The 57,671-nt window shown below is 51.8% G+C and carries 45 protein-coding genes and 1 pseudogene (2 of these 46 only partly in view); 38 read left to right on the forward strand and 8 right to left on the reverse strand.

Translation table 11 applies throughout. The features are described 5' to 3' along the window. From FPL14_RS17800 to FPL14_RS17810, 3 genes are all read right to left on the reverse strand, one after another. Positions 1-210: the 5' portion of a hypothetical protein gene (locus FPL14_RS17800; protein ID WP_182299047.1), read on the reverse strand. It extends 6 nt beyond the left edge of the window; the window shows 210 of its 216 coding nt (coding positions 1-210); the start codon lies at positions 208-210; its stop codon lies beyond the left edge, outside the window. A gap of 91 nt (positions 211-301) precedes the next feature. After that, on the reverse strand, positions 302-1,129 hold the full coding sequence (locus FPL14_RS17805; protein ID WP_182299048.1) for a hypothetical protein: 828 nt from the start codon (positions 1,127-1,129) through the stop codon (positions 302-304). Between the two features lie 173 nt (positions 1,130-1,302). Continuing rightward, complete coding sequence (locus FPL14_RS17810; protein WP_182299049.1) at positions 1,303-1,860, reverse strand: helix-turn-helix domain-containing protein; 558 nt, start codon at positions 1,858-1,860, stop codon at positions 1,303-1,305. Positions 1,861-2,022: 162 nt separating this feature from the next. Here FPL14_RS17810 and FPL14_RS17815 point away from each other — a divergent pair, with 162 nt between their 5' ends. The 5 genes and pseudogenes from FPL14_RS17815 to FPL14_RS17835 all read left to right on the forward strand — a co-directional run bounded on the left by FPL14_RS17815 (position 2,023) and on the right by FPL14_RS17835 (position 6,749). Then, entirely contained in the window at positions 2,023-2,664 is a 642-nt protein-coding gene (locus FPL14_RS17815) for an alpha/beta hydrolase (RefSeq protein ID WP_182299050.1), read from the forward strand. Beyond that, a complete protein-coding gene (locus FPL14_RS17820; protein WP_182304040.1) occupies positions 2,664-3,440 on the forward strand; it encodes a DODA-type extradiol aromatic ring-opening family dioxygenase in 777 nt (258 codons plus the stop codon). The genes FPL14_RS17815 and FPL14_RS17820 overlap by 1 nt, the downstream gene beginning before the upstream one ends. A gap of 46 nt (positions 3,441-3,486) precedes the next feature. After that, positions 3,487-4,275: an SDR family oxidoreductase gene (locus tag FPL14_RS17825; RefSeq protein WP_182299051.1), complete on the forward strand. Its 789-nt coding sequence runs from the start codon at positions 3,487-3,489 to the stop codon at positions 4,273-4,275. Positions 4,276-4,415: 140 nt separating this feature from the next. Further along, positions 4,416-6,553, forward strand: a pseudogene (locus FPL14_RS17830) (carbon starvation CstA family protein). After that, positions 6,546-6,749: a YbdD/YjiX family protein gene (locus FPL14_RS17835; RefSeq protein ID WP_182299052.1), complete on the forward strand. Its 204-nt coding sequence runs from the start codon at positions 6,546-6,548 to the stop codon at positions 6,747-6,749. The pseudogene FPL14_RS17830 and the gene FPL14_RS17835 overlap by 8 nt, the downstream one beginning before the upstream one ends. Before the next feature lie 13 nt (positions 6,750-6,762). On the opposite strand, the gene FPL14_RS17840 is transcribed toward FPL14_RS17835, so the two are convergent. After that, complete coding sequence (locus FPL14_RS17840) at positions 6,763-7,443, reverse strand: SOS response-associated peptidase (protein WP_182299053.1); 681 nt, start codon at positions 7,441-7,443, stop codon at positions 6,763-6,765. A 151-nt stretch (positions 7,444-7,594) separates the two neighbouring features. Further along, the gene (locus FPL14_RS17845; RefSeq protein WP_182299054.1) at positions 7,595-8,455 is read right to left on the reverse strand and encodes an AraC family transcriptional regulator; all 861 of its coding nucleotides are present in this window, start codon (positions 8,453-8,455) and stop codon (positions 7,595-7,597) included. Between the two features lie 182 nt (positions 8,456-8,637). Here FPL14_RS17845 and FPL14_RS17850 point away from each other — a divergent pair, with 182 nt between their 5' ends. The 15 genes from FPL14_RS17850 (at position 8,638) to FPL14_RS17920 (ending at position 28,716) form a co-directional block, all read left to right on the forward strand. Next, positions 8,638-10,467 carry a cache domain-containing sensor histidine kinase gene (locus FPL14_RS17850; protein ID WP_182299055.1) on the forward strand — a complete coding sequence of 610 codons (1,830 nt, stop codon included), beginning with the start codon at positions 8,638-8,640 and terminating at the stop codon, positions 10,465-10,467. Continuing rightward, positions 10,460-11,983 (forward strand): response regulator transcription factor, encoded by a 1,524-nt coding sequence (locus FPL14_RS17855; protein WP_182299056.1) that lies wholly within the window; start codon positions 10,460-10,462, stop codon positions 11,981-11,983. Before FPL14_RS17850 ends, FPL14_RS17855 begins: the two co-directional genes overlap by 8 nt. 100 nt (positions 11,984-12,083) lie before the next feature. Beyond that, entirely contained in the window at positions 12,084-13,454 is a 1,371-nt protein-coding gene (locus FPL14_RS17860; protein ID WP_182299057.1) for an ABC transporter substrate-binding protein, read from the forward strand. A gap of 72 nt (positions 13,455-13,526) precedes the next feature. After that, the gene (locus tag FPL14_RS17865) at positions 13,527-14,399 is read left to right on the forward strand and encodes a carbohydrate ABC transporter permease (protein WP_182299058.1); all 873 of its coding nucleotides are present in this window, start codon (positions 13,527-13,529) and stop codon (positions 14,397-14,399) included. A gap of 2 nt (positions 14,400-14,401) precedes the next feature. Then, on the forward strand, positions 14,402-15,223 hold the full coding sequence (locus FPL14_RS17870) for a carbohydrate ABC transporter permease (protein ID WP_229263985.1): 822 nt from the start codon (positions 14,402-14,404) through the stop codon (positions 15,221-15,223). Between the two features lie 32 nt (positions 15,224-15,255). Then, complete coding sequence (locus tag FPL14_RS17875; protein ID WP_182299060.1) at positions 15,256-16,551, forward strand: MGH1-like glycoside hydrolase domain-containing protein; 1,296 nt, start codon at positions 15,256-15,258, stop codon at positions 16,549-16,551. Between the two features lie 289 nt (positions 16,552-16,840). Next, a complete protein-coding gene (locus tag FPL14_RS17880; protein ID WP_182299061.1) occupies positions 16,841-18,514 on the forward strand; it encodes a sensor histidine kinase in 1,674 nt (557 codons plus the stop codon). A gap of 115 nt (positions 18,515-18,629) precedes the next feature. Continuing rightward, on the forward strand, positions 18,630-20,000 hold the full coding sequence (locus FPL14_RS17885; RefSeq protein ID WP_182299062.1) for an ABC transporter substrate-binding protein: 1,371 nt from the start codon (positions 18,630-18,632) through the stop codon (positions 19,998-20,000). Between the two features lie 197 nt (positions 20,001-20,197). Next, positions 20,198-21,067, forward strand: coding sequence for a carbohydrate ABC transporter permease (locus FPL14_RS17890; protein ID WP_182299063.1), 870 nt, complete (start codon positions 20,198-20,200; stop codon positions 21,065-21,067). After that, positions 21,067-21,885: a carbohydrate ABC transporter permease gene (locus tag FPL14_RS17895; protein WP_182299064.1), complete on the forward strand. Its 819-nt coding sequence runs from the start codon at positions 21,067-21,069 to the stop codon at positions 21,883-21,885. Before FPL14_RS17890 ends, FPL14_RS17895 begins: the two co-directional genes overlap by 1 nt. A gap of 36 nt (positions 21,886-21,921) precedes the next feature. Continuing rightward, the gene (locus FPL14_RS17900; RefSeq protein WP_182299065.1) at positions 21,922-23,526 is read left to right on the forward strand and encodes a response regulator; all 1,605 of its coding nucleotides are present in this window, start codon (positions 21,922-21,924) and stop codon (positions 23,524-23,526) included. A 13-nt stretch (positions 23,527-23,539) separates the two neighbouring features. Beyond that, positions 23,540-25,267, forward strand: a complete 1,728-nt coding sequence (locus FPL14_RS17905; protein WP_182299066.1) for a glycoside hydrolase family protein — start codon at positions 23,540-23,542, stop codon at positions 25,265-25,267. 24 nt (positions 25,268-25,291) lie between these two features. Next, a complete protein-coding gene (locus FPL14_RS17910; RefSeq protein ID WP_182299067.1) occupies positions 25,292-25,981 on the forward strand; it encodes an aspartate/glutamate racemase family protein in 690 nt (229 codons plus the stop codon). Between the two features lie 17 nt (positions 25,982-25,998). After that, positions 25,999-27,267, forward strand: a complete 1,269-nt coding sequence (locus FPL14_RS17915; protein ID WP_324617812.1) for a ribulose-bisphosphate carboxylase large subunit family protein — start codon at positions 25,999-26,001, stop codon at positions 27,265-27,267. Positions 27,268-27,273: 6 nt separating this feature from the next. Further along, entirely contained in the window at positions 27,274-28,716 is a 1,443-nt protein-coding gene (locus FPL14_RS17920) for a four-carbon acid sugar kinase family protein (protein ID WP_182299068.1), read from the forward strand. Between the two features lie 586 nt (positions 28,717-29,302). Here FPL14_RS17920 and FPL14_RS17925 read toward each other — a convergent pair. Further along, on the reverse strand, positions 29,303-30,352 hold the full coding sequence (locus FPL14_RS17925) for a LacI family DNA-binding transcriptional regulator (RefSeq protein WP_182299069.1): 1,050 nt from the start codon (positions 30,350-30,352) through the stop codon (positions 29,303-29,305). Between the two features lie 320 nt (positions 30,353-30,672). On the opposite strand from FPL14_RS17925, the gene FPL14_RS17930 reads away from it, so the two are divergent. The 14 genes from FPL14_RS17930 to FPL14_RS17995 all read left to right on the forward strand — a co-directional run bounded on the left by FPL14_RS17930 (position 30,673) and on the right by FPL14_RS17995 (position 49,537). Then, positions 30,673-32,103 (forward strand): L-fucose/L-arabinose isomerase family protein, encoded by a 1,431-nt coding sequence (locus tag FPL14_RS17930; RefSeq protein ID WP_182299070.1) that lies wholly within the window; start codon positions 30,673-30,675, stop codon positions 32,101-32,103. A 2-nt stretch (positions 32,104-32,105) separates the two neighbouring features. Next, entirely contained in the window at positions 32,106-32,969 is an 864-nt protein-coding gene (locus FPL14_RS17935) for a transketolase (protein WP_182299071.1), read from the forward strand. Next, positions 32,953-33,903, forward strand: coding sequence for a transketolase family protein (locus FPL14_RS17940; protein WP_182299072.1), 951 nt, complete (start codon positions 32,953-32,955; stop codon positions 33,901-33,903). Before FPL14_RS17935 ends, FPL14_RS17940 begins: the two co-directional genes overlap by 17 nt. Further along, the gene (locus tag FPL14_RS17945) at positions 33,900-35,396 is read left to right on the forward strand and encodes an FGGY family carbohydrate kinase (protein WP_182299073.1); all 1,497 of its coding nucleotides are present in this window, start codon (positions 33,900-33,902) and stop codon (positions 35,394-35,396) included. The genes FPL14_RS17940 and FPL14_RS17945 overlap by 4 nt, the downstream gene beginning before the upstream one ends. A 39-nt stretch (positions 35,397-35,435) precedes the next feature. Further along, the gene (locus FPL14_RS17950; RefSeq protein WP_229263561.1) at positions 35,436-36,359 is read left to right on the forward strand and encodes a nucleoside hydrolase; all 924 of its coding nucleotides are present in this window, start codon (positions 35,436-35,438) and stop codon (positions 36,357-36,359) included. Continuing rightward, complete coding sequence (locus FPL14_RS17955; RefSeq protein WP_182299074.1) at positions 36,356-39,070, forward strand: alpha-L-rhamnosidase; 2,715 nt, start codon at positions 36,356-36,358, stop codon at positions 39,068-39,070. The genes FPL14_RS17950 and FPL14_RS17955 overlap by 4 nt, the downstream gene beginning before the upstream one ends. A gap of 349 nt (positions 39,071-39,419) precedes the next feature. Next, on the forward strand, positions 39,420-41,144 hold the full coding sequence (locus FPL14_RS17960; protein ID WP_182299075.1) for a hypothetical protein: 1,725 nt from the start codon (positions 39,420-39,422) through the stop codon (positions 41,142-41,144). A 34-nt stretch (positions 41,145-41,178) separates the two neighbouring features. Then, a complete protein-coding gene (locus FPL14_RS17965) occupies positions 41,179-41,865 on the forward strand; it encodes an aspartate/glutamate racemase family protein (RefSeq protein WP_182299076.1) in 687 nt (228 codons plus the stop codon). A 16-nt stretch (positions 41,866-41,881) separates the two neighbouring features. Then, positions 41,882-43,141: a ribulose-bisphosphate carboxylase large subunit family protein gene (locus FPL14_RS17970; RefSeq protein WP_182299077.1), complete on the forward strand. Its 1,260-nt coding sequence runs from the start codon at positions 41,882-41,884 to the stop codon at positions 43,139-43,141. A gap of 6 nt (positions 43,142-43,147) precedes the next feature. Then, positions 43,148-44,590 (forward strand): four-carbon acid sugar kinase family protein, encoded by a 1,443-nt coding sequence (locus tag FPL14_RS17975; protein ID WP_229263562.1) that lies wholly within the window; start codon positions 43,148-43,150, stop codon positions 44,588-44,590. A gap of 312 nt (positions 44,591-44,902) precedes the next feature. Beyond that, positions 44,903-45,829 (forward strand): ABC transporter permease, encoded by a 927-nt coding sequence (locus tag FPL14_RS17980; RefSeq protein ID WP_182299078.1) that lies wholly within the window; start codon positions 44,903-44,905, stop codon positions 45,827-45,829. Positions 45,830-45,850: 21 nt separating this feature from the next. Next, positions 45,851-46,732 (forward strand): carbohydrate ABC transporter permease, encoded by an 882-nt coding sequence (locus FPL14_RS17985; protein ID WP_182299079.1) that lies wholly within the window; start codon positions 45,851-45,853, stop codon positions 46,730-46,732. Between the two features lie 110 nt (positions 46,733-46,842). After that, entirely contained in the window at positions 46,843-48,414 is a 1,572-nt protein-coding gene (locus FPL14_RS17990; protein ID WP_182299080.1) for a type 2 periplasmic-binding domain-containing protein, read from the forward strand. Positions 48,415-48,529: 115 nt separating this feature from the next. Further along, positions 48,530-49,537 (forward strand): hypothetical protein, encoded by a 1,008-nt coding sequence (locus FPL14_RS17995; protein ID WP_182299081.1) that lies wholly within the window; start codon positions 48,530-48,532, stop codon positions 49,535-49,537. Here FPL14_RS17995 and FPL14_RS18000 read toward each other — a convergent pair. Together FPL14_RS18000 and FPL14_RS18005 are read right to left on the reverse strand one after the other, a co-directional pair. Then, positions 49,521-49,685, reverse strand: coding sequence for a hypothetical protein (locus tag FPL14_RS18000; RefSeq protein WP_182299082.1), 165 nt, complete (start codon positions 49,683-49,685; stop codon positions 49,521-49,523). The two genes, FPL14_RS17995 and FPL14_RS18000, sit on opposite strands and share 17 nt — an antisense overlap. Positions 49,686-49,697: 12 nt before the next feature. Then, a complete protein-coding gene (locus tag FPL14_RS18005) occupies positions 49,698-52,397 on the reverse strand; it encodes a family 78 glycoside hydrolase catalytic domain (protein WP_182299083.1) in 2,700 nt (899 codons plus the stop codon). 163 nt (positions 52,398-52,560) lie between these two features. Between FPL14_RS18005 and FPL14_RS30005 the strand changes: the two genes are divergently transcribed. The 4 genes from FPL14_RS30005 to FPL14_RS18015 form a co-directional block, all read left to right on the forward strand. Continuing rightward, complete coding sequence (locus FPL14_RS30005; protein ID WP_229263563.1) at positions 52,561-53,754, forward strand: hypothetical protein; 1,194 nt, start codon at positions 52,561-52,563, stop codon at positions 53,752-53,754. A 14-nt stretch (positions 53,755-53,768) separates the two neighbouring features. Further along, on the forward strand, positions 53,769-53,993 hold the full coding sequence (locus FPL14_RS30010) for a hypothetical protein (protein WP_229263564.1): 225 nt from the start codon (positions 53,769-53,771) through the stop codon (positions 53,991-53,993). Between the two features lie 11 nt (positions 53,994-54,004). Next, positions 54,005-56,440 carry a hypothetical protein gene (locus FPL14_RS30015; protein WP_229263565.1) on the forward strand — a complete coding sequence of 812 codons (2,436 nt, stop codon included), beginning with the start codon at positions 54,005-54,007 and terminating at the stop codon, positions 56,438-56,440. A gap of 157 nt (positions 56,441-56,597) precedes the next feature. Continuing rightward, positions 56,598-57,671, forward strand: the 5' portion of a protein-coding gene (locus tag FPL14_RS18015; protein WP_182299084.1) for a sensor histidine kinase. It continues 741 nt past the right edge of the window; the window shows 1,074 of its 1,815 coding nt (coding positions 1-1,074); it begins with the start codon at positions 56,598-56,600; its stop codon lies beyond the right edge, outside the window.

Genomic DNA, 57,671 nt, shown 5'->3' on the forward strand with positions numbered 1-57,671 from the left:
CTTCCTGAGCTCGAAAAACTCGCAATCTCCTCTGGAATGATAGGCCAGATCGCCGACTCCGGATTGGATGACGACGGTTTGGCTATCGTAGCGGACGATAATGCCGTTAGTATCGATAATATGGTCGTTCTTGAAGACGCGCAGCCGAGCTTGGCGCTGCATGGCTTCTTCGAAGTCTTGATCGGTCAGCAAACGGATGCTTAATGCCATGGATACAGGTCTCCTCGTCTTATCACGTGAAGGAACGGTCGTTTCTCGCGATAAGTTCTAGGAGACCATTATACCTTTTCTGCGGCGGGCGTTACAGGAACTGGGTCCTCGTTTGGACGATAATGTCGGAAATTCTTAGCTCCAGGGCTTCGATTTTCTGTTGCTGCGTTACGATTTGGCGAGAAAGATTAACGAGCAAGGAGAGGGAGTCGAGCGTGCCTTTGGCCTCGTTTTTCTTAATGGCGTATTTGAAGTTCGTCCAGACGGGAGACCTGCTGCTCCGCGGCAAGCCGGCCGCGCTTCGCTGCGCTTTGATCTGGACCGTCAGCGGATCGATGGCGGCGAGCGACGTCCGGGCGGCTTTGATCTTCTCCGACGTTGCGGTCTTCATCGATTTGAGCGCGGCTTCCTTGGCTTTGATGTCTTCGCGGGCATACTGGACCGACAGCTTCATGGCGTCGGCTTGGGCTCGAAGAAGGGCGTTGAGCGTTTTGTTCTTTAAGCGCTTGGCCAGCGTAATCTGCTTGTTCAGCGCGGCGTAAGCATCGAACAGGGGCTGATAGCGGTCTTTGGTTTGCCGGACTTGTACTCCGAGCTTGTAGATCTTATCGGAGTTAATGTCGCGAATTTGCTTGCGTAGCACGGTTAACGATTCTTCGTTCTTGAAGTGAAGCGCTTTGATCTTCGCCTCGAGATCGATATCCTGTTTGAGCAGCGCGCCCAAATCGCCGTACAGCGAAGTTAGTTTCGATGCCGTTGAGCCGTCTGCCGCCGCCACGGTTTTGTCGAAGCTGAGCTTGATCGGAACGGTCAACTCGACGGCGGTTGCGGCGGATGCTAAGGCAGACGGTAACGCGGTCATGCAGACGAGCAACAGTACGAAGAACGAGGCCAACCAGACGGACTTTCTTTGCGGCATAGCGAATTCCTCCTTTGGTTTTAGGACGACAAAAAAGCACCTGCAAGAAAGGCTCGATCAGCCTTCTCTTACGGGTGCTTCCGTCGTAAGCGTGGAAAAATACGGTTTTGTTTGTTCAATATACCGAACCGCTCGGGGGGTGTCAAGAACCCCTCTATACATACTTAGGAGAGTTATAGGATATCCTCTTCATGCTCGCTTTCCGTTGCGGTATAGACGGCGACAAGCACGATGCTGAGCCCGTCGCTCAAGTTTCGAACCCGGTGAGGGGTACAGGCGTTCCAACTGAACGAGTCCCCTTCCTTCAGAACGGCGGAGTCTTCTCCCTGCTCGGCCAAGACCGTTCCTTTGATCACCAAGTGAACCTCTTCCCCCTGATGGGCGTGGGGAGCTTCTCCGGTCGAGGAGCCGGGCGGAAATTCCACGAGCCTGACCTTCAAGCTCTTCGACGAGCTTAAGTGCTCTACTTTGAGACTTTCGCTCCCGCTCGTAGTCGCCTTGCGGTCCTCTTTGCGGACGACGCTCATCCGTTCTTCTTTTTTCATCAGCAAATAGGTCAGGGGCACGTTTAGCGCCTTCGCGATACTGTCCAATGTAGCAATGGACGGCGATGTTTTGTTCGTTTCGACTTGGCTCATGAAACCTTGGGACAAGCCGGTTTCCGCGCATATTTGGGCTATCGTGATTTTTTTGCGTTTTCTGATCGTTCGGATCGTGGAGCCGATGTCCATTCGCTTCCCGCGCCTCTCGCAAAATATTTGTAATACTAAATATAATTAGATATTAACAATTTTCCGATTGACAATCTAGACTTTCTTCGGATAAATTAGTGATACAAAATAATATTCTTTATTAGTAATATTCAAGAGCGCAGTATAAGGGAGGAAAACATCATGAAGGCAACCTACGAATACGATATCCACTTGCCTCCGAACGCGGAAGAAGGAAAGAAATACCCGGTCATCTTCACTTTGCACGGCAAAGGCTCGAACGAACGGAACATGTTCGGTTTAGTGTCACCGTTGGCCGACGAGTTCATTATTGTCGGAATTCGCGGCAACCTGACGCTAGGCGCGGGATACCAATATTATGAGCTGAAAAGCTTGGGCAATCCGATTCGCGAGCTGTTCGATCAAGCCGTCAAGCAGTTGGAGGATTTTATCGAGTACGCGACCGGGAAGTATCCGATCGACGCGGGCAGGCGGTATTTGCTCGGCTTCAGCCAAGGAGCGATCCTGTCGATGACGCTTGCGCTGACGATGGGCGACCGGTTGAAGGGAATCGTGGCGCTGAACGGGTACGTTCCGGGGTTCGTGAAGACGGATTACGCGCTGCAGGACATCGGCAACGTGGCCGTGTGGGTGTCTCACGGCTTGTACGATACCGTGTTCCCAATTCGGATCGGCGAAGAGACGGCGGCTTATTTCGCGCCGCTCACGCCGCAATTGACTTTCAAAACCTATCCTACCGATCATGGCGTGTCGGAAGACAATCAGCGGGATATCCTAGAATGGTTAAAGGAGCGTGAGAAGTGATGATGCCTTCTTATTTTATCGCCCATGGGGCGCCTTCGTTAGTATTGGACAAGGTCGATTATACGGACTTCCTTAAGAGCTATTTCGCGGCATCGCATCCTCGGCCTAAAGCGATCGTGCTGTTCTCCGCGCATTGGGAAAGCCGGACGCAGACGATCAGCGCCGTTCCCGATACCTACTCGACGATCTACGATTTCGGCGGTTTTCAGGACGAGTTGTATCGGATGAAGTACCCGGCCAAAGGCGACCGTTCCGTCAGCGAGGAGATCGAGCGCTTATTCAAGGAGCACAGGGTCGACAGCGCCATCGACGTGGAAAGAGGACTGGATCACGGAGCGTGGGCGATTCTGAAGCTGATGTATCCGGATGCGGACATTCCTGTGATCGCCTTGTCGGTCAACCGTTATTTGACGAACGAACAGCAATACCGAATCGGCGCGGCGCTCGCTGAGCTGCGGGAGAAAGACATCCTGGTCATCGGCAGCGGGGGCACCGTTCATAATCTTCGGAGAGTGAATTGGCGGGCCGAGGAAGCGGAGGAATGGGCGGAGACGTTCGACGGCTGGCTGGAGGACAAGCTGCTCGCTTGGGATACTCAGGCATTGTTCGAATATCGCTCCGCTGCCCCTCACGCGGTCGAGGCCGTCCCGACGAACGAGCATTTTATCCCGTTGCTGCTGGCCATGGGAGCCGGGGATCGCAACCGGCAAGCGAAATTATTGCACCGCAGCTACCAATATGGCACTCTTAGCTTAAGCTGCTGGCAGTTTAACTAAACGAAAGCGGCCACCATCTGGATGTCAGGGAAGGGTGTAGTCGAACATGGATTTGATGCTGTCGGGTAAATCCGTATTCGTGGCCGCGGCAAGCAAAGGCTTGGGCAAAGCGGTCGCGCTTCAATACGCTAAAGAAGGCGCGCGCGTGACGATCGCCAGCCGCAGCTTGGAGCAATTGGCTCAGGCGCGGGAAGAGATCAGGGCGGAGACTGGCGTCGAGCCGGCGCTTATTAAGATGGACGTAACGAACGCCGAGGATATCCGCAATGCGATTCGCACGGCCGCCGCGTCGTCGGACGGTCTGGACGTGCTGGTTACGAACGCCGGCGGGCCTCCGGGAGGATTTTTCTCCGATATGAAGGACGAGGATTGGGCGGGAGGCTTCGAGCTCAGCCTGATGAGCGCCATTCGGATGATTCGCGAAGCCTTGCCTTTCATGAAGGCGGCGGGGGGCGGAAGGATCGTGAACCTGGCGTCCACCTCCATCAAGCAGCCGATCGACGGGCTTATTCTCTCCAACGTCTTCCGGGCGGGAGTAAACGCCCTGGCGAAGAGTCTGGCATCGGAATTGGCGGGGGACGGCATTCTGATCAACACGATCGCGCCGGGAAGAATCGGAACGGATCGCATAACGGAGTTGGATCGGAAGAGGGCCGCGGATCAGCAACGCTCGTTCGAGGACGTTCAGGCGGAAGCGATCGGGCAAATCCCGCTCGGCAGAATGGGCACGCCCGAGGAGTTCGCGCGCCACGCCGTTTTCTACGGTTCGTTCGCCAACACGTACGTTACCGGACAATCGTTGCTCGTCGACGGCGGAATGATTAAAGGGCTTTGAGGTGATGGCGTAACGCTGTTGCTCGCGCATAAGAATTTGGATATAGGAAGAAAGTCGTCAGGGCGCAACCTGGCGGCTTTTTGGCGTTCATTACCCTGCGGCCATGCATATTTGTCCGTCATTCGGAGCATTCTCAAATGATGCTTCCAGTCCATAGGAGCAGATGTCCATTACATAATGAGGTGTGCGGATTGCGAGGAAGCTGGAAATCGATTGTGCTGTGGTGCTGCGTTTCGTTGCTGGGCGCGGTTTCCTTTGCGATCGTGGCCCTTATGAGGGGAGAGACCGTTAACGCGGTATGGCTCGTCGTGGCGGCCGTGTGCTTCTATGCCGTCGCTTATCGGTTTTACGCGCGGTTCATGGCGCGAAAAGTGTTGGAGGTCGACGAGACGCGCATGACGCCCTCCGAGCGGCACAATGACGGCAAAGATTTCGTGCCGACGCACAAAGGGGTGCTGTTCGGCCATCATTTTGCGGCGATCGCGGGAGCGGGGCCCTCGTCGGACCCGTGCTGGCCGCGCAAATGGGATACTTGCCGGGCGCGTTATGGATTATCGTCGGCGTCGTCTTCGCGGGAGCGGTGCAGGATTTTATCGTGCTGTTCGCCTCTACGCGCCGGGACGGCAAATCGTTGGGCGACATGATCAAGGACGAGATGGGACGGGTCACGGGCCTCATCGCGATGGTCGGCATACTGGGCATCATGATTATTTTGCTGGCCGTGTTGGCTCTGATCGTGGTGAAGGCTTTGATCGGAAGCCCGTGGGGAACGTTCACGATCGCATGCACGATTCCGATTGCCTTGCTTATGGGCTTCTACATGCGATACATCCGTCCGGGTCGGGTCACCGAAGCGTCGGTCGTCGGGTTCGTTCTGCTGATCGCCGCGCTGATCTACGGACAGTCGGTGGCCGAGAGCGCGACGCTTGCTCCGCTGTTCACGTTCGAGGGCGAGACGATCGCTTATTTGCTCATAGGCTACGGATTCGTGGCGTCGGTCATGCCGGTATGGCTGCTGCTGGCGCCGCGCGATTACTTGAGCACCTTTCTCAAGATCGGCACGATCACGGCGCTCGCGATCGGCATTCTCGTCGTTATGCCGGATCTCTTAATGCCCGACGTTTCCAAATTCGTGGACGGAACCGGTCCCGTATTCTCGGGCAACGTCTTTCCGTTCCTGTTCATCACGATCGCTTGCGGCTCCGTATCGGGGTTCCACGCCTTAATCGCTTCCGGCACGACTCCGAAAATGATCGAGCGGGAGTCGCATACGACGATGATCGGGTACGGTGCCATGTTAACCGAATCGTTCGTGGCGATCATGGCGCTAATCGCGGCCTGCATCATTACGCCGGGCGTTTACTTCGCCATTAATAGCCCCGTCGCGGTCATCGGCGCGGATGCCGCGCAGGCGGCTTCGACGATCTCCTCTTGGGGTTACTCCCTTTCGGCGGAGGAACTTACGACGCTCGCACGCGACATCGGAGAATCGACCGTGCTGTCGAGGACGGGCGGCGCGCCCACGCTTGCCGTGGGGATGGCGAATATTTTGTCCAACGTCGTCGGCGGGAAAGCGCTGATGTCGTTCTGGTACCATTTCGCGATCTTGTTCGAGGCGCTGTTCATCCTGACGACGGTCGATGCGGGAACAAGAGTCGGAAGGTTTATGGTACAGGAACTGCTGGGAACGGTAAATAAACGGCTCGGAAACACGGAGTCGTTCGCGGGCAATCTGATCGCGACGGGAATTTGCGTTTTCGCTTGGGGTTATTTTCTCGTTCAGGGGGTGATCGATCCTCTTGGGGGCATTAATTCTTTGTGGGCGCTATTCGGAATCGCCAACCAGATGCTCGCCGGAATCGCGCTGCTATTCGGCACGACGATTCTGTTCAAGATGGGGAAAAAAGCTTACGTATGGGTAACGCTCTTGCCTACCACGTGGCTGCTCGTCGTTACGATGGCCGCAGGTTATCAGAAGCTGTTTCATGCGAAGCCTTCTATCGGGTTTCTGGCTCAGGCCAGGCAATACCGGACTGCGCTCGACGACGGACAGATTATCGGAGCGGCCAAAACCCTCGGCCAGATGGGGCAGATCGTGCGGAACAACTACGTGAACGCGGTCATTTGCGGAATATTCATGCTCGTGGTCATTACGGTGTTCGTCGCGGCCGCGAGGATGTGGTACGGCATAGCGGCGGGGCGGTCTTTTCCGCTCCGTGAAACTCCCTATTCGAAGCGTGGTTCCCATCCGAAGGAGGCGGCAAAATCGCGTGTTTAAGCAACTTGGGGAGGCGTTGAAGGTGGTGCGGCAATTTCTCGATCTGTTGGTCGGCGTGCCCCATTACGAAACCTACGTCCAGCATCGGAAGACGTGCCATCCGGGCGAGCCGATCGTGTCGCGAGAGCAGTTTTTCCGCGAGGCGCAGGAGGCGCGGTATAACGCGAAGGGCGGCAAAATATCGCGTTGCTGCTAAAGGCGCTCACGCGTCAGAACAGCACGGGCTGCTCGACGAGGCACTCGGGCGAATCGTTCTTCACGTTGCCCACGATCGGGGAAACCGGGTAAGCCCGCATCATGTCGGCCGGGTAGGGAAGCAGCAGGCCCGTGAGCCGGGAAACGTCGTCGTTGCCGCGGTTCAGCCATTCCGCTTCGTCCTCCGGCCGCAGAATGACCGGCATCCGATCGTGGATGTCGGCCATTAGGTTGTTCGGAGTCGTCGTAATGATCGTGCAAGTACTGATCTTACGGCCGTCCGGCGCCGTCCACGTGTCGTACAGGGCGGCCATGGAGAAGATGGAGCCGTCTTTCATCGTAATGCGCATCGGCTGTTTTTTGCCCCCGTGGGGTTTCCACTCATAGAATCCGTCCGCCGGCACGATCGCCCTTTTTCGCCGAATCAACGTTTTGAACGAGTTTTTCTCCAGAATCGTTTCCGCCCGCGCGTTGATCATCTTGCTGCCGATTTTGTCGTCGGAAGCCCAGGAAGGGACAAGTCCCCAGCGCAACTCGCCGAGCTTGTTCTTCTCCCCGTCGTGAACGACCGCCATCACGTTCTGCATGGGGGCTACGTTATAGCGGGGCGTATGATACCGGTTGGTCGGCAAATCGCTTAAATACCGCAGCATCAGCTCTTCCATGGAAACCACGATCGTATATCTTCCGCACATGGGCTCGTCCCTCCCTCCCTCCCCTTTACGTCATCGAACTTTCTTCTCCAGTATAAGCTCGAAAATACATAAAATAAACATGGATAAAGAGGCCCGAATAAACCGCGATTGAACCGGCATGATCCCCTCCGCGCGTTCAGGCTCCGTCTTTTTATACCTTTCGATACTGCAGAGGCGAGCTGCCGGTAATTTTGCGAAATAACGAGTGGAAAAACTTCATATCGCTGTATCCGACCTCGTTGGCCGATTGTTGCACGGATTTGTCGGTCGTTCGGAGCAACTGGCAGCATTTTTGAATCCGAACGTGCTGGATATAGTGGTTAAACGTTTGCCCGGTTGCTTTCTTGAACTGGTTCTGGAAATGGCCGACACTCATGAACGAGCGGTCGGCAAGCGACTTTAGCGTTATTCTATCCGAATAATGGTTCTCGATGAAGTACAACGCATCATCGATATTCTCCCGGGGGGCTTCATGAGGAACGGCTTCTTGATTCCGCTCAAGTTGTACACGGTGAACGAGTTGCAGCATTTGCAGCAAAATGGCGGTTACCATCGATTGGAAGCCGGCGGGACGCTCGGAATATTCGAGATAAGCTTGATTGAAGAGGGACAGAAACTGCCCTCGTTTATCCGCATGTCGGAACCATCGTTGTTCCAAACGCGCGGGAGCGTATAGATACCGGATCAGCTCCGATTGCTCGGGAATCCAATCCTGCAGGCGGCTGGCTACGGATAAGTCGAATATGCAGTTCAAAATGATTAACGGACTTGCTTTGTCCGGTGAATTCGGGCGAAATACGTGCGAAGTTCCGACCGGCAAGAGGAATAGATCGCCTTTCTGAACTTCGAGCAAGCATTCATCGATATATTGGTATCCTTTTCCTTCAAGGACAAGGCATAACTCGACAAAGTCATGGCTGTGCATGGGAGTGGCGAAAGCTTCCGTCTCGCGGTTCAGGAAAATTTTGAAGTCGGGTTCGAAGAACCTGTCGCCATTCAATATTTGCGTCATCCCGCTTTCCTCCTTGCTTTGAAATAACTCGTGTAATCGTAATTTAAAGGGATTCGGCCGTATTGTACATGGAAGATCCGTACTTTGCTTTTTGTAATATGCGTACCTTTCAGCATACGGCCTGAGATATGATAGGGTAGTAATAGATGAGGACATCAAGAGGGAACTGGAGGATTAACCTTATGCGCTCAATCGGAATCCGCAGCAGATTGTTCCTTTCTTATACATTTATCGTAACGCTCGTGATCGCAACATTGAGCTCGTTCTTCTATATTCGAATGTCGAATGTCGTCTGGGAGCGTTCTTTAGAATCGTCCAGGCAAATGCTTCAACGCGTAGACGCCGCTTTGTCTCAATCGATCCGCGATCTGGACCGGATTTCAGCGCAAGTGATCTACAATCCGGATTTCCAGAATCGTTTCGAAGAAACGTTCGACTCAGTTGAATCCTATGAGGTGCTCAATCAGAAAAACGCTTTCGTAAGAATATTGGCCACTTTGAACGGACCGTCGTTCATTGCCCAGCAGATCAATGTATTTAATCTGGAGGGCAACTTTATCAGCTTCGGGCTTAAGATCGACCCGTACGACAATCTCAAGGCAAGGATCGGGATGTTGGACTGGGTTACCCCTACCTTGAACAAGGATGGAGATAAGCAAATCAATCCTCCTCATCATGATGAGCTATTCCGTTCCGGAGAGCTCGTGTACTCGTTGTCGCGACTGTTCCCGCATAGCGCCAGCTCCTCGCCGAAATTCGTTGAAGTCCAGCAATCCTATGACAAGATGGAGGAAATCGTAGGCGACGCGCGTCTCCAAACGAACAACCGTCTCTATATTTTCGATGATGAAGGAAGGTTGTTCTATCCGATTATGAAGGACGACCAGGCGCCCCCATTCGAATGGACGAGCATTCCTGAAATGCCTTCGGGCGTTTTCCACCACGTTACCGAAACGTCGGACGGAGAAGGCACGGTTATCGGCTGGCTCCGTTCGTCGTTCTCCGGTCTTACCGTCGTCGCCGCTCAGCCTAAACACGAATTGCTCGACCCGGTGAACAGCTTGCGGAATATCGTGCTTACGGTTACAGCGGCCGCCGAAGTGTTGGCGTTGCTCATCGCCTATTGGATCGCTTCAACGATCACCCGTCCGATTAGATTGATTTTGCGGGATGTCAGAAGGCTGGACCTAGAGCAGATCAACTTAAATACGATGGCTCATAATCAGAAAACATACCGCAAATCTACTTACGAAATTCAAGAGCTCCATGACGGGTTTATTTCGATGAAGACGAGGCTGAACCTGTCCATGGATCAGATGCTGAACGCGCAGAAACGTGAAAATCTCGCGCATATGAGAGTGTTGCACAACCAACTTCAGCCGCACTTCGTCTTCAATACGCTTTCATCGATCGGGGTGCTTGCCGAAAATTCCGGAGCGGACCAAGCGGCGGCTATGTCCTATAAAATGATGCAAATGATGGAATATATCAGCGGATCGAACGCAGAGCCGGTCGAGTTGCGGGAGGAGCTTCGTTACACCGAAAACTATTTGGAGCTTATGAAGCTTAGATATCAGGATAAGTTCAATTACGTTATGGATGTGGAGGAAGCGATGGAGCAAATCGTTTTTCCGAAATTCGTGCTGCAGCCGATCGTGGAAAATTGTTTTGCTCACGGATTCAATCGAATCTATCCGCCGTGGATCATTCAGATTCAAGTAGATCAGGAAGAGGACGGCTGCTGGAAGCTGATAATAAGGGACAACGGGAGCGGATTTCATGCCGAACCTCTTAAGAGGATTAATATGTTTATCAACGAATTGACCCATAGCACTTCCGGGCAGTTAGATCGAATCGGAAGCAAAGGCATTGGCGGAATGGGATTGGAAAATGCTTTCATGCGTCTGCACTTGTTCTACGGAGGAAAGGCGAAGTTCGCCATCCGAAACTTAGATGAAGGTATGGAACTGACGATTGCGATTAGACAACGGGAGGGGAATCCGAATGTTTAGAATTATCGTAGCGGAGGATGAGCCGTTGATTCTCCAAAGCATATGCGAGAAAATTCGCGCCAGCGATCCCGACTTTAGAATCGCGGGGGAGTACGAGAATGGGGAATATGCGATGCTTGAGCTGGAATTGATCAAGCCGCATATTCTATTGACCGATATTTATATGCCCGTAAAGGACGGGCTTTCGCTGATCGAGCACGTGAAGAAAAACTCGCCATCGACGATTTGCGCCGTTCTGACGGGTTATCGGGATTTCGATTACGCGAGGAAAGCGATCGAGCTGGGGGTGTCCGATTATTTGCTGAAGCCTCCAACATCCGACACGATCGCCAAGTTTCTTGCCGAAGTCAAACTGAAGCTGAGGGCCAACCAGTCTTTGATCGAATCCGAGCTGCTGCAGCAATGGGCTTATCATAAGGAGGGGTATCCATCCTTATCTTCGGATATCCGTCAATTGGCCCACGAGTACTTCTATTATGCAAGGTACATCGTGCTGTACGCATGGACGCCCCCGCAACAAAACTATCATTTGGCGGGCTCGGAGGAAAGATGGAGCATGGGAGGGTTGCTGGATGAAGGGGAAAAAGCCTATTTGATCCCCTCCGTTGCGGGACATGAGCAGGTGATCGTGGTCGGGGTGCATACCTTGTCCGATTCCCGGCTTATTGCATTCGCGGAATTCGCCGCCAGTGTCCATTCGAGCTCCGCCTGCGTGGGGGCGACTTCCGTCGGGAAATTGCAGAACGAATTGTACGGCGCTCTGGGCAAGTTGAAGAAAGCCGTCCAAGTCGGTTATCCGCTGCAAGGGTCCAAATCCATAATCGTACGGAACGGCGAGCCTTCATATGAAGCCTCCCAGCTACCCATTCCGTACGCGTTGGAGCAAGAACTGTCCCAATTGTTCGCCAAACAAAGGAAGACGGACTTCTTGAAGAAACTGGAGCAGCTATTCCATTTGGATGCATGGGATGTCGCAACGAGGGCGCAATGGCTTCGAACGTTATCCTTCCTGGTCAATTCATGGATGCTGCAATACCCTGAATTCGCCAAAAAGGCGGTTGAAATCGGCTGGAACCATGAACTAGAGGAAACCATCTGGCAAGCGAGCGACCTTATCTCGTTGATGCAGGGCTTGAAGGAGCTTCACGCTTCTTTGTTCGATGCGTTCGATCAGGACCCGGAAGCCGAAGGGTCATGGACCGAGGAGGTTAAGAGCTTCATCGACAACAATTATATGGATAATATTGCATTAATCGATCTGGCGAACCGCTATGGGCTAAACCCCTCTTATTTAGGAAGGGTGTTCAAACGAAAATACGGGCACAGCCCGATCGATTATTTGATCCAGATCCGGCTGGCGAAGGCCCGGCAGCTCATCAGGGAAAAACCGAGACTCCTGTTCAAGGACGTCGCGGAGATGGTCGGTTACAGCGATCCTTTTTATTTCAGCAAGCTATTTAAGCAATGGACCGGCCAGACGCCCAGGGAGTACAAGAAGCATATCGCAAGTGAATGATATCGCCCTATACATTGTATGCAATCCCCCTACTTTTGCAATGTAACCGTTTTCTATAATAAACATGCAGCCAATACTAATGAATTTGGGGGGCAACAAAATGAAACGAAAATTGAAGTTAGTAACGCCATTGATGGTCCTTGTACTGATGTTTGGCGTGCTTACGGCATGCGGCGGCAATTCCAATGAGAACAAGCAGGCTAGTTCTCCGGCGGCTTCAGGCAAGGCTTCCGAAGAGGCATCGCCTGCGGCATCCGCGGCTGCCGCGAAGCCCGTCAAGCTAACGTTCGCCACGATGGCTAACGGGGATTCGGAATCCCAGGCGTTCAAAGAGATTTTCGCAAGTTTCGAGAAGGAAACCGGGCATACGGTAGATTTTCAAATATTGCCCGATGTGAACCAGTACGAGAACATTATCAAAACGCGCTTCGCGACACAGGACGCGCCGGACATCTTCTACTTCTTCGCCGGTCCAAACGAGTACGTGACGATGCAGGCGGAGAAAAATCTTGTGGAAATGACAAGCGAGGCTTATGTTGGCAACTTGACTTCCGCAGTGAAAGATTTCTATACGGTAGACAATAAAATTTACGGGATTCCGTGGGGCTCATACAATGCGATGGGCGTTATGTACAACAAGGAAGTATACAACAGCAACGGATTGAGCATTCCGAACAACTACGAAGAACTGTTGGCTAACGCCGAGAAGCTGAAGGCAGCCGGAATTACTCCTTTCTATGAGGCGGTGAAAACGGGTTGGCCGACGCAAATATTCCCGTTGGCGGCTTTCCAATCGATGGTTATGCCTACCATTGACGGAGAAGCAGGCGTTCAGAAACTGATTGCCAACACGCTGCGATTTAATGAAATTCCGGAAATGAAGAAAGTATACGAACTTCAGTACGATTTGAAAAACAAAGGCTATTACAACAAAGATTTGCTTGCCGGGACGTATGAGATGCAACAGGAACAGTTGGCGAATGGAACTGCGGCCATGGCGTTCCAGGCGGATTGGATGCTTCCGGAAATATCCAAGCGGTTCTCGGATAAGGTCAACAATATCGGGTTTTTTCCTCTGCCGTCGCATTCGGATGCCGGAATCGTTTCCTTGTACCCGCCAAAGCAAATATTCGTCACTAAGACGTCTCCGCGCGTCGAAGCGGCCAAGGCTCTCGCAAACTTCATGACGAAGCCGGAATCGCTCGCGATCTGGTACAAATATAATCCGGGAATTCCCGTTTACAATGGAGTAGATACGACGCTTTTCCCGGGTCAGCAGGATATTTACAATTACATCCAAGAAGGCAAGGGGATCATTCAGATCCAGCTTCGTTTGCCGGCAGGCATCATCGATTTCGATAAAATCACGCAAGAACTCGTAGGCAAGGGCGATGCTCAGAAAGCCGTCGATCAGATGGACAAAAACTATCGGATGGACGGAAGGAACAAGAAGGTACCGGGATTCGAATAATGAAGAGAAAGGTTCAGGGGATTGTACATCGCAATTCCCTCCTTTCCTATACCCTGAAAGAGGAATGAGAACATGAGAAAACAGGTTAGATATCCGCTCTACTTCATCCTGCCGGCGCTCGCCGTCTATGCTGTTCTGTTCGTCTTTCCGACGTTTTCCGGCTTTATGTACAGCTTCACCGACTGGAGCTCCTATAGCGACGAAGTGAATTTCATCGGTCTCGACAATTATCGTTCGCTTTTCTCGGAAGGCGTTCTCGGGCTGGCCATCAAGAATACGCTCATTTATGCTTTATTCGTTACGATATTCGTGAACGTGATCGGATTAATGCTGGCATTAATGCTCAACCGAAATTCAAGAGTCGGCAAATTTTACAGGACTGCCTTTTATACCCCTGTTGTCATAGCGCCACTGATCGTCGGATACATTTTCACCGCGATTTACAGCCCGGAGCAAGGAATATTGAACCAAATTCTACGGACCATAGGGCTCGATTACTTCGCTGTCGACTGGCTGAACGATTCCCGTTATGCGTTATTATCCATCATCATGACGGAGCTGTGGAGAGGCGCCGGCTTCGCGATGGTGATCTACCTGGCCGGATTGAAGACGATCCCGAAGGATTTGTTGGAGCAAGCCGATGTCGACGGAGCAGGCGCGTTCAGCAAGTTCAAGAACATTACGTTTCCTTTATTGGCGCCGTCATTTACGGTTAATTTCCTGCTGACTATCATTACCTCCCTTAAAGTATTCGAGACGGTACTCGTGCTTACGAACGGTGGACCGGGATATGATACCGAAGTGTTCAATACGCTAATCTTCCGAAATTTCTCGCGGGGAAATTGGGGATACGCAACGGCTTCCGGCCTCGTGCTTACCGTTGTCGTCTCTGTGATCGCCATCACTTTCCTTAGAATTCTTCGCAAAAGGGAGGTGGAGATGTGAATATGTCTTTGTTCAAATGGCGGAGACTCGGCGTGGAGGCGTTGTTGTTCGTTATGGCGCTCGTCGTGATCATTCCCTTCTTCATGATTTTGGTCAATTCGTTCAAGGACGTTACGGAGGCGGCACGGTTCAAGCTGACTCTTCCTGCAAGCCTGAATTTCGATAACTTCGCAGCCGTCTTCGCGGACGGAAAAATATGGCGCGGATACATGAACAGCGCTTTGATCTCGGTCGGCGCGCTTATCGTAACCAATTTGTTCGCTTCGCTGGCTTCGTTCAGCATCCAACGTAACGGTACTCGATTAACTACCTTCCTGTATTACTTTTTTATCGTAGGCTTAGTTATGCCGGTATCGCTGATCCCGACGATCAAGTTGATGATGGGACTGGGCATCCATAACACGTACCAAGGGATGATCGTATACTACGCCTCAGTTCTGCTTCCTTTCACCATTTTCCTAATGACGGGATACTTAAAGACGATTCCCCGGGAGCTGGACGAATCGGGTATCATCGATGGTTGCGGCCCGCTTCGGCTGTTCTTCAAAATCATGCTGCCCCTTATGCAACCGGTTATGGTGACTGCATCGCTGCTGACCATTATCTCGGTATGGAACGATTTCATGGGACCATTCTATCTGCTGACGGACGGTTCCAAATGGACTGTAACCGTATCAGTCTATAATTATGTCGGGAAATACAGTTCCGATTGGAACTTGATTTTCGCCGATATTCTCGTCGTCATCCTGCCGATTCTTATTTTGTATTTCTTGCTGCAGGAATACATTGTGGAGGGCATGACCGCGGGAGCGATCAAAGGCTAACGACAACTTCAGGCAACCGAGGAGATGCAGGAATGTCCGATAAAATGAAACATTACGAACAGTTGTTGCGGAATTATATTCTGTCTCAAGTCGATACGATTCTGAAGGAGCCCGTGCATTATTTGAAGCATCCGTTCGTCGATCCGGGCTCGATCTATGACGGGAATTTATGGGACTGGGATTCTTTCTGGGCGGTGTACGCGATTTTTAATTTGGCCGACGATTCAGAATCGGGTCAAGAGACCAGAGAACGCTATATTCGCCATGCGAAGGGAAATATTCGTAATTTCCTGGATTATCAGATGCAAGACGGCTATATTCCGATGATGGTAGCCACATTGGATCTCAATTCGCAGCTTCCGGAACCCTATTTGAACTTGAAGCGTAAGGAAGGCTTACTGACGAACATGCACAAGCCTTTCCTTTGCCAGCAGATTGCGTTGATCGGCGGCTACAGCGGAGATTTCGAGTGGATCGCCGAGGATTACGCCAAGCTGGAAGCTTATTTCGAATGTTATGAACGCGATTATTTCAATGGCAACTGCGGGTTGTACGTGTGGGCGGACGATATTATGATCGGGATGGACAACGATCCGGCTACCTTCGGAAGACCGCGATTCTCGACTGCGAATATTTACTTGAACGCCTTCATGGTTTCAGAGTTGAATGCAATGGCCGTGATTGCGGATGCGTTAGGGATTTCTTCGAGGGGGGAGTTTTACCGGGGGAAATCCGCGGCGCTCACCGCGGCGATTCAAGAGGAGAGCTGGGATCAACGGGATAAGTTTTTCTATTCCGTGGACGTGGACATTAAGACAAGGCATTACGATTGGTTTCATCAAGGCCTCGGCGTATTCTGGAAAACGCTCCCGATCAAGATCCGCGCCTGGACCGGTTTTATTCCATTGTGGTCCCGCGTCGCGGAGCCGCGGCAAGCCGCTTATTTAGCGGGAGATCATGCCGCCGATTATAACACTTTCAATAGTCCATACGGCATTTCGACTCTGGCCCAGGACGAGAAGATGTTCGATTGCCGCGCGACGAACAATCCGTCCAACTGGCTCGGTCCGATCTGGATCGTCTCCAATTACGTCGTATTCCGCGGATTGATGAACTACGGCTTCACGGAGCAAGCGCGGGAGCTGTGCGACAAAACCGTCACCTTGCTGGGCGAAGATCTGGAGAGGACCGGAACGCTTCATGAATATTACGTTCCGAAAACCGGAGAGCCCGTCATGAACGGCGGTTTCTTGAATTGGAACCTGCTCGTCTTGAACATGATCGACGAGCTGAAGGGCAAAGCGCCAATGTGCCGGTATTGGACTTAGATATAATACGTCCGGAAAGCCCGGTCAGAGAGAGGTCCATGCAATTGCGCATGGGCCTTCTCAATCGTTATAAAGGTTAAAGACACTTTATGATGGCTAACGAGAAGCACGTTTAAGCAGGAATTTCCGTTGCAGGAGCTAGTTATTTTTGATATTGTAAACGCTATCATCGAGAAAGGGGGCGACCGACATCCGCATTCGCACCGTACTTCTATTTAGCTACTTTGTCGTCATCTTGCTTAGCATTGCGTTGGTCGGAACCGTATCTTTCTATATCTCCTACAAGAGCATGGCCGAGAGAATCGAATCGGCCAGTATGCAAGTCATAAGGCAGATCGAGAACAATATCGACAACGACTTTCACAGTAAACGAAATTTATTGCTGGCACCCTATACTGATTCTGAATATGTCGACGGAATTAACCGTTATGAAGATATGAGCGACAAAGAGAAGTTTCTGTTCCGGCAGAATATCGGGGATCTCTACTTAAGAAGCTTTAACGTTACTCCGATCCGTGATTTTATCCGATTCCAAATCTATTATAGCAACGGGGAGCTGTTAAGCTCTTCGGATGCACGGAAGCCTTGGACACCGGCGCAGGTGCGCAATTCGGAATGGTTCCGTGCTACTGTCGCTAAGGACGGGGAAGTGTTTTTTAGCGGATTGGTTGCACGGGACGGGAAAGACTCATCGGAAGTGGCCTCCTATTTTTCTTCTATCATGATCCGGGACTTCTCGAATCCCGACCGCTTTATTATCGTGAGGACGGAATACAGATCCAGTCTATTCCGCAGTATCGGACAAAACGATAATCTATCCGAGAACAGTCAGATCGTTATTCTGGACGAGGGTAATCGGCTTATTTACGAATCCGGCGACCATCCGAGCTCCCTCTCCGAAACTGATAAACTGGGGCAGGCGATCGGAAAGGAAGGGAGATTCTGGACGCAAGTCGGCGATCGGGAAATGCTCGTTACGTATACGCGTTCCGAATATTCGGATTGGAAAGCGGTGCTCGTCACGCCGCGGGTTGAAATATTCGGAGCGCTCGACAAGATCAAGACGACGGTTATTTTTACCGCGCTGATCGCATTCGTCATTACGTTCCTTATCTCCATGATTTTCGGTCAACGAATTACGAAGCCGATCCTGAACTTATTCAAATCGGTCAATCGCATTAAGCGGGGCGACTTCTCCATAAGGATCGAGGTTGATCGGAATGATGAAATCGGCCTCATCGGAAAAAACTTCAACGCGATGCAGGACGAGCTTCAGACGTTGATCGAGACGAAGTATTTGAACCAGATCAAGCTGCAGGAAGTGGAGCTTGCGATGCTTTATTCCCAGATCAACCCGCATTTTCTCTATAACACGCTCGATAGCATTCGCTCGATGTCGGATTATTATAAGGTGCCTGAAATTAGCGTAATGGCGCAATCGCTCGCGGACATGTTTAGGTATAATACCAGAAACCGGGACGAAATTGTCACGCTGCAAGAGGAACTCGTACAGATCGACGCTTACATTAAGATTCAGAGCATTCGGTTCGAGGACAAGATTGTCTATTATCAGCATATTGAAGAAGAGTTGTACGGAACTCCGTTATTAAAAATGACGCTGCAACCCCTTGTTGAGAATGCCGTATTTCACGGAATCGAGCGCAAGCGCGGAAAAGGAAACATAACGATCTCCGCTCAGCGCGAACAATCTCGTATCAGACTCTCCATTAAAGATGACGGCGTCGGCATATCGGAGAGAAGGCTAAAGGAGATCAGGGAAAAACTGAAACCGCCATTGCAACAAGCGGAAGTAACATTCTCTGCCCAAGAGAACGGAATCGGAATCGCTAACGTGTACTCGCGGTATGTGATTCGTTTCGGCGACGATTTTGATTTCTTCATAGACAGCAAAAAAGGGGCCGGAACGGAAATCACGATGGTCTTTCCCCTGTTCGAGGATTGATTCGACAAAGAGGTAAGAATATTAAACATAACAGGTCATAATCGTGAATGGGGTCTTCGGAAGCGGTTTCATATAATCAGGTTGTAAGCGATTACGTCTGAGAGGGTGTCAACGAATGAGAAAAATGAAAGCGATTTATCTCTTATTAACCGTGATGCTGGTTGCTCTTTCACTGACCGCATGCGGCGGCAATAAGAAGGAGAATGCCTCGCCGTCGTCCGGCGCTTCGGAAAGCGCTTCCGCAAGTTCGCCGGCAGCAAGTCCATCGGCCGAGCCGAAGAAGGATCCCGTTACGCTGACTTTCCTGATTCCGAATACGGACGATGTAACTCCGTACAACAAGATCTTCGCTGAATTCCAAAAACAAACCGGCAATAAAGTCGAAGTCCAAGCGCTTCCCGGCGGAGATTACGACAATATGCTGAAAACCCGGTTCTCAACCGGCGATTTCCCGGATGTGTTCCTCATGCAGCCAGGCACGAAGCAGTATGTGAAGCTTAGAGCGGACGAGACGCTGTACGAGTGGTCCAAAGAAGCGGGCGTATGGGACAACATTATCGAATCTATTGCAGAATTCCAGAAAACGCCTGAAGGTCTTGCGTATGGCGTTCCATTCGGCAAAACCGGTCAGATGGGCGTTTTCTACAACAAAGACGTCTTCGCGAAAGCCGGCGTAGAACCCCCGAAAAACTATGCCGATTTCATCGAGATCGCCCAAAAAATCAAAGCGGCCGGCGTTACGCCGTTCTACGAAGCGGTCAAAGAAGGCTGGCCGACGCAAATCTTTTATTTGTCGGGCTGGGTATCTCAGGTCGATCAAGCCGTCGGCGCCGAAGGCGTTCAGAAGCTGAACGTAAACGGGATGAAGCTGTCGGACATTGCCGAGCTGAAAGATTTGTTCGCTAAATCGAAAGAGTTGAAAGCTCTTGATCTATTCCAGAAAAACGCGCTCTCGGGAACTTACGACGAGATGCAAAATGAGTTCGGCGACGGTAAAGTCGGAATGATCTTCATGCTGGACGGCGTTCTGCCGCAATTGGAGAAAAAATTCGGCAAAGAGTTCCTGACGGACAAAGTCGGATTCTTCCCGTTCCCGTCCGCTACGGATGCCGGAACCGCGATGATTACTCCGCCGAACCAGTTAATGGTTCCTTCCAAGGCGAAGCATCTGGAGCAAGCGAAAGAATTGGTTAAATTCATGCTTTCGCAGGAGAGCATTAATACTTTCTATGCAAGCCAACCCGGAATTCCGATCTTCAAAGGCGCAACGAGCGAGATGTATCCGGTACAACAAACGGTTCAAGGGTTCATCGACGCGGGCAAGTCGACCGTCAACGTACAAAATCGTCTGACCGCTTCGTTCCTGGATCTAGGCAAAACGTTGCAAAACTTCCACATCGATGGGGATGTAGACAAGGCAATTAACGAGATGGCCGCTAACTATATTAAAGACGGCAAATCCAAACGCTTGACAGGCTTCGAATAAAGATTCGCCAACAGTACACGACAAAGGAGGGACGGCTTCGCTGCAGAGTTTGTTCTGGGCGAGGCGGTCCCTCCCTTTTATAGACTATCGGAAGTTAAAGTTTCACGCTTGCTTAGTGCTTATCCGATAGCTCGATGCAAACGCGTGCCGCCGTCACATGGACGGTGAAGCCGTTTTACTTGGAAGGAGGGATTAACGTGAAGAGGCTGAAGTATCCGCTTTATTTTTCATTTCCGGCAATCGCGGTATTCCTATTGTTCTTCATCGTTCCGACGATTATCGGGGTCTATTACAGCTTTACGGATTGGAACATTAATGCCGACGATATCAAGTTTATCGGATTGGACAACTACGTCGAATTATTCAATGAACCTCGCCTTAAGCAAGCTTTTACGAATACGCTTATTTTCGCTGCCGCGGTTACCGTGCTTCAGAACGTAACGGGAATCGCGCTGGCGTTGATTCTGAACGAAAAGCTGAAATCCCGCAACTTATTGCGCATGATCTTCTTCATGCCTTATGTCATCGCTCCTCTTGTGATCGGGTATATTTTTCGCGCCATCTATCATCCCGAGCATGGGGTAGTCAATCAGTTTCTCGACTTAGTCGGCCTCGATTTCATGATGCAGGATTGGCTGAACGATCCGAAATACGCGCTGTTTACGATCATCATAACGGACATTTGGCGCGTCGCCGGATTCTCGATGGTCGTCTACCTGGCGGGCTTGCAGTTCATCCCCAAGGATTTGATCGAGAGCTCGTCCATCGATGGAGCGAATTACTGGACCCGCTTCAAGCATATCGTGTTCCCTCTGCTGGCACCTGCATTTACGGTAAATGTATTGCTGGCGATGATCGGTTCGATGAAAGTATTCGAGATCGTCATGGTATTGACCGAGGGCGGGCCGGGCTATACGACAGAAGTATTCTATACCTTGATTCGCACGACGTTCAGTTCGGGCGAGATGGGCTACGCAACCGCGGTAAACATGCTTCTATTCGGATTCGTAACGATTGTAGGCGTACCGGTATTGATGATGATGAAGAAAAGGGAGGTCGAAATGTGATGACGAGGCGAAGCTCTTTAATCGCGCTAGAGATCGTAGCCATCGCGCTTGCTCTCCTCATTCTGATTCCATTTTTCATGATCCTGGTAAACTCCTTCAAAGGAATACGGGAATCGGCCCTATTCGGCCTTTCCTTGCCAACGACTTGGGAATTCGGCAACTACAAGGACGTCTTCAAGCAGGACAATATCATTCGCGGATTTAAGAACAGCTTCTTGATCTCCGGCTTAACCGTCGTTTGCGTTAACTTGTTCGCAGCGATGTCGGCGTTTATTATTCAACGCCGAGGCGGTAAATTTCTCAATTTCGTCTATCTTGCTTTCATTATGGGATTGATTGTTCCGGTGTCCATCATTCCGACGATCAAATTGATGGGCGACCTGCATATTAAAGGAACTTATTTCAGCATCATTATGTATTATGCGGCCGTCTTGCTTCCTTTCGCGGTGTTTTTGCTCGTCGGTTTCATGAAATCGATCCCGCGCGAGTTGGATGAGGCGGCGCTGCTGGAAGGTTGCGGTTATTTCCGGTTGTTTTTCCGAATCATTCTTCCGCTCATCAGCACGGTGCTCGTCACGGTATCCATCGTCGTTATCGTATCGGTATGGAACGATTTCTTCGGGCCGTTCTATCTGGTTACCGACAGTACGAAGTGGACGATCGTTCTGCAAGTTTTTAATTTCGTAACGCTCTACAGTACGAACTGGGGCATTGTGTTCGCCTTCATGATCGTTGTTATTAGTCCCGTGCTTGTCATTTATTTGTTCTTGCAGCGCTATATCATAGACGGGTTGACCGCAGGTTCCATGAAAGGCTGAGTTCCGGCAATACACCAGAACAAGGAGGCGGATACGATGAGGCAAGTGATCATTGTCGACGATGAACGTTGGATTCGACGCGGCCTGATCGGAGCTATCCCTTGGGACGAGATGGGACTTGAACTGGCCGGGGAGGCCGGGGATGGGCAAGATGCGTACGATTTGGCGATCGAGAAGAAACCGGATTTGTTGTTTCTGGACATGCGCATGCCCGGCTTGGACGGCAAGCAATTACTAGGTATGCTCAAGCGGGATTTGCCGGATTTGCTGACCATCGTCGTCAGCGGATATTCCGATTTCGAATATACGAGCGAAGCGATCCGTTGCGGAGCATTCGATTATTTGCTTAAACCGGTCAAGAAAGAAGAACTGATCGCCGTCCTAGGAAAGGTGACCTCTAAGTTGGATGAGCGTGATGCGATCCATCGTGAGAAACAGGTCGGCCCAGGCGAGAACTGGCTTTGGAACGCGCTGTTTTATTCTGAACAGCCGATTCAATCGATGCTGGAAAGGGGCATTCAGCCTCCTGTTGAATGGAAGAATCATCCATTCATTCTGCTTGTCGCTCTACCGGACCGGTTCTGCGATCGATATGAGACCGAGCAGCACGTAGCGTACCTGCAGAAGAAGCTTGCGGCGGATAGAGGTTTTTATTTTAACGGATCATGGGATTTCGCCCTCGCAACAGTATTGGGTGGAACCGGGGAAATCGTCATCACGGTCGCGGGTCGTTCAGGCGCATTGAATTCGAAGGAATTGTACCCGTTTATCGCATTTCTGCAAAATCAATTAAAGCAGCAAGCGGATGTCAGCTACAGCGTCGGCGTCATCGATAAAGTGGAGAGCGTTGCGACGATTCAGCAGGCTTATAAGCAGGCTAAACAACTGTTAGCCGGCAAGAAATTGGGAGATGCGGGTGCGATTTTGCTTTCTACTCCTGACCCGGAACAGAGAAGCCGCATGATCCAATATCCGCAACACAAAGAAGACGTCATGCTTCTTACGCTGCAGACAGGCAACGAAGAAGCGGCCTATGCGGAGTTTAATCGTTTCTTCGAGGCGATCTCCGGGGATGGAATGACCGTCGACCATCTTCAACGATGCGCTTCCATGCTCGTCCATTCGATCGAACGGATGCTTCAAGCCGCGCATTCGAGCTTGGAGGAGATCGGCGGTAAGGGGCCGATCGGCTATACGGAATTGATTCAAGTCCGCAATGATGCCGTTTCAATCCGCGAAATCTTCGATCGTTACGTGATCCCTGCCGTGATTTCGTATTATAGCAACCCGCGAGCTAATCAAGGAGAAAAAATCGTAAGGGAAATCCAAAAGCTGATCGAAGTTCAATATGCTCAGCCGCTTTCCTTGCAGCACATCGCGGAAAGCCGGTTTCTGAATCCCGACTACTTGAGCAGGCTGTTTAAGAAGACGACGGGTCAAAACTTCGTCGATTATTTAACCGATTATCGGATTGCCAAGTCTATCGATTATTTAAAATATACGAATCATAAAAACTATGAAATCGCGAGTAAAGTCGGATACGAGGATTATCGTTATTTCAGCCAGATTTTCAAGAAAAAAACCGGAATGACGATCGGAGAATTCCGCAGCTCGCATGGGTGCCGCTTAGAGAAAACTTAAGGAGAGAACCGATATGGAAAAGAGACAAATACCGGATACGCTAACGCTGGAAGAAAGAGCCGGACACGCAATGAATGCGATTGCCGGCATGGCGGACCGCGATTATAACGACATCCCGTTTTTCGCCGCCAATCTCATGACCGACCCGGCCAACCTAACGCACGGAGATTGGGATTATGGATCCTCGCACGGACGGATGGTCGACGGAATGATTCTCGCCCGCCATATGTCCGGCGAAACGTTCGGCACCGATATCGAAGAGAAATACCGCTCGAACCTGCTGTCCTTCTTCAAGGAAGACGGTTTAAGCTACCGCCAGAAAAACCCTAACTACGATTGGGAACCGAACGCGAATTTCATTGACCAGCGCGCGGTCATCCTATCTCTGACGACATGGTATATGGACACGAAAGATCCAAAGGTGAAGGAGGCGGCCGACAAGCACGTCGCGGCGCTTAAGCGGGTCGCGATCAAAGAGAAGGATATTTGGTATTATCCATCCTCGGAATACAAAGAAGGCGGTTGGCCTTCTTCCAATCAAATTCTGCTTCGCCTGGCTCCGGATCCGGCCGCCTTCTGCGGCAGATTGGTCATGCCGTTGCTGAAGTACCATGAGCTGACGGGGAATCAAGATGCGTTCGAGTTATGTCAATTTTTCACCGCGCTGATCGTACAGCGCAGCGGCGTGTTCAATGCGGACGGCAGCTTCAATGATTCGCTGGCGTATCGCAGCGGACACTTCCATACCCGTCTTGGCACTCTTGACGCGCTTGCTAGATTCGGCGTGTTCACCGGAGATGCAGCTTTGATTAGCTATGTCGAAAAGAGTTACGCTTGGGCGGTTACGCAATGCACGGCATTCGGCTGGACGCCCGGCGATATGAAGGAGCAGGCGTACGAGCACGAAACATGCTCTTTAGTCGATCTGATCGCTACGGGGATTACGCTCGCGAAGAGCGGATATACGAAATATTGGAGCGTCGTGGAGAAATATATTCGCAATCATTTAACGGAATCTCAACTATTGGACATGGACTGGGTGAAAGAATCGGACGATCGGTCCAAAGACGTGCCCGGAAAAATTACTTACCATAACATCGCGCAGCGGACGCGCGGTGCTTTCGCCGGTTATTCCGCGCCGAACGACTTTTGCTGCGATGTAAACCATGGGCGAGGACATACGAATGATTTGCAAATCTGCTGCTTAGGCTCGGGAACTCGCGGCTTGTACATGGGCTGGAGCAATACGGTTACCGAGAAGAACGGCACGGTCAGCGTCAATTTTCTGCTCAACCGCGGTTCCAAGTGGCTGGACGTAGACAGCTATCTTCCGCACGAAGGCAAGCTGGTGCTGCATATTCGCGCAGACATTAAGCGTCTGCTCGTACGCATTCCGGAATGGGCGGGCTTCGCGAAGGTTTCGTATACTCGAGAGTTGAACGGCGGCGAGATCCGTACGGGCAAAGGAAGCGAGCCGAGCTCTTGGGTCAATGAATGCTTCTTGGCGTTAGGCGCGGCAACCGCAGGCGAGACGATAACGATCGAATTCCCACTGTCTCGTCGCAAGACGATCGAGACGGCCATCGGCCAAGTGTTCGAGACCGAATGGCGCGGAGACGATGTTGTCAATATATCCCCGGCGGGTACGAAGCATCCTTTCTATAGCGGGCGCAAAGTTTACGACAAAGCGCCGATGCGCGAAGGCGGATTCCGTCGGATCGAGAACGAGCTCGTCTGGTAGATCAAATCGAGGAGGCGTTGAGGAATGAGAACGGTTGTAGCCGTCTATACCGGCCAAGGGTTAGCCGATCCGCTTAAAGCGGTATTCAAGGAATTGTTGCCGGACGTTCGTCTAGTGAATATTATCGACGACAGCCTGATCGGAGACGTAGTAAAGGCAGGGCATGTACCTCCCGGCGTCGCTAGAAGACTCGTGCAATATTATCATAACGGAGAAGAGCTTGGCGCGGACGTTATTCTGAATACATGCTCGTCCGTGGGCGAAGTCGCGGACAGCGCCGGTCCGATGATCGGGGTACCCATTGTCAAAATCGATCAATCGATGGCGGCCAAAGCTGCCGCGGAATATAACCGGATCGCGGTTCTCGCGACGCTGCCCTCTACGCTTGACCCGACGGTGCGATTGATTCAAAGGGAAGCGGGCCTGCTTGGTAAAGACGTTACATTGGTTAAAGGACTGGCGGAAGGCGCATTCGATGCTTTGGTCGGAGGAAAGCCCGAGGAACACGACCGAATATTGCTGGAAACGGCCAAACGGGTTTGCGAGCAAGCGGATGCGCTCGTGCTAGCGCAAGGTTCGATGGCGCGTATGGAGAACGGGCTGCGCGAAGCGACGGGTAAACCGGTATTGTCCAGTCCGCGGCTTGGCGTTGAGCAAGTGAAGGCGGTGCTGCGGCGGCTTGACGTCGAGCAGGCAGGAAGCGGGAAGGCATAGAAACGGAGGTTATTCCATTGGTTACGTTGGTTCAGGATAGAGTGATCGCCGTCTATCTCGTCGAGACGCCTTACACCTTGCAGAGGGCAGCCGAGGTAATCGCCGGAGAACAGTCTACGGGAACGTTCACGGCCGTTCCCGGAGAAACGGACGAGTTGAAGCGCAAGCATGGCGCTCGCGTCGAGAACATCGTAGAGCTGGAGGCGGTGAAGGAGCCTTCGCTACCCGGCTCTAAGACGCCGCCCGGACATGACGGGTTTTATCGGCGGGGGCTCGTGTCGGTGTCATTTCCTTTGCACAACTTCGGTCCGTCCATTCCAAACCTCATGTCCGCGATTGCGGGCAACCTATATGAATTGCAAGAGTTATCCGGATTGCGGTTAGTCGATTTGGAACTTCCGGACGCATTCGCTGCCCAGTATTCCGGTCCGAAATTCGGCATCGAAGGGACACGCCGATTAACAGGCGTCTATGATCGTCCCATTCTAGGGACGATTGTAAAGCCGAGTATCGGCTTGGCGATGGAGGATTTACAGCGGATCATCATGGACGTATCCGAAGCGGGACTCGATTTTATCAAGGATGACGAGCTGAACGCGAATCCGCCTTATGCGCCTCTAGAACTGAAAGTAAAGTCCGTCATGGAAGCCATCGAGAGGGCAGCCGACGCCAAGGGCAAAAAAATCATGTACGCTTTCAACATTACGGGCGACATTGAAGAGATGAAACGCAATCACGACTTGGTCGTGAAGGCCGGCGGTAATTGCGTCATGGTCAGCATCATGAGTATCGGATTAGCCGGATTGGCCCATCTGAACGAGTATAGCGAAGTGCCGATTCACGGGCATCGCAATCAGTGGGGGATGCTGACCCGCTCCCCGCTGCTCGGTTTCGAGTTTTCCGCGTACCAGAAGCTTTGCCGGTTAGCCGGTGCGGATCATCTCCACGTCAATGGGCTGAATAGCAAGTTCTATGAGAGCAACGACTCTGTCGTTCGATCCATTCAGGCATGCGTAGCGCCTATGTATGGTGGATACGCGACGATGCCGGTCGTATCCTCGGCGCAATGGGCAGGTACGGCTCCGGCCACATACGCGGCTACTCGCACGGTTGACGTCATGCATTTGGCGGGCGGAGGCATTCTGGCGCATCCGGATGGCGCGGCTGCCGGGTTCGAAAGCATGAAGCTGGGATGGGAAGCGGCGGTCAAAGGCATCCCGCTTGAGGAATACGCAGAGAAACACGTGCCGCTTAAACGTGCGATCGAGAAATATGGAAAGGGCTGATCGGCGATGACGGAACCGTTACCCTTAGAGCAGGCACATTCGGACGTTGGGCATCGCGCCGTATCCGTAGCCAATGATCGTCGACCTAGCAAGTTGCTCTGTTACTACGGGGACGATTTCACCGGCTCGACGGATGTTCTGGAATCGCTGTTTCGCGCCGGCGTGAGAACCGCTCTGTTCCTGGAGCCGCCAAGCGACGAACAGCTTCGGGGACGCTTCGCTTCGTTGGAAGCGTTCGGAGTCGCCGGCATCGGACGATCCTTGTCGCCGGATGAGGCAGGGCAGGAGCTGCGCCCGATCTTCCAGACGTTGAAGAAAGCCGAAGCGGCTATCATACATTATAAAATTTGCTCGACCTTCGATTCCTCTCCGGAAATCGGCAATATCGGAACGGCAGCCCGAATCGGGCGCGAAACGTTCGGCGGCCGATTTATTCCGCTGCTTGTCGGCGTGCCGTATTTGGGCCGATATACGTTGTTCGGCAATCATTTCGCAGCGGCAGGAGGGGAGATTCACCGGTTGGACCGGCATCCGACGATGTCGCGGCATCCCATCACTCCGATGAAGGAAGCGGATCTGCGCAAGCATCTCGCCGAGCAAAGCGAGTATCGGATCTCCTTGATCGATATATTGGCGCTGCAAGGCGAGTTTACCGACGTGCGCGAACGGCTGAACCTATGCGTATCCGCGGAGCAACCCGGGATCGTTCTGTTCGATGTGCTGGATGAAGAACGACTGGAGACGGCCGGACAGCTCATTTGGGAGGAGGCTGAGCGAAGCGATGGCCTGTTCGTCATCGGCTCGTCCGGAATCGAATATGCGCTTGGCGCTTGCTGGAAGTCGGAAGGGCGGGTTGAACGACAGCCGGATATTCCGACCGGCGTCTCGTCCGTTGATCGGCTGCTCGTCGTATCCGGGAGTTGCTCGCCCGTTACCGAGGGGCAGATTCATGCCGCTCTGGCAGAGGGTTTTGTCGGACTGCGCGTTCCTGTGGAAGAATGGATCAACCCTGAGACTGCAATACATGCGCGCGATCGGCTTATGGAAGACGCGAGAGCGCTGCTGAAGCAGGGGAGGAGCGTCATCCTATATTCGGCAACGGGACCAAGCGACAGCAGTATCGCGCAATTCCGCAGGGCGCTCGTCGACGGAGGGTACCGTGCCGACGACAGCAGTCGGCTGCTCGGGTCGATACTCGGGTCGTTGGCCAAGTCGCTTATCACGGAAACGGCACTGACGCGAATCGTCATCGCCGGCGGGGATACGTCCGGTTACGTCACCCGAGAACTGGGCATTTATGCGCTAGAGTGCGTTGCCGCGTTGACTCCGGGCGGACCTCTGTGCCGCGCTTCTTCGTCCGACCCTCGGCTTGACGGCCTGGAACTGGTACTGAAGGGCGGCCAAGTCGGAGGCGTCGGCTTCTTTGATCAAGTGCGACGCGGAGGATAACCGATCTTCTCCGAATAAGTGAGGACAGAGGGCTGTCCCATTAGCATTCGCATGCATGCGGAAATCCCGTGATTAGAACAAAAGATCTTTCAAATCCACCAGAGTAGCGGCTGAATTAACTACATTTTATACATTTAGTTCTTAACACACTAAACCTTCGTGGACTACTAAGTGCATTTTGTACACTTAATTTTGGGTGACTTACCGGAAATGCGAGGTTTGAAGTAAACTAAATGTTCAAAATACACTTAAACCGCTAGAAGTCGACATATCGGATTAAAATAAGTGTACGGAATACACTTAGACCCGGGATCTCGGAAGCCACGAGGGCATTGTGGATGAATAGGATTCCTGCGTTTTCTGGCGAAAAACGAAAAGAGGCTTACCCAAAAGTAGTTAAGTTTGCTTACGGAACGGCTCACTTTGGTCAAAAATCATGCTTAAACAACAAAAATGTTGGTGCAGGTTATTCCTGTACCAACATTTTTCGTTTTTGATGTACTGCTGCTTTCTTGAACAGATTATGGGCAATTGAAAGCTACCCGACCTCTAAGCTTACCTTTGGCAAACCACGAAGCAGGGGAAGTTATTTCGAATGGTTGATAGGAGCGCGGCACGACAACCTTTCAATGAATTTCGTGTCGATCGTTGTTTTCGTTGTCGTGTTCAAGCCTTCATGAATAAGCTCGATAAGCATGTCGACTGCGACCTGCGCCATTTTCTCCTTCTCGACGTGAATCGTTGTCAGCTCCGGAGTGACGACCATAGACTCGGTAATATTATCAAAGCCGATGACGGACACATCCTCCGGCACTCGAAAGCCCAGCTCGTTTAGCGTCTTCATCGCGCTGATGGCGATATAATCGCATTCGCAGAACAAAGCCGTCGGGAGGCGTCCGTTCTCTTGTAAATAATGCTGGAGCTGCTCCCTCATCGATTCCTGCGAGTAGAGGATCGTCGGAGCAACCGAGAATATGCGGTTATCGGGAATGGCGAGCTCCCTGTCCTCAAGCGCGGACATGAAGCCTCGTTGACGGGAATTGAAATTATGGATCCGAACATTAGAAGCGACATAACCGATTTCCCGGTGGCCGATCTCATATAAATAGGAGCCTGCCTGATAAGCGCCCATGACATTGTTAATTTCAACAAAAGGAATAGGCAAGGTTTCGAAATTGGTATCGAGCACGACGATCTGCGGCAAATGTTCGGCGATGCTTACGATCTGCTGCCTGCCCAAATTAGTTCCTAGCAGGATAACGCCGCTATTCCGATTATCTTCGCTTAGGCTCTTGACGTTCTGTTCCAACGATTCCGTATTCAGGGTCGCGAACTGAAGGGAGTACCCTTTGGAGCGGCAGCGCTCCTCGATGTAATGAATCAATTCGCGGAAGAAAGGTTGTTGATAATACTGCTCTAATACGATCCCCGAATTCGCGCAGACGAGGAATAACAGGGACGAGAGGGGGCGCTCTTGAGCGGGGGCCGCTCTTCTTTTCGCGATATACCCCGACTCTTGCGCAATTCTGATCACCCTTTCGCGTGTATCCTCGCTAATACCGGGCTTGCCATTAAGAGCCAGGGATACAGCCGATTTAGATACATTGGCTTGCTTAGCGATATCCTCCATTTTCACGCAAACATTCTCCATCCTCGCCAAATTTTCCGAACGATCAGTAAGCCGCCGCCATGGGAAGCCGTGACAGCGGTACAAGCTCAACAAATAATAAGTTTAGTTTACAATTGTTCCTAAACAATAGCAATCGTTAATGCGTTTAGTTTAGTTATTTCCACTAAACTTTCGCTAAATTTTCGTGGAGAGGTGTGTCTATTTTGTATTGACGGGGTAGATATAGGGTGCTAGGATGAAGTTAAGTTTTAAGTTTAGTTTCTTTTAGTGGAAACATATCATAATGTTTAGTTATTAAATTTAGTTTAGTTTAGGGGGAAATGGCAATGAAAAAAATAAAGCTTGGTTATGCGCCAACACGTCGGTTTACGTTTAGTGAAAAAGACGCTTTTAAGTACAAGGTGCAAATCCGCGAGAAGATGGATTCCTTCGGCATGGACATCGACATCGTCGATCTTGAGGGCTTGAATTCGGAAGGCTTGCTCTACGATGACCGCATCAATGCGGAACAGATTGCGGAGCACTTTAAGCAACAAGACGTGGATGCGGTATTTTTCCCCCATTGTAACTTCGGAACCGAGGATACCGTTGCCCGCGTGGCCAAAAGTCTAGGTAAACCCGTACTGCTATGGGGCCCAAGAGATGAAGCGCCGTTAGAGGACGGGATGCGGCTGCGGGATACGCAGTGCGGACTATTTGCAACAGGAAAGGTGCTGCGTCGTTTCAATGTTCCTTTTACTTATATCACGAATAGCAGAGTGAATGACCTTGTCTTTGAAAGGGGATTCAAAAACTTCATCTCGGCGGCTAACGTCGTTCGGCATTTCCGTAAACTGCGAATTTTGCAAATCGGGCCCCGCCCCCATTCTTTCTGGACAATGATGTGTAATGAAGGCGAGCTGCTCGAGAGGTTCGGAATCGAATTGTACCCGATCACTCTCGTCGATATCACGAAAGCGGCGAAAAACCAAGAGAAAATGAACAGCACGGAGATGCAAGAGGCGATTACTTACATTCGCGCGAAGCTCGACGTTTCCGAAGTAACGGACGACGATGTGCGCCGCGTGGCGGCGCTTAAAGTCGCGATGAAGAAGTACGCGGCAGATACGGGCAGCACGGCGATCGCGATCCAGTGCTGGTCCTCGTTGCAGGATGCGATTGGAATCATGCCTTGCTTAGCCAACGCGCTGCTCACGGATGAGCAGATTCCGGTTACTTGCGAGACGGATATTCACGGTGCGATTACTTCCATTATGGTACAGGCGGCAGCGATGAACGAAGCACCGACTTTTTTCGCGGATTTGACGATTAGACATCCCGAGAACGAGAACGGAGAGCTGCTGTTTCATTGCGGTAATTTCCCCGTCTCCCTATCCGTCGAAGATAAGCCGAAGATACGCAAGCATTTCCTCTTCGACGACCATGCGCCGGGGACGCATGAAGGCGAGATCCGCGGTGGAGATATGACACTGGCGCGGTTTGACGGCGACCATGGGGAGTATCAGTTGTTCTTGGGCAAAGCTCGCGGTATTCAAGGACCTTACACTCGGGGCTCCTATGTGTGGGTAGAGGTTAACGACTGGCCGTTGTGGGAAGAGAAATTAGTCAAAGGGCCTTATGTTCATCATTCAGTCGGTATTCATGCGAACGTTATTCCTTCTTTATATGAAGCGTGCTCGTATATCCCAGGTCTAACGCCGGATCCCGTCGATCCGACGGAAGCGCAAATTCAAGCTTGGCTGAGGGGGAGCGTGTAAGAATGTCAACGACAAATATGCTGCGCAATAAAGCAATACAAATCCGCATGGACCTGCTTAGGCTCATACATGGGGCAAAGATGGGGCATACCGGCGGGTCGCTTAGCAATACCGATGTGTTAACGGCACTCTATTATCACGTCATGCGCCATGACCCGCTGAACCCGAAATGGCCGGATCGGGATCGCTTTATTGCGAGTAAGGGTCATTCCGTGGAGTCGCTCTGGTGTATCCTCGCCGATCTTGGCTATTTTCCCAAGGAGGAGCTCACTACATTCTGTCAGTTCGGAACGCGGCTAATCGGTCATCCGAATAACAAGGTGCCGGGGATCGAGATGAATACAGGAGCGCTCGGTCATGGCTTGTCGGTATCCGTAGGCATGGCGCTGGCCGCACGTAAGGATAGCAGGCCTAGCCGGGTATTCTGTCTGATGGGCGACGGGGAGCAAGCGGAAGGCTCCGTATGGGAAGCCGCGATGGCGGGCGCTCATTATAAGCTAGATAATCTCGTGGGCATTATCGACCGAAATAGATTGCAAATAAGCGGCTCCACAGAGGATGTTATGGGAATGGATCCGTTAGATAAGAAGTGGGAAGCCTTCGGCTGGAACGTCATCTCGATTGATGGACACGATTATGAACAACTGGTGCATACGTTCGAATCCGCACCGCAGGCAGCGGATAAACCTACGCTTGTTATTGCGAATACGATTAAGGGTAAGGGCGTGTCTTTCGCGGAAAACGTTCCGGCATGGCACCACCATGTTCCGAATGATGCCGAACTGCAGCAAGCTATTGAAGAGCTGACCGCAGCGATTACGAATCAGGTTGAAGGGAGCGACCCTAGCTATGCAAACCATTCCTAATCGTCAGGCCATGTGCGAGAAGCTATTGGAGCTGGCGGAAACAGATCGAGATATTATGGTGTTGACCAGCGATTCTCGAGGGTCCGCGGCTATGGCTCCTTTTGCCAAGCAATATCCGGAGCAATTCGTAGAGACGGGTATCGCCGAACAGAATATTGTCGGTATCGCAGCCGGGTTAGCGCACAGCGGCAAAATACCGTTCGTCACTTCGCCCGCTTGTTTCTTGAGCATGCGCAGCATCGAACAGATCAAGGTAGATGTCGCTTATTCGGGAACTAATGTTAAGCTTATTGGGATTAGCGGAGGCGTGAGTTATGGAGCGCTTGGGATGTCGCATCATTCATTGCAGGATTATGCGGTAACAAGGGCGATTCCGGGATTAACGGTTGTTATACCCGCGGATCGACACGAGACGAAGAAGCTGACGGAGGCGCTCGTTAAACACGATGGCGGCGCATATGTCCGAATTGGCCGGAATCCCGTTGATGACGTCTATGAGTCGGAGGATTACGAGTTCGAGATCGGCAAGGCGGTTCGCTTGCAGGATGGCGAGCATTTGACTCTAATCGCAGTAGGCGAAACGGTCCGGGTTGCGTTAGATGCAGCTGAACTCATGGCGAAACAGGGCATTCGCTCGCGAGTGATTAATATGCATACCATTAAGCCGCTAGATGAGGAAGCGATACTAAGCGCTGCTAGGGAAACCGGCTTTATTATTACGCTCGAGGAGCACAGCATCTATGGAGGGCTTGGCGCGGCGGTCGCCGAAGTAACCTCGAGAGCTTGCCCCGTACCCGTTCATATTCTGGGAATACCCGACGAGCCGGCGATTGCCGGGAAAACTTCGGAGATTTTCCGCCATTACGGCCTGTCGGCAGAGAACGTGTTATCGATCGCTCAAGAGCGGTTAGCAAAGAAGGGGCAGCCAGGATGAACGGTTCCATTCTGCTGACGATTGACCAGAGCACGACAGGAACCAAGGCAATCTTAACGAATCAAGAGGGGCGCATCGTGAGTAAGCTCGCGTTGCCCCATCAGCAGTATTATCCGCAGGAGGGATGGGTGGAGCACGATCCCTTAGAGATCTATCATAACGTGAAGTCCGTTATTCGGGGCGTGCTTACTCAAGCGGAATTGGTTCCCGCAGCGATCGCGGGCATTACGATTACGAATCAGCGAGAGACGGCGTTAATCTGGAACAGGAAAACAGGTTTGCCGATAGCGAATGCCATCGTCTGGCAGTGTCGCCGCACCGCGGATTTCTGCGATCGGTTGAAGGAAGAGGGGCAAGAGGCGCTTGTGCAAGCTAAAACAGGCTTGCTGCTCGATCCCTACTTCTCCGCGGCCAAATGGCGCTGGCTGCTCGATCATCATTCGGCGGATCATCCGATCGATGAGTTGATGGCGGGTACGGTAGACAGCTGGCTCTTGTGGAAGCTAACGGGCGGAGTCGTTCATGCAACCGATTACACGAATGCGAGCAGAACGCAGTTATTTAATATTCATACGTTACAATGGGATGAGGAGCTGGCCGAGCTCTTCGGCGTGCCCCTCAGTATTCTGCCGCGGGCGTATCCAAGCGATCACGTATTCGGACGGATAGACGAACCGGAGCTGTTCCCCGAAGGGGCTCTGATCGCAGGCGTGATCGGAGATTCGCAAGCGGCTTTGTTCGGTCAGCAATGTATACTTCCCGGCATGGCCAAAGGGACTTTCGGTACGGGGACATCGATTCTGATGAATGTCGGCGCTAAGCCCATTCAAGGATCGGGCGGATTAGTCTCGGCCATCGCTTGGGGAGTCGGCGGCCGCGTAGAGTATGCGCTCGAAGCGATCATTCATTCGACGGGCGATAGCTTGAATTGGGCTCGCGATCAGATGGGGTTATATCGCACCTTCGAAGAGCTTGAACAGTTGATCGGCGCGATTCCGGATACCGGCGGCGTTTACCTCGTGCCGGCCTTCATCGGCCTCGGCGCACCGCATTGGAACCCGCGCGCCCGCGCTGCCTTCATCGGAATGAACCGTTCCTCCGACCGCCGCCATCTGCTCCGCGCCACGCTCGAGAGCATAGCCTACCAGGTGACGGACGCGGTCCGTCTGCTGGAGCGGCATACGGGCATGCCCCTCGCCGAGCTTCGCGTCGATGGGGGCGCAACTACGAATGGGACATTGATGCAGCTCCAAGCGGATCTGCTGAATGTCCCGGTCGTCTCCTCCGAGGCCGCGGAGCTATCCGCGCTCGGCTCGGCTTACATCGGAGGGTTGGCGCTCGGCGTATGGAGCAACGAACAAGATCTGGCCGGCTTCTACCGTAAGCGGCACGCCTATATCCCAATTGTGGATGAGGAAGAACGCAATCGCTTGGATAAAGGCTGGCAAGCCGCCCTTAAGGCTGTTCTTACCGCAGAAGCGACACTAAATTAAAGGTTACCGCGTAGATTTCTCAAAGGAGCTGTATATAACATGATCATGCCCTTCGGAATTGCCGATAACAAACGAATACGCGTCATTATTAATACCGATCCCGCGAACGAAGCGGATGATCAATATGCGATCGTACATGCGCTGCTCACGCCAAGGTTCCATATCGCCGGGATAATAGCGGCGCACTTCGGAACACGTACGGCAACGACGATGGAGGAATCGTATGCCGAAGCAAGCAAACTGTTGAAGCTCATGGAAATGGAAGACGCCGTTCCTCTCTACAGGGGTGCTCCGCATGCGCTTAAGGATGCATCGACCCCCGTCGTCTCCGAAGGAGCCGAGCTTATCGTTCGCGAGGCATTGAACGATGATCCGCTTCCTTTGTACGTCATTTTCCTCGGTCCGCTAACGGATTTGGCTTCAGCTTATTTAATGGAGCCGCGAATTGCAGACCGGTTGACAGCGGTTTGGATTGGCGGCGGAACGTATCCGCACGGCGCGGAGGAATTTAATCTGCAAAACGATATTAAAGCTGCTAATACCGTGTTTCAGTCTCCGATACCGTTATGGCAGGTTCCTAAGAACGTCTATTCCATGATCCGGGTTAGCTTGGCTGAGCTAGCGGTTAGAGTTCGCCCCTATGGAGAAATCGGTAGATATCTTTATGAGCAGCTTGTCGAATTCAACTTATTGCCGAGACATGGCGCGAGGTGGCCTAAAGGCGAGATGTGGATGCTCGGGGATTCTCCGGCGGTTTCGTTGCTGATCGATGACCACACCTTCGAATACGATCTCCGCAAAGCTCCTTATATCCGGGAGGATATGAGTTACGAGGACCGGGAGGATGGGCGAATTATCCGCGTTTATCGTTATGTAGATTCCAGATTCACTCTTGAGGATATGTACGCCAAGCTGGTTTTGTTCCACGCTTATAATGAAGAGAAGGGGAGAACGTCATCATGACTCTAAAGATAGTAGGCTGCAAAACGGAATATGCGATTAATCCGCTCGGGCTAAGCACGCTTGCGCCCCGCCTTTTCTGGAGAATAGAAACAGAGGAGCAAGCCGTAAGACAAACCGCTTATCAAATTCTCGTTGCTTCCTCCCTGCAGCAGCTTGATGATGAAGCTGCCGATATGTGGGATAGCGGTAAAGTAGCTTCCGGCGAATCCATCCAGATTGTCTATGAAGGCGAACCGCTTGAGCAGGAGGGCCTTTATTATTGGAAGGTTCGCGTTTGGGATGGAGACGATCGGCAATCCGAATGGAGCGACCCTGCATTCTGGAGTATGGGGTTGCTCTCCCGATCGGCTTGGAAGGGGAAATGGATCGGACGCAAGCCCGTACTGAATCGGGCCGAGGCTTCGCCGGAGGATGAGCATCGACCGGAGCTCGAAAAGGAGTTGTTGCCATCCCCGTATTTACGTAAAACATTCTCTATTCGGGGGCCTGTTAAACGCGCAACGGCGTATGCGACCGCTCTCGGCGTGTACAAGCTGAGCGTGAACGGAGCCCGGATCGGCGGGGATTGGTTCGCGCCGGGATGGACGGATTACAACGTTCGCGCGCAAGTACAGACCTATGACATCACCGACAAGCTTAAGTCGGGAAACAATACGTTCAGCGTGATCGTGGGAGATGGCTGGTATTCGGGAACGGTCGGTTTTCTCGGCGATAAAGTGTACGGGGAAAGACCCTTCTTCCTCTTGCAAACGAATATCGAGTATGAAGACGGGAGCCGAGACAGCGTCGTAACCGACGGCAGCTGGGCGGTAACGACCGGTCCGATTCTCTACTCCGACATGATTAAAGGCGAAACCTACGATGCGACGAAGGAACTGACGGGCTGGGACACGGCCGATTACGACGACTCCGCTTGGGAGATTCCGGATGTGCGTCCCGGCTACAATGGCGTTCTGAGCGCTACTCTCGAACCTCCGATTCGGACAACGGAAGTACTTAAGCCGATCAGCATCCGCAAGACGGACCATGGAACCTATATTTATGATATGGGACAAAATATGGTGGGCTGGACCGAAGCGGTCGTCAGCGGTAAGCGCGGAACGCGAATTACGCTTAGTCACGCGGAGATGCTTAATCCGGACGGTTCGTTGTATTTGGATAACTTACGCGTAGCCGTTCAGCAGAATCATTACATCCTCAAGGGAGAAGGAGAAGAGCGCTACGAGCCGAACTTCACCTTTCACGGCTTCCGCTATGTCGAATTGATCGGATATCCGGGTGAAGCCGATCTTGAGACGATTGTCGGCAAGGTCGTCCATTCCGATACGCCTAAGACCGGAAGTCTTCGCACTTCGGACGAGAAAGTAAATAAGCTATATTCGAATATTACATGGGGTCAGAGAGGCAACTTCCTATCGGTTCCAACGGATTGTCCGCAGCGCGACGAGCGTCTGGGATGGACTGGCGATGCTCAGATATTCGCTCGCACGGCATCTTACAATATGGACGTGTCCCGATTTTTCACCAAGTTCTATCAGGATATGCTGGATTGCCAGCAGCCGTCGGGCGCATTCACGGACGTCGCTCCGGATGCAGGATGGATTCGGCATAAAATGTGGAACACGAGACTCAATTGGTATGCGCCGGACAATTCGGGTTGGGGGGATGCGGGGGTCGTTATTCCATGGACTCTGTATCTGATGTATGGAGATACGCGTATTCTGGAGACCAACTATGGCGCCATGGAACGTTGGGTTGAATATTTACGTTGCACGACGGATAACCTTGTTCGTCCGAACTATGCGAATTACGGAGACTGGTTATCGATTGGTGCGGATACGCCTAACGAAGTGCTTGCAACGGCTTATTTTGCTTATAGTACACAACTGCTGTCTCGTATTGCGGGCGTACTAGGCAGAACGGATGACGAGGCGCATTATAAGGCGTTGTTCGAGGATATTGCGGCGGCTTTCCGGGGGGCATTCGTCGATGATGCGGGAATCATCAGAGGCCACACCCAAACCGTGTACGTATTAGCGCTGCAATTCGGTTTATTGACCGATGAGCTCCGGGAGAAGGCAGTTGCCCACTTGACAGCTGATATTAAGCAGCGAGGCGATCGATTGTCTACGGGATTCCTAGGGGTAGGTTACTTGCTTCCTGCGCTAACGGATAATGGCCGGTTGGATGTCGCGTATCAACTGTTAACCCAAGAGGAGTTTCCTTCTTGGATGTACTCGATCAAGCACGGCGCGACGACCATATGGGAAAGATGGGACGGTTGGACGGAGGACAACGGCTTCCAGACACCGACCATGAACTCCTTCAACCATTATTCTCTCGGCTCCGTTGGGGAATGGATGTATCGCTATATGGCCGGGATAGAAACGGACGCGGCGGCATCCGGCTTCCGTCACGCCATTATTCGCCCCCGTCCGGGCGGAACGCTGACAGAGGTGGAAGCAACCTACGAATCGTTGTACGGCACGATCTCCACGCATTGGAAGCAGGAGAACAACGGCCCGTTCCGCCTTGTTGTCGCAATCCCGCCGAATACGACCGCTACCGTTTGGGTTCCGAAAGGCAACGTATCCGTTAACGGTAGGCCCGTTGGAGCTCCGGTAGGCTTCAAGGCATTGGGAGAAGCCGAGGGCAGCCTGGTATTCGAAATCTTGTCGGGCACTTACGAGTTCGTAAGCACTCCGTCTTGAGATGCGGGAAAGCGGAAAGGGTTGCTATCGATAAGAGAACATCATCAGTCAGCTATTAGAATAATGAATGGAATTGGATGGATCAAGAACCGCCTTTACAAGATCGATAAGGATTTGAAAGGTTGTTCGAGAAAGATACCGGCTCGGAGAGAGAGGCCCATGCGATTATGCATGGGCTTACTTGATTTGCTAAAAACCCTCTTCGGAATAGCCGGTTTGTCGTTTAGATTAAAAAATGATTCAACGCCTATAAATCTTAAGAGCTTAGAAACCATCGCTTGTGAGAGCAATTGTTATTTGTTACTGTGAGCGCAAGCAGTAGAGAACAACGAGGAGGAGAGTTTCAAATATGGAGAAACGAAGATTGCCCGATACGCTGACTTTAGAGGATAGAGCCGGAATTGCGATGAATGCCATCTTAGGTATGGCGGACCGGAATTATAACCATATTCCTTTTTTTGCGGCGAATCTCATGACGGACCCTGCCAACCTGACTCACGGAGATTGGGATTACGGCTCTTCTCATGGACGTATGATCGATGCGTTGGTACTGGCTCGCCATATGTCGGGTGAGACGATTGGTGCAGATATTGAAGAGATATACCGTTCCAATCTGTTATCGTTTTTCAAAGATGACGGACTTAGCTATCGCCAGACGAATCCAAACCACAATTGGGAGCCTAATGCTAACTTAATCGATCAGCGGGCAGTCATTTTATCGCTTACGTCCTGGTATATGGCGACAGGAGACTTGAAGGTGAAAGAAGCGGCGGACAAACATGTCGCGGCACTTAAACGCGTGGCCATTAAGGAACGGGACGTCTGGTACTATCCTGCATCGGAATACAAGGAGGGCGGCTGGCCTTCCTCCAACGCGATCCTGCTGCGACTCGCTCCGGATCCCGCTGCTTTCTGCGGACGGCTAGTTATGCCTTTGCTTAAGTATCATGAACTGACAAGAAATCAGGATGCGTTCGAGCTGTGCCAATTTTTCACGCAACTAATCGTACAGCGCAGCGGGGTGTTCAACCCGGACGGCAGCTTTAACGATTCGCTCGCTTACCGCAGCGGGCATTTCCATACCCGGCTTGGCACGCTGGACGCGCTTGCCCGATTCGGAGTATTTACCGGGGATGCGGCTTTAATCAGCTATGTAGAAAAAAGCTTCGCTTGGGCAACGACTCAATGCACGGCTTTCGGCTGGACGCCGGGAGATCTGAAGGAGCAGGCCTACGAGCATGAAACCTGCTCATTGGTCGACCTGATTGCTACGGGAATCACACTGGCAAAGAGCGGCTACACGAAGTATTGGGGAACCGTGGAAAGATATATTCGCAATCATCTCGCCGAATCGCAGCTTTTGGATATGGATTGGGTGAAGGAGACGGACGACCTCTCAAAGGAAATTACCGGCAAGATAACTTTCCAAAATATCGGCCAACGTACGCGCGGCGCATTCGCGGGTTATTCTGCGCCTAACGACTTCTGCTGCGATGTGAATTACGGCCGTGGACATACGAATGATTTGCAGATATGCTGCCTCGGCTCGGGAACCCGCGGTTTGTACATGGGCTGGAGCAATACGATCACGGAGAAAGAAGGCGCGATCAGCGTTAACTTCTTGCTCAACCGCGGCTCTATTTGGCTCGATGTGGACAGCTATCTGCCGCATGAGGGCAAGCTGGTGCTGCATATTCATCGTGATCTTCCAAGATTGCAGGTTCGCATTCCGGAATGGGCTGGCTATGCGAAGGTTAGCTATACCCGTGAATTGGACGGCGAGACGAGCACGGGCAGAGGAAACGAACCAAGCACCTGGGTAAACGAGCACTTCCTGTTGCTTGGCGCGGCGAAAGCCGGAGAGTTAATTACAATTGAGTTCCCATTATCTCACCGTACAACGACCGAAACGGCAATCGGTCAGACGTTCGAGACGACGTGGCGTGGAGACGATGTTGTCGCTATTTCTCCGTCAGGGACGAAGCATCCTTTCTACTCCGGGCGCCGAACGTTCGATAAAGCACCAATGCGCGATGGTTCATTACGTCGCATAGACAAAGAGTTGGTCTGGTAAGATTACCTATTTTAGCGTAACGGAGGCAATGAATATGAGAACGGTTGTAGCGGTCTATACCGGTCAAGGATTGGCGGACCCGTTAAAAGCGGTATTCAAAGAAAAGCTGCCGAACGTTCGGCTTGTTAATATTATCGATGATAGTCTGATCGGAGACGTTGTACAAGCCGGACATGTTCCTCCGGGAGTCGCAAGAAGACTAGTGCAGTACTATCATAATGCCGAAGAACTTGGAGCGGACGTCATCTTGAACACCTGCTCATCCGTAGGAGAGGTTGTGGACAGGGCAAGTTCGTTGATCGGTATTCCCATTGTCAAGATTGACCAGGCGATGGCGGCAAATGCGGCTGCCGAGTTCTCTACGATTGCCGTACTCGCAACGCTGCCTTCTACGCTTGATCCGACAATGCGCTTAATCTCGAAGGAAGCTTCCTTGCTTGGCAAAGAAATTCATTTGATTCAAGGTCTTGCGATCGGGGCTTTCGATTCGCTAGTCGGAGGAAGACCCGAGGAGCATGATCGGATATTGCTGGAAACGGCCAAGCGAATTTCCGGGGAAGCGGATGTGCTTGTTCTGGCGCAGGGCTCAATGGCACGTATGGCGCAATCGTTGCATGAGGCGACGGGGAAGCCGGTGCTGTCTAGTCCGCATCTTGGCGTAGAGCAGGTGAAAGCGGTATTGGAGCAGCTTGATCGCGAGCAAGCGGGAAGCAACAGCTAGAACGGAGGTCGTCCCAATGAAACAAGATCGAGTGAATGCCACGTACCTCGTTGAAACGCCCTATTCCCTGCAGCTTGCGGCTGAAGTGATCGCAGGAGAGCAATCTACCGGAACGTTTACTGCGGTACCGGGTGAGACCGATGCGCTGAAAGAAAAGTTCGGTGCTCGAATCGAGAAGGTTGTGGATCTTGAAACGGCAGGAACGCCGACGCTTCCGGGTTCCGATTCGCCCGCTGGGCATGACGGGCTTTACCGCAGGGGGTTAGTGACGTTGTCCTTCCCGTTGCACAATTTCGGTCCCTCCATTCCGAACCTGATGTCTGCCATAGCGGGTAATTTGTACGAGTTGCAGCAATTGTCCGGGTTGCGACTAGTCGATCTGGAGCTGCCGTCCGCATTCGCGGATCGATATCCCGGGCCCAAATTCGGGATAGAAGGAACGCGCAAGCTGACGAACGTGTACGATCGTCCGATTCTAGGAACAATTGTCAAGCCTAGTATTGGATTGGCGCCGGAACAGCTGCAGAAGATGATTATCGAAGTGTCCGAAGCGGGTTTGGATTTCATTAAGGACGACGAGTTGAACGCCAATCCGCCATATGCGCCCCTTGAGGCGAAAGTGAAGGCCGTAATGGAGGCAATAGAGCGGGCAGCGGACGCAACGGGCAAGAAGATCATGTATGCATTCAATATTACAGGCGACATCGAAGAGATGAAGCGCCATCACGAGATTGTTGTCAATGCTGGCGGGAACTGCGTAATGGTCAGCATCATGAGCGTCGGGCTAGCGGGTTTAGCCCATTTGAACGAGTACAGCGAGGTGCCGATTCACGGGCACCGCAATCAATGGGGGATGATGACGCGCTGCCCTAATCTCGGCTTCGAGTTTGCAGCCTATCAGAAGCTATGCCGTCTGGCGGGAGCCGATCATCTTCACGTGAACGGGTTGAATAGCAAATTTTACGAAAGCAATGAATCCGTGGTTCGTTCCATTCAGGCATGCATGGCTCCGATGTACGGCGGGTATGCTTCGATGCCGGTCGTCTCCTCCGGGCAGTGGGCGGGAACGGCTATAGACACTTATGCGGCTACGAAATCCGTAGATGTCATGCATCTGGCCGGCGGAGGCATCTTGGCTCATCCGGATGGGGCCGCAGCCGGATTCGAGAGCATGAAACTGGGTTGGGAAGCAGCGGTCAAAGGCGTTCCGCTCGATGAATATGCGAAATCGCATCTATCGCTTAAGAGGGCGATTGAGAAATATGGAAAGGGCTGAGCAACGATGACCATGCGGTCGCGGGAAGAATCGGATGCTAACCGAGGAGCCTCAGGAACGTCTAGCGGCCGCTTTCGAAAGCTTCTCTGTTATTACGGGGATGATTTCACGGGTTCGACGGATGTATTGGAATCGCTCTTCCGTGCTGGCGTCAGGTCGGCTCTATTCCTAGATCCGCCGAGCGATGAGCAATTGCAAGAGGAGCGTTACGCGTCTTTGGATGCTTTCGGCGTTGCGGGAATCGGACGTTCCCTCACGCCTGAAGAAGCGGAGAGGGAGCTTCGTCCGATCTTCGAGACGCTTAAGAAAGCGGAAGCCGCAATCATACACTATAAAATCTGCTCTACCTTCGATTCGTCGCCGGAAATAGGCAACATCGGCATTGCGGCTCGGATTGGCCGCGAAACGTTCGGCGGCAGGTATATCCCGCTGCTTGCGGGAGTGCCTTACCTAGGAAGATATACTTTGTTCGGCAATCACTTTGCCAAGTCGGGGACCGAGGTGCACAGGCTGGATCGTCATCCGACAATGTCCAGGCATCCGATTACGCCTATGAAAGAGGGGGATCTGCGTAAGCATCTCTCAGCGCAGTGCGATGATCGGATATCGTTATTTGACATTCTGGCATTAGAAGGCAAGTTGGATGACGTTCGTATGCGGCTGGAGCAACAGTTGGCGGATGAACAGCCTGACATGCTGCTGTTCGACGTACTGGATGAGGAGCGGCTGGAAACAACGGGGCACCTGCTCTGGGAGGAGGCTTTACGCAGTGAAGGGTCATTCTTGATCGGATCCTCCGGAATTGAATATGCGTTAGCGGCATGCTGGAAATCCTTACGGTTGCCGGAGCTGCAGCCGGATGTGCCGACGAGCATATCTTCCGTTGAACGTTTGCTGGTCGTGTCGGGAAGCTGTTCCCCCGTTACCGAAGATCAGATCAATGCCGCATTAGCTTCGGGATTCGCCGGAATTCGCATTCCTGTCGATAAGTTAATCGATCCTCATCTTGCGGAACGAACAAGTCGGCAGTTGCTGGATGAAGCCATGCAACTGCTTGAGCAGGGGAGAAGCGTCCTCTTATTTTCGGCTGCCGGACCTAACGATAGCAGTATTGAGAGATTTCGCAAGGCGCTCGTTGCCAACGGCTGCCGAGCGGAGGACAGCAGCAAGCGGCTAGGCGGAATCCTTGGCTCGTTGGCTCGTACGCTCCTCATCGAGACGGGGCTGACCCGTGTTGTTATCGCGGGAGGAGACACGTCTGGCTATGTGACTCGCGAACTCGGTATCCGTTCGTTGGAGTGCAAGGCCGTATTAGCACCCGGCGCGCCGCTGTGCCGGGCGACATCGGAGAATCCGCAGCTTAACGGCCTAGAGTTAGTGCTCAAAGGAGGACAAGTCGGCGGCATCGATTTCTTTAGCCGCGTGAAGAGCGGTAATCGATCGCGATAGCCGGAGCGAATGTCCCAATTGAACGCCCCTCCATACCCCGCACTATCCTGCCTTATTTCGCAGGGATGGTGCGGGGCATTTTTTTCTACGACCGACCGATTAACGCACATTGCTCCCGGCGGATTGCAAGTCATACTTCGGAATGGCTTAATCCAGGAGGCGTTGATCTTAAAAATGAGCAATACCAATCTAAGTTATCATCAATATTCAGCGTTTGCCAATGCTTTTAGAATAAGAGTATGACATCGCTCATCCGGCTTTCACGTGAAATGGAAACGATTACAGATGGCGAGTAAGAAGGAGTGAGCAGCTATGTGGAGCAGCATAAAAAGACAAAAGTATGCCCATATGTTCGTATTGACCGGGATGCTGATCGTCTTCATCTTCCAGTACATGCCGATGTTCGGCATATTGATGGCCTTTAAGCAGTATTCGATTACTACCGGCATTAAAGGCATTTTTACGAGCCAGTGGGTGGGATTTAAGTATTTCGTAGAATTCTTCAATGCGTACAATTTCGAGCAAATAGTGAAAAACACGATTGGAATCAGCTTGCTGAAGCTAGTATTCACCTTTCCGGTGCCTATTTTGCTGGCGATCATGCTAAACGAAGTCAAGAGTCGTTTTTTTAAGCGATTCGTGCAAACCGTCAGCTACTTTCCGCATTTCATCTCCTGGATCGTCGTATCCGGCTTGCTCGTTATTTTTTTCTCCACGAACTCCGGTATTGTCAATGATGCGCTGCTATCGCTCGGCATCATTAAGGAACCGATCGCTCTATTAAGCAATCCGGACTACTTCTGGGGCTTGGCTGTCGGCAGCGCGATGTGGAAGGAAGCGGGCTGGTGGGCCATCATTTTCCTGGCAGCGATCAGCGGTTTGGATCCTTCGCTTTATGAGGCAGCCGAAATAGACGGCGCCGGACGTCTGAGAAGAATATGGCACATCACATTGCCTGGTATTAGAGGAACAATCGTCGTCGTGCTCATTTTGGCGGTAGGCAGTTTGCTGGGCGGAGGCCTGGTCGGCTCCAACTTCGAGCAATCCTACTTGCTAGGGAACGTCATGAATAACGAAAAGTCTGAAATTCTGCAAACCTATGCATTCAAGATGGGGTTAGCGCAGGGCAGATATGCGTTCGCAACCGCAATTGATCTGCTGCAATCGATCATCGCGATTATTCTAGTATTCAGCAGCAACTATATTTCCAAGAAGGCAACAAAGAGCGGTTTATTCTAACAAGACAGTGAGGTGAGAAATATGCATCGGAGAACAAATGAAGACCGCGTTTTTGATTTTATCAATATTGTCATATTAGGCTTGATTGCCATTGTAACGACTTATCCTTTCTATTACATGGTCGTCATTTCATTCAATAACGGACTGGATTCTACGCTGGGCGGAATTTATTTTTGGCCGAGAAGCTTTACATTCAACAACTACACGGAATTTTTGAGCGATCCGAAATGGATGCAATCGTTCTTCGTATCCGTAGCGCGAACGATAGTCGGTGCATTCATTACGATATGGTTTACCTGCTTGGCCGCTTACGGATTAGCCTACAAAAATCTTAAATTCCAGAAATTATACTATAGCTTTTTTATCGTTGGGATGTATACTGCAGGGGGTCTTATCCCCTACTACGTAGTCCTTCGGGGTCTGGGATTGCTCAATACTTTCTGGGTGTACGTCATACCGGGCGCGGTTAATATCTTTTTCCTGATTGTTGCCGTTTCTTTCTTTAGGGAAATTCCCGCCGAAATGGAGGAGTCGGCGAGAATCGATGGCGCATCCGACCTGAAAATTTATTATAAGCTGATCTTACCGTTGTCGAAGCCGCTATTAGCCGCAATGGGACTGTTCGTGGGGGTAGGGCAATGGAATTCTTGGCTCGACTCCGCGTATTTCGTCAACAACGATAGCCTGCGTACGTTAACCTACCGAATGATGGAGATCATTAATCAAGGGCTGTCTCCGCTCGATGCGGAAAGCGCGGAGCGTGCGGCAGCCGTTACAGGGGTTACGACCTTCTCGATGCAGATTACGGCGATGGTTATCGCCGTGCTTCCGATTCTGTGCGTATACCCGTTCCTGCAAAAGTATTTCGTTAAAGGGATCATGCTGGGTTCCGTCAAAGGGTAGGCAATCCAATCCGGTGTTGAACGGGTTGGAGTGCAGACCGGATCTGCCGGCGTTGTACTCCAACTTGTTTTACATATATAATCTGCGATAACAACAGGGAGGAAATGAAAATGGCACGTAATAAAAAGAAAGTGTTATTGATCTTATCTCTTGTAATCGTCATGCTGATTTCGGCGTGCGGCGGCGAGAAGAAAAACGAAGCGTCTCCTGCAGCCAGCCCGGCTTCGAGTGCTTCGAACCCTCCAAGCGAATCTGCAAGCGAAGAGCCGAAAGAAGTAGTTGAGCTTACGTTGCTAGTGAATCATCCATGGTGGCCGTTCAAGGAGTGGAAGGGTAAAATTCCCGAAGAAATTACGAAGAGAACCGGCGTCAAGCTGAATGTTCAGATCGCTGTCGATGACAAACAGCTTCCGCTTCTCATTGCTTCGAACGAATTGCCGGATCTGGTCTACACCGCATCCGATCTGACCCGAATGGCTAATCCGGATATCTCCTATGCTTGGAATGAACTCATAGCAAAATATGCTCCCGATTTCAAAATCGATCAGAGCCGGATCGGCGTAAACACGATGCCTGACGGGAATTTTTACACCGTCAAGAACGGCTATTCCACGGAACAAGAATGGAAGGATAATCCGAAAGCGCTGCCAGGCGGTTCAGGCCTAGCGATTAGACAAGATATCCTGGATGAGCTGGGTAATCCTAAGCTGGACACATTAGAGGACTTATATCAAATCCTAATGACCGTAAAGCAGAAATATCCGAAAATGATGCCGATCATCTTCGATAAAGATCAAATCGGCCAGTTTTTCCGCATTAACTTCGGCTTGAAAAGAAATACGGGTTTTATCGATCAGGGCGGAAATGCCGTTCATTATTTGAAGGATCCTAACTATCTGGACTACTACTTGTATATGAACCGTCTCTATCGCGATAAATTGCTGACCGCCGAGAATTTCACCTTCAAGGATGCGCAGCAGGACGATCAATTATCGCTGAACGGTCAAGTCTTCGTGCACGGCGGAGCGATGGCGGATACATTGAATGCCCAATTGTTAACATTGAACAAAGATTTCTCCTTTATGTCATTGCCTAAAGTATTAAGCGACAAAGCGGGCACGCCGATGGGCGGCTCAGGCTGGTCGGGCATGTACATTACGAAAAATAATAAAAACGTAGAGGCGTCCATCAAATTCATGCAGTTTATGATGAGCGAAGAGGGACAGCGTTTAGGCGTGTGGGGGATTGAAGGCGAAGATTGGACTTGGAACGAGGCAGGACAATTTCCCGAGATGAAATACGATATGAATAACGCCGAAGTACAAAAGGAATTCGGTTACGTCTATTGGGGACTGCTTGGAAGCAGCGGCGTTACGGAAGCGCTTCAACGCTACGACGAGAAAGCATTGCAAACGCCTTGGGGACTCGCTCTAAGGGATACTCTGAAGTTTAATCCGGCGCTTGGTCTTGTCGTCACGAATCCGGACACGGATGAGCAGGTCATCGAGAGCCAAATCAAAAATATGGTCGCAACGGAAGAATTGAAAATTTACATGGCCAAATCCGAGGAAGAAGCTAAGAAAGAGTATGAAAAAATAATCGCGCAAATGGAAAGCATGGGGTTGAGCAGGCTGGAAGCTTGGGCTACGGCGCAGTACAAAGAATATCAGAAAAATTTCTAATCGGATAGCTCACTCCGTATAAGGGAGGCGGCGGGCAGGGACTATCCCTGCTTCGCCCCTCCTTTCATTTTGATCAAATGCTGCACGAATCTTAAGGAAAAAGGAGCATCTCCAGATGGATATTCAACCCTTCGTAACTCCTTATAAATATGGTAAACCAGTGCTGGTTGGGTCCGGCGAGCAAGGGCGCTTTGATCGGAATGCGGTTGATTGCCCATTCGTATTCGAGCATCGCAGTCGCTTCTATATGATGTATATCGGTTATGACGGAATCGGTTATCAGACTGCGCTGGCCGTTAGCGATGACTTGCTCGATTGGGAACATCTAAGCGTTATTTTGCCGAGAAAAAATGATGGCTCTTGGGACTCGCAAAATGTTGCAGGAACCTGGATCTTAAGAGAGAACGGGCTTGATGCCCCGCCGAAACTTAAAAAGTGGGATAACAAGTATTGGCTCGTATATCATGCCTATCCTCATCAAGGGTATGAGGAAGGACCGGCAAAGATCGGACTGGCATGGACGGAAGATGAGAATTTGCTGAATTGGCACCGTCTGACGGAGCCGATCCTTGTCCCTGAGGATGGCGGAGATTGGGAGCGGGGAGGCTTGTATAAGGAGTGTCTCGTAGAACATGAAGGGACCTTCTATCTGTTCTACAATGCCAAGACAACCGACGTTCCATGGGTAGAGCAAACGGGCGTAGCCTTCTCCGCGAATTTGCGAGAGTGGACGAGATACGAGCGCAATCCGGTGCTTCCCGTTACTCCCGGAGGCTGGGACAGCGGCTTCGCAAGCGACCCCTGCGTTCTAAGGCGCGGCTCGCAGTGGGTGATGTATTATTTCGGATTTAACTTCAAAAAGGCTCAGGAGGGACTTGCGCTGTCCGATAATTTACTGGACTGGAGCAAGTATCCTGAACCCATTATAGAAGTAGGCGAGGCGGGGGATATCGATGCCGTATTCGCGCATAAGCCCTCCGTTATCTCGCACGATGGCGTGCTCTATCATTTCTATTGCTCTTGCAGGAAGACGCGGGAAGGGGATCGCACGATTAACATGGGCAACGAATTCCGGACGATTACCGTAGCGGCTTCGCATGATGTCTTCAGAAAGCAGGAATGATGACCGCCTGCCTCCATTCATAGCGGATTAATGCGCGCATAGTCCCGCAGCCGTCCAATCGGCTGCGGTTTTGGCGTCGATCCATGGGCTGCGATACGAAGCTCGAACCGAAGTTTAATCCTACGACGGCCATCCGAATTCGAGTCATGGCCTTGCCCTCTTAGTCAGCCGCAACGCTAAAGCTGTATTGACCCGAGGCTAATTGCAGTACTGTCCAACCCGGCTCATAACGCTCGAGCGAGATTCCGACGGCAACTTCGATCGGGCTTCCATTTTCGGTTATTTTCCGAGGATGAGAGATGGGGATATGAGCAGTCGCAGTGTTATTTACAGGAATGCTTAGGTCGAGCTTAATGCTTCCGTCGCCGCTGCGCTCCCATTCGACGCTCATTTCACCGAGGTCCGCACGAATTTTCGACTTAACGAAATCAAGACTTTCTTCGAAATAAGGCCTAACCACATAATGAATAGCTTCCGTATCAGGGTTATACGAATAATCAATGCCGGCCAAGTCTCGATAGAACCATTCTTCCAGATGACCGAGCATAAAGTGGTTTTGCGACTTGCCGACGGTCGGTCCGTCCCATGCTTCCGTTAAGGAAGTCGCTCCGTGAACAATTTGGTAGCCATAGCTGGGATGTTCCGTCTGGCGGGACATCTTCAGGATCACATCATTGCGATTGTGTTGCGACAGCGCCAGCAGTACAAAGCGGTGCGCAACATCGCCGGATGACGTATGATAGCCCCGTGACATAATATCACTAACCAGATGACTTAGCACGTCCGGCTCGTACTCTTCTCCGACTAATCCAAGCGCGAGCGACATCGCTTGCGCGGCCTGGCTTCCGGAGCTATATTGCTTGGAGATCGGATCGAAGAAGGCAGCGTTGTATGCCGCTTTAATTCGAGAGCAGAGGGAATCGAACCGTTCGGCATCATCGTTATGGCCTAGCAAAGCTGCAATCTGCCTTATGACATCGACGATATGATAGAACATGGCGGTTTCGGGCAGGGCAATCGGCGTGTTCTGGGTAAAGCCCGGACCTTGTTCGCCAACGTCATACCAGTCTCCAAGTCCGTCCTGAATGATAAGCTCGTCAGAATGACTGACCAAGAAGCCGATGTACCTTTTCATATCCGAATAGTGCTCGGCCATGACGGTCCTGTTTCCGTATTTCGCATACAGATTCCAGGCATTCAGAATATAAGTTGCCCCCCAAGGAACGGAATGCCGGAAAATATCCCATGGCTCCTCGAAGATGACGAATTCCGGAGCGGTTGTCGGAACCATTCCGTTCGGAAGCTGGGCGTCGCGTATGTCGTCCATGACTTTAGCGAGCAAAGCCTCAATGGAGTAATTATAGATCATCGCAGGTCCCATCAGATGTACCTGTTCCAGCCAACCAAACTTCTCTCGATGCGGACAGTCGGTGAATACGCTCTTCATGTTGCTAAGGATAGCCCAATTAATCATCTCGTGAGTTCGATTCAGCAGAGAGTCCGAGCATTCGAATTGGCCGCCTGCTTCGATATCGGGATAAATCATTTGACCTTCGATGCTTAATAGAATCGGAAGCTCGCTAGCATCTCCGCTGCTCGCCACCGCCTCGCTAGCAGGTACAGCGCCTTCAACCTGAACGTAACGAAATCCGGAATAAGAGAAGCGGGGCTGCCAGCTTTCGATTCCTTCTCCGGACAAAGTATAATGCCATTCATTCGGAGAACCCGTCCATTTCTGGTTTACGGTACCGTCATCGTTCAGCAGCTCTGCCGGAATGATTTTCACACGCGAATTTGAACGTCCCTGGATAGCGATGTTGACCCATCCGGAGAAGTTTTGTCCGAGATCGAAGACGTATTTGTTTGACTCTATGCGCGTAATTCGGCGCGGTTGAAAGGTTTGCATGACCTTTATCGGCGATGACTTGTCCCACTTGAGTTGACCGAGCGGCGCTGTCGTTTCCTCCGCCTTCCGCCAGGAAGACTGTGCAGCAAAAGATGGCCGATCCCAACCGGACTGCCACAGCCGCGCATCGTAATCTTCCCCCCCGTAAACGGTTGAAAAAGTAATCGGTCCTTTCGTTGAAGCCCACTCCGCGTTACTGCCGATCGTCTCGGTCGTACCATCCGTATATTCGATTTCGATTTGTACAATGCATTTCGGGCGGCCGAAAGACTTCTCGTACTTCGCGTAACGGCCGCCGCTCGTCACATGATAGAAACCATTGCCAAGCATAACGCCGACAGCGTGTTGATCTGCGGTCAACAGCTTTGTTATATCATATGCCTTGTAGAGGCATGTGCGGTCATAGTGGGTCCATCCTGGCTCGAGTACATGATCTTCAACCTTGCAACCGTTGATGCGAAGCTCATATTGGCCTAATCCGCAAATGTATGCTCTGGCACGCGAGATAGATTTCCTAGTGAGGAATTCATGTCTGAAGAGAGGCATCGACAAGTCGTTGTCGGTCCCGACTTCGGCTGCTCTATGCCCGATCCATCGGGCAGACCAGTCGTCCGCGCGGAGCAGGCCCATTTCCCACCAGCTTGTATGGCTCTCCGACATATGATCATGGTTATCCCAGATTTGAACCTTCCAATAATACCGTTTACGCGAGATCAACGGGATACCTTCGTATTCAATGCCGAATTGTCGTCTGCTGCGGACGATTCCGCTGTCCCATACGTCCCCTTGCTCTTGCCCGGTCGCATGTTCGTTCGTGGAGACGAGAACGCGGTATGCAGTTTGAATTTCCATTCGCTCTCCGGCGCTGGCGAGACTCCAACTTAATGTTGGCTGACGGCTGTCAAGGCCTAATGGCTGGATCTGGGCATTCACATACAGATTTCTGACGTACATAGGATCAACATCCTTTCCAGTGAGGCGCGCATGAATATCCATTTTTAGCTTAGCATGTTGCTGTCCGGATTTAGATTCCGAAAATTAAGGCTTTTCGTTTAAAATGATCGCTTTGTTCGGCATGCGGAACGAACTATACTTGAACGAAAGATTGGAGGCGATCATGGTGACAACGATAATGGAACTTAGAAAGCGCTTTAGCAACGCCGATCCCGATTTCGGCCCGTTACCTTTTTGGTGGTGGAGCGCGGAAGAAATTACGGCCGAGCGCGTACGTTGGCAATTGCAGAAGTTCCGCAGCGGCGGTCTCCGGAATATAGGCATCATTAACATCGCTCCTACGGGTCCGCAATATGGAAGCGTAAGCGACAATCCCGTTCACTACTCGGAGCGTTGGTGGACGATGTTCGAGATCGCGTTGCGCGAAGCCGAACGTCTGGGCATGCGCCTTTATTTCTATGATCAAATCGGATTTTCCGGTTCCAATATTCCTTCTAGACTCGTGACCGAGAACCCTGAATATGCCGGCTATTGTTTGCGTCGACTGCCGATTAACGAGCCGTTGCCGGAAGGCGCGAAGGTGTTCCTGGAAACGGAAGATTATCGCTATGCTACGGTTAGACAGGGCTTCAATTGGCTGGACCCGGTTGCGACCGCATCCTTGCTCAAGCTCGTCCACGGCGAATTCGAGCGGAGATTCCCGAACGATCTGGGCAAGACGCTCGGGGGTAGCTTCCAGGATGAATTGCCTCCGCTTCCGTTATGGACCGCGGAATTGCCGGCAAAATATAAGCTTCAATACGGTGAGGATATACATCGGGAGCTACCCGCATTATTCGATGATCTGCCCAACTCGGCAATCGTACGAAGACGGGTGTATAAGCTGGCGGCCGAGCTCGCTGAGCAATCCTTATTCATACCGCTTGCGCAATGGCATGAGAAGTACGGCATGCTGCTCTGCTGCGATCAGGCGGACCCGCGCGCAGGGCGGATGTGCATGGCGCGCAACGATTGTATTTGGATTATTTCCGGACGCATCGATGGTATAATTCGGCGGGTAGCGACATGGACGGAGAGATTAAGCCGCATTCGTCGATGGTACACCTTCATGGCGGCAAACGCGTATTTCTGGAAGCTTTCCATACGAGCGGTTGGGGCGGAACGCTCGAAGAGACGTTACATTGGCTCATTCCTTGGCTGCAGGCGGGCGTCACCCTATATAGTCCTCATTCCGTGTATTACAGCACGAGAGGGGGATGGTGGGAGTGGGCACCGCCGGATACCGGTTGGCGCCAGCCCTATTACGAGCACTATTCGATCTTCGCGGATACGATCAGCCGAGTCTGTTCGTTATTAAGCGAAGGTACTCACGTGGCTGATATCGCGGTGCACTATCCGGCACACGCAGTATGCGGTTACATGTCCTTGGCCGACGGCGGCGATAGGGCTCATCCGATGGTCGTTGCCAATCAGATGCCTCATCGCTCGCTGCAGCACATCCATGATACGTATGTACGCATAACGGGACGCTGGGTCGGAAGGAACAGCGCAATCTCGGAGCGCTTAGGGAAGCGTTCCGAGATTACGATATCGTAGATGATTCGGCGTTGGAGAAGTCCGGCGTAGAGGACGGGAAGCTCGCGATAGCGGACGAGCGTTTCTCCGTACTGCTGCTCTGCGGAACAACCGAGATGGACGAAGCCGCGCGATTGCGGGTGGAAGCATGGTTAAAGGAAGGAGGGAAGGTGATTGTCGTCGATGTCCTTGACCAGCAGCCTCCGCTTGAAGGAGCGACCTATGCGGCTTCCGCCGAAGAGGCGGTAGCAATGATAACGGCGAGTACACCTGCAAGGGTTGATGGACCGGGGATGAGCTTGCAACGCCGTACGGATGACGCGGATCTGTTTCTGTTATTGCCGGAAGAAGGCGCTCTGCTCAGAATGCACAAGCCGGCGAATGAAAACACGACTGTGCGGCGACTCGGTACTTATCGCTTACGAACGGCCGGAACGCCGCAGATTTGGGATCCTGTTAGCGGAGAGGTACTGGATGCCGCCTATAAGCGAGACGGTGAATGGGTAGAGGTTGATGTGCCGTTCGACACATGGCCCGCGGCACTCGTTGTATGTCCTCAGCCATCGTCCGTAACGGCGGCAGCCCCGGAGCAAGCTTTGGCACTCGGTTTCTATCACGGTCCAAGACCGGCACGCATTCGGAGCGAACAAGCCTTCGACGAGGAAATCGAAATTTCAGGCAACGCGTGGCGGATTCAAGCGGTGTCTACACTGGATAACCGATATGGGGATTTCGATCTTCATGGCGAGCGCTCCGAGTACGTACCGATTGAAACGAGACTTGTTAAAGTTCAAAGCGAGTCCGACGATCTGACTGGCATGCAAGCGGGCTGGCACTTGAGTTCGTATGACGATTCCGATTGGAAGCAGCGACTCTGGAGCGAAGCGGATTACTGGACGGCCTCCAAGGGGGAGCGGTACGATCCCGATCGCTGTTGGCCTGTCACTTACTCTCAAGTGATGGGAGATATGAAGTTCAGAACTTGGGCCGGGAGAATGGGCAGAGTCCCGCGAAGATTTCTCAACCTCGGGCACTTGGAGTCGGGGGAAACGGTGTGCGCGGCAACGCATGTCATCGCCCCGTCCGCCGGACGATACTGGATCCGAGCAGAAAGCAATGCAAAGATAGAAGGTTCATTGAATGGCAGAGCGATCGAGTGGTCCGGCGGACCTGAAGAACAGACTGCATGGCTGGATCTAGACAGCGGAGCAAATGCACTCTTGCTTCGCGCCAAGGCGATCGTTAACGGCGTCATCCGAGCAGCCGTTGAAGTCAATACGTTAGCACGGCCTGCGTTACCGAAATGGATCTTCGCGAAGTCTCCGAATAGGAGTTCCACTCTGAGGCTAACCATTCAATCCGGCGATGGGCCGGTGCAAAGAGTCCGTATGGTGTTCGCGGCAAGAGGCAGAGCCATACTGTTCGTGAACGGGGAGCGGGTCATCGAGCATGGCGACTTCAATCCCTATATTCGTCAAGGGCAGGAGGAACTGGATCTGACTTCGCTGTGGCGCAGGGGAGAGAATGAAATTACATTCGCGCTGCCCGAAGGCATTGGCGAGGTATTCGCGGACGGGATCATTGAACGAATGGACGGAGAATCGATTTCCTTCTGCACGGGAGAGCATTGGCAGGATGAACGGGGTAACGCGCCGTCTATTCTGCATGATGCGGTTCTGCAATTCGCGGAGACGGAATCGCTGTGGATCACTGGCCGGGCTCATCCGTTATCCGGCGTCGGTTGGCTGATGCCGGATTCCGCGCCGGAACCGAAGCCGCTTAGCTTTCGGCGGGATCCTGCCGAAGCGGGCAAAGCGATTTGGCTGCGATACTCCCTGCCGATCGGGGCTAACCGAATGAAGCTGCACTGCGCCGGCAAGAGCAGATTATGGATCGATGGACAGGAGATCGCCGTTCGCGATGGCGTAGCGGTATTCGCCCCGCAGCTTGCCCATGCCCAAGCCGCAGTAAGAATCGAACCGTTCGGCATAAGCTCGGATGCCGATGCGTTGACGGCACCGATTCGTTATGAGACGGTTCCGGCGCCGGGAAGCGTCGGAGATTGGCGATCGGCACTTAACATGCCGCATTACAGCGGCGCGGTAGAATACGAAACGACGATCGAATTGCGATGCGGAGGACAGGCTTATCTTGAATTGGGTCATGTGCGCGGAACGGCAGAATGCTGGCTAAACGGCCGACCGCTCGGAGTTAGGGCCTGGCGGCCTTATCGGTTCGTGCTCGGGGATGATCTTCCTGCGGGCATATATTCGCTTCGCATCCGCGTGACGAATACGCTTGGCACGCATTACGAGGTTGGGCGACCGACCAGCAACGTAGGAGGCAGCACGGATCCGAAAGTATCGTATTGGGAGCCGTCATCGTTGAGTCCGACCGTCCAGGATGATTTCGCTTCGGGCGGATTATACGGTCCGGTGCGTGTTTATGTGAAGGCATCGATCCGTTAGTTTCTTGGAAATGAACATGGGCATCTTAAAAATATACACTTTCGAGTTCACTGAAGTAACGGTACAATGCAAGTACCGTTACTTTTTTTTTATCCCTTAATGAAAGCGCTTAACAAAAGTTGTAAAGCCTATATCATGGAAAAGTTGTGATTGCGTTATGAAAACGTTCTTCCGTCATTTGTGGGATCGATTCAGCAGTGTGCGCATCGTTAGGAAAATGGCGTTAGGATACATTCTTCTCGTTGTTGTTCCGGTCATTACTTTCGGATATTATTTTTTCAATCAAATCTATGACGAAATGATGAATGAATACTCGCGAGGGAAGCAAGAGTTGATTAGACAGGCAGCAGGAAGCTTTGATGTCAGTATAGAGCAGGTCAAGTCGGTCCATTCTCTGTTCCAATATAATCAGCAAGTACTTGAATACTTGAACGGAAATTATTTGACGGAGGCCGACCAGGTTTATAACTACTTGAAAGACGTCCGTCCGGCATTTTCATTTGCTTATCTAGGCAACGAAGCGATCCGATCCATCCGCTTGTACAAATTCGACCAATCGGTATTGTCCGTGCAAGGAGAAGTGGACGATTTGAATGCGCTTCCTAACCCGGACATCCTTCAGCGGCTGAAGAAGCTCAAGGTAAGCCAGGGGGTGTGGCAAAAGCAAGATGCGACCGGAAGCTCGGGAGTTCCGTATTTCGCTTATTACCAAAGGCTCTACAACAACAGCTATTCGAAGCAATTGGCTGTTATGGAAGTGATTGTCGATGACACGATTTTATCCAATTTTATGAACACGGTGAAGGCTTCTAAGGGAACAGAAGTTATGATCGTAAGCGATCAGCAGGTCGTATATCGCGATAAAAGCGACAGCTTCAACGATAAACGGGAGCAAGCGGTTTTGGATGCGATTTCATACGAAGGCAAGAAAAGCTATTGGAAAGACGGGAATCTGCTCGTAAACGTATTTGTACGAAACGATCTGCACCTCGCCTTTTATTTCTTCAGTCCGTTGGACGAGATGTTTTTGGATTTTCGCAAAGAGACCTTAGTGACCGGAAGCGTCCTCTTAGTCCTGCTCATCGTGCTTTCCGTTCTTTATTATTTTATCGCATCCCTTCTGACAAAACGGATATTGAAGCTGGCGAAGCATATGCGACGGGTGGACGAGAACAATATGAGCCTATACGAGGGCGAGACAGCGAGCGACGAGATCGGATTTCTTACCTTT

This window comes from Cohnella cholangitidis (assembly GCF_014107495.1).
Classification (GTDB): domain Bacteria; phylum Bacillota; class Bacilli; order Paenibacillales; family Paenibacillaceae; genus Cohnella; species Cohnella cholangitidis.

What these genes read in the sequence shown, in the direction of transcription:
- FPL14_RS17805 (WP_182299048.1), bottom strand. Translation starts at nt 1,129, where the DNA reads ATGCCGCAAAGAAAGTCCGTCTGGTTGGCCTCGTTCTTCGTACTGTTG.
- FPL14_RS17810 (WP_182299049.1), bottom strand. Translation starts at nt 1,860, where the DNA reads ATGGACATCGGCTCCACGATCCGAACGATCAGAAAACGCAAAAAAATC.
- FPL14_RS17815 (WP_182299050.1), top strand. Translation starts at nt 2,023, where the DNA reads ATGAAGGCAACCTACGAATACGATATCCACTTGCCTCCGAACGCGGAA.
- FPL14_RS17820 (WP_182304040.1), top strand. Translation starts at nt 2,664, where the DNA reads ATGATGCCTTCTTATTTTATCGCCCATGGGGCGCCTTCGTTAGTATTG.
- FPL14_RS17825 (WP_182299051.1), top strand. Translation starts at nt 3,487, where the DNA reads ATGGATTTGATGCTGTCGGGTAAATCCGTATTCGTGGCCGCGGCAAGC.
- FPL14_RS17840 (WP_182299053.1), bottom strand. Translation starts at nt 7,443, where the DNA reads ATGTGCGGAAGATATACGATCGTGGTTTCCATGGAAGAGCTGATGCTG.
- FPL14_RS17845 (WP_182299054.1), bottom strand. Translation starts at nt 8,455, where the DNA reads ATGACGCAAATATTGAATGGCGACAGGTTCTTCGAACCCGACTTCAAA.
- FPL14_RS17850 (WP_182299055.1), top strand. Translation starts at nt 8,638, where the DNA reads ATGCGCTCAATCGGAATCCGCAGCAGATTGTTCCTTTCTTATACATTT.
- FPL14_RS17855 (WP_182299056.1), top strand. Translation starts at nt 10,460, where the DNA reads ATGTTTAGAATTATCGTAGCGGAGGATGAGCCGTTGATTCTCCAAAGC.
- FPL14_RS17860 (WP_182299057.1), top strand. Translation starts at nt 12,084, where the DNA reads ATGAAACGAAAATTGAAGTTAGTAACGCCATTGATGGTCCTTGTACTG.
- FPL14_RS17865 (WP_182299058.1), top strand. Translation starts at nt 13,527, where the DNA reads ATGAGAAAACAGGTTAGATATCCGCTCTACTTCATCCTGCCGGCGCTC.
- FPL14_RS17870 (WP_229263985.1), top strand. Translation starts at nt 14,402, where the DNA reads ATGTCTTTGTTCAAATGGCGGAGACTCGGCGTGGAGGCGTTGTTGTTC.
- FPL14_RS17875 (WP_182299060.1), top strand. Translation starts at nt 15,256, where the DNA reads ATGTCCGATAAAATGAAACATTACGAACAGTTGTTGCGGAATTATATT.
- FPL14_RS17880 (WP_182299061.1), top strand. Translation starts at nt 16,841, where the DNA reads ATGGCCGAGAGAATCGAATCGGCCAGTATGCAAGTCATAAGGCAGATC.
- FPL14_RS17885 (WP_182299062.1), top strand. Translation starts at nt 18,630, where the DNA reads ATGAGAAAAATGAAAGCGATTTATCTCTTATTAACCGTGATGCTGGTT.
- FPL14_RS17895 (WP_182299064.1), top strand. Translation starts at nt 21,067, where the DNA reads ATGACGAGGCGAAGCTCTTTAATCGCGCTAGAGATCGTAGCCATCGCG.
- FPL14_RS17900 (WP_182299065.1), top strand. Translation starts at nt 21,922, where the DNA reads ATGAGGCAAGTGATCATTGTCGACGATGAACGTTGGATTCGACGCGGC.
- FPL14_RS17905 (WP_182299066.1), top strand. Translation starts at nt 23,540, where the DNA reads ATGGAAAAGAGACAAATACCGGATACGCTAACGCTGGAAGAAAGAGCC.
- FPL14_RS17910 (WP_182299067.1), top strand. Translation starts at nt 25,292, where the DNA reads ATGAGAACGGTTGTAGCCGTCTATACCGGCCAAGGGTTAGCCGATCCG.
- FPL14_RS17920 (WP_182299068.1), top strand. Translation starts at nt 27,274, where the DNA reads ATGACGGAACCGTTACCCTTAGAGCAGGCACATTCGGACGTTGGGCAT.
- FPL14_RS17930 (WP_182299070.1), top strand. Translation starts at nt 30,673, where the DNA reads ATGAAAAAAATAAAGCTTGGTTATGCGCCAACACGTCGGTTTACGTTT.
- FPL14_RS17935 (WP_182299071.1), top strand. Translation starts at nt 32,106, where the DNA reads ATGTCAACGACAAATATGCTGCGCAATAAAGCAATACAAATCCGCATG.
- FPL14_RS17940 (WP_182299072.1), top strand. Translation starts at nt 32,953, where the DNA reads ATGCAAACCATTCCTAATCGTCAGGCCATGTGCGAGAAGCTATTGGAG.
- FPL14_RS17945 (WP_182299073.1), top strand. Translation starts at nt 33,900, where the DNA reads ATGAACGGTTCCATTCTGCTGACGATTGACCAGAGCACGACAGGAACC.
- FPL14_RS17950 (WP_229263561.1), top strand. Translation starts at nt 35,436, where the DNA reads ATGATCATGCCCTTCGGAATTGCCGATAACAAACGAATACGCGTCATT.
- FPL14_RS17955 (WP_182299074.1), top strand. Translation starts at nt 36,356, where the DNA reads ATGACTCTAAAGATAGTAGGCTGCAAAACGGAATATGCGATTAATCCG.
- FPL14_RS17960 (WP_182299075.1), top strand. Translation starts at nt 39,420, where the DNA reads ATGGAGAAACGAAGATTGCCCGATACGCTGACTTTAGAGGATAGAGCC.
- FPL14_RS17965 (WP_182299076.1), top strand. Translation starts at nt 41,179, where the DNA reads ATGAGAACGGTTGTAGCGGTCTATACCGGTCAAGGATTGGCGGACCCG.
- FPL14_RS17970 (WP_182299077.1), top strand. Translation starts at nt 41,882, where the DNA reads ATGAAACAAGATCGAGTGAATGCCACGTACCTCGTTGAAACGCCCTAT.
- FPL14_RS17975 (WP_229263562.1), top strand. Translation starts at nt 43,148, where the DNA reads ATGACCATGCGGTCGCGGGAAGAATCGGATGCTAACCGAGGAGCCTCA.
- FPL14_RS17980 (WP_182299078.1), top strand. Translation starts at nt 44,903, where the DNA reads ATGTGGAGCAGCATAAAAAGACAAAAGTATGCCCATATGTTCGTATTG.
- FPL14_RS17985 (WP_182299079.1), top strand. Translation starts at nt 45,851, where the DNA reads ATGCATCGGAGAACAAATGAAGACCGCGTTTTTGATTTTATCAATATT.
- FPL14_RS17990 (WP_182299080.1), top strand. Translation starts at nt 46,843, where the DNA reads ATGGCACGTAATAAAAAGAAAGTGTTATTGATCTTATCTCTTGTAATC.
- FPL14_RS17995 (WP_182299081.1), top strand. Translation starts at nt 48,530, where the DNA reads ATGGATATTCAACCCTTCGTAACTCCTTATAAATATGGTAAACCAGTG.
- FPL14_RS18000 (WP_182299082.1), bottom strand. Translation starts at nt 49,685, where the DNA reads ATGACTCGAATTCGGATGGCCGTCGTAGGATTAAACTTCGGTTCGAGC.
- FPL14_RS18005 (WP_182299083.1), bottom strand. Translation starts at nt 52,397, where the DNA reads ATGTACGTCAGAAATCTGTATGTGAATGCCCAGATCCAGCCATTAGGC.
- FPL14_RS30005 (WP_229263563.1), top strand. Translation starts at nt 52,561, where the DNA reads ATGGTGACAACGATAATGGAACTTAGAAAGCGCTTTAGCAACGCCGAT.